Consider the following 55646-nt stretch of genomic DNA (forward strand, 5'->3'; position numbering starts at 1 on the left):
CCGATATACATATTGCTGTTCGCAAAGGTTGTTCGAGTAGGGGCCACTATAGGTCAGTGGCTGGCGGGATAAAATCCCCATGGGGGAGGGGGCGCGCCACAGGAGCGTGATATGACAGCGCTGATCCGTCATATGGGCCATAACGGGCGTAGATGGGTTGGTGATAACTAGACTTGTACAATCCGGCTACCTGTGAGCTGAACGCAAGCATAGGTACCGAGCAAAATTCCAGAGGTTACGAGTCATTCCTTGATGTTTTTCGATGCTTTAACTTGGCATCTATTTTATCCGAAAGATTTTGAAAACCGTCCAGATCAAAAGGGGCGTAAATGCGCTTGAGGCTGTTGGTTCGAATGACCATGCAATTTACGATAAGCAATTTTCCCATACTCACCCCCACCATCTCGGCATATGGTATGGATACTTTTCGAAAAAATCGGTTTCTACCAGCAACATCCTCACTTCTCAATTCGACTGAAAATAACCTGGACGCTTGCGCCATCACGAACAATATAATGAAGGCTGCTAGCAGTATTTTCAGATATTGGTAAAAGAGCCAGACACCCAGCTCCATGTTGAGTTGCGTTTTGTATGTACTGAGCGCAGCGAATCCTGCAAACATCAATGTGATAAATATAAAGAAGCGCTTGCTTATTGAGAATAATGGCTGCTTCCAATTTAATGAGTACTTCATCACTGTTCCTGTTGGATTAATACATAACGCCCATTGAATAGGCTGCCAAGGTACTACCACCAAACTAAAATGCAACAGCCGTAACCACCACGATTCATTGGGATTGCGATCATCATCTGTTGACTAAAAACTGAAGTATTGGGCATCCACCTTGCTAGGCTAGTTTTCTATCGAGATGGTGGGTGTCCCAGATTCTGAAAAACTATAAATACAGCTTATGGTGGCATCGGCGAGCCAGATATTGCCACAAGGTGGCCGATAGGGGCTCTCCAAGGGGATTTCCTAAACTTTGCTTATACGGTGGTAGATTATTTACGGTTGTCCAAATACGCTGCGCTATTCGAACCGATGGGCTGGATGACCTCTACTTTTGAATGCATCTAAACATGGGGGGGTTACCCTTTTACAGGTGAAATACAAAAATTCATTACGATTTCTTTAGTACCTGGAACAGCTCTATTTTCACTAGGAAAGTGCCAAATATTGAAATCCTTGTTAGGAAAAGTATCGTAATGCAATTTATCCCAACCCAACATTTCTGCCATTTTCACAAATGCAGCTTCTTTTGCTTGTGAAAGCGTCAAGTTAGGATTGAGAAATTTCATGTACCCCGAATTAACTGCACCAGTCAGAATATCAACCACCTGCAATCCATAGTGCATCTTTGAGTCATGCATTGCCACACTTTTAATATTATTGTTAGAACCTATTTGAGAAAGCATATTATTAGCAACAATACCTATGACCTCGTCGTGCTTTTTGTATTTATCACATTTTTGGTCAATTAAAACTGTTAGTTCGGAGCCAACGAGCTTTGCAGTGTTCTTGAGTAAATAGGTATATGTTTGGTAAAAGGCTAGTTCGCGGTCTATTAGCCAATTGTTGTAAATAGACTTTTCAACGACAATAGAATGAAAGCAGCATGAACTGCGCAAAACCATTGACAGTAGATCAATGCAAATATTTGCTTGTCCTGCACTATTCTTGATTTTTGACCACTTAAGTTCACCAACAATACCTCGCTTGGCTTTGAGGTTTAATACATAGTCATTGAACTCGTTAATTTTATCTTTAGGGACACACAACAGACCGATGGAATAACAGCGATCACTACCTGTTGTACCACTTTCATCTCCAAATACTAAAAAATCCATTGATGCTCCTTAGAAATATAATGCCCGCCTAAGGGGCTGGCAACGCATTACTACTAAACTCAACAACTGTAACCACCGCGGTTTAAAGGGATTGAAAACGCCATGCGTTGACCGTCCCTCTTGAGGCGTTTGTTAACCCTCACTTTTTGTCAGTATTAACTTCAGTTCATCTACTGATAAAGGCGGACTTTTAGTATGAAGCATTGCGTGGCAATTAGGGCAAACTGGCACAAGGTCTTTCGCTGGCTTAATTTTATACTCTTCTGAAATCCCAGCCAATGGCTTGATGTGGTGTACATGTATGAAATTTTTACCAATCTCGCCATAAATTTCTAAAAACGAAAAATTACATACTTTACATCTATAGCCATGCTTATCTAGGCAAGCTTTCCTGGCCTTTAAGCATCGTTCATAAAAGTTAACTGTAACTTGTTTTTTAGCTCCTTCGGTAAAAATACTATTATTGTCTATTTCACCAGCAAAGTTGCTATCTGGTTCAACGTTCTTACGCCATGCATAGTCGGGAACAGTTGATAAGCGTCGCTGAGCTTCATCGAGATCTGATTTTGTGAATAAAGATCTGAACTCTAGCTTAAGAACAGAATACTCCATTGATAACTCAGGCCGTCCAACTTCTATCAAAGTTTGAAAGCCGCCTTGAATCGTATCTATTTTTGACAACGCTTTCTTCGCATGTGCCACTGCACCATTTTTTCTTACAGACCTAAGATAGTAATTAGCCCAATACCCAGTAGCTCTACCCACAACTTGATAGAGAGACTCCAATTCATGTTGAAATAATTCTTCTTGGTTCATAGTTTTTCGTGAGGGTTAACAGTGATTAGATGGAAGACTGTACTAATCCGATAGTCGAGCCTTCCGTATAACTTCGTACCGACTGTATCATCGTGACGGAAAATCCATTTAAAATAATATAATTATGGGCTTGGTACTGTACCTGTCCGTATTTGCCTGATTTCCTCTTTTGGCTTTACCGTTATCACTGTAGAAACACAGTAATAAGAAAATCAGGACATCACTATGTTGAGCGAGGCGTAGTCACCTCGTTGCGCCATGGCGAGGTCCACATCACTGGCGTTCCATTCTATTTCTAAAACCGAATTTCCACCGACCCCGCACTCCGCTTTGCCTCGCCGTGATAAACCGCTTCGATATTGTTGCCGTCCGGATCGAGCACAAAGGCGGCGTAGTAGCCGGGGTGATAATTGCGCTCACCGGGGGCACCATTGTCCTGGCCGCCATGGGCAAGAGCGGCCTGATAGAAACCCTCCACCATGGCCCTGTCCTGCGCCTGAAAAGCGAGATGATGGCGGCCGGTCAGTACACCGAGCGCAGCCGGGCTGTCGACAGCTGTGACAAACAACTCGTCTGCCCAGAAGTAGCCGTCACCCGTACCCCCTAGCGGAATATCGAGGGCGGCCAGTGCGGCCGTGTAAAAGCGCTGGCTGGCGGCCAAGTCTTTCACCACCAGCTGGATATGGTCGATCAGCCGACCGCGATGCAGTGTTTGTGTTTCCATACACCACCTTGCTTTACATGTTGTGGGCGAGTCAGCGGCTTGCCGGCCCCTTGCGGTGATCAGCAGGGATTGGCAAGCCGATGGCATGGCTACCGCCCCTGAATTTCAGCCTCCAGTGTGCTGCTTTTGACCAAGGGGTAATGGCTGGCAGGGCTCATGGGGGAGACTCCGACGAGGCGAGTGTTGCCAATCGAATATATTAGCGGTGACTGACAGAGGACACCCACCTTGTCAGGTAAGTCTACTATCGAGATGGTGGGTGTCCCAATTTTTGGCATCTAACGTCCACTTAGTTGAAGCGGGTATTTGGTTCAACTTTTACTCCTAATCGTATAACGCCGCTTTAAGGGGTGAGTGCAGCACAAACCTACTTTCCGCAGACCACTTTCACCACAAAACTCGCCGCATACCAAAAATGCCACGCGGCACGAATCCCTCTTGAACGCTTTATTATGTGCTTAAACTTAAAGGGATCTCCATTTCAACCAACCCTTTTACTTCAGATGTTCTCACGAATCCTTTGAACTCATACAGATTGATCGCTGGATTTTCACTAAACACACGCAGAACTAGCTTATGGGATTGGCAGTTGAGAGCATGCTCAACAACTAAATCAAGACTCTTAGATCCAATTCCTCGGCCTTGAAACTCAGGCAAAATTTGAAAGTCTCTAAGGAAAGTAGTACCACCACTATAGCTAAAACGCAGCACGCCAACACGGGTTTTATCTAGGTAAACTTCGTAGTTATCTAGTTCTTCCCAACTGTTTAGAAACTGATTGTGATCCCAGATAATCCCACGAGTTTGGTAATAACTTGCCATATTTGTCTTGGTTAAAGACTCTGCAAATAAGGGATCGCGACATACTTTAAGCTGTACATCCATGCCTTTTCCTCTGGTTGCAAATAACGTTTGGTTAAGGGGTGGTATTTATCCCGCCCCAGCGAGCACAGCGAGCGATTTTAACCATTTGTTATGCCTCTTGCGCTCTGGGTCAATGTAATATTTAGCCGTATAAAAAACGCATAAAACCAGTCTTTATGAACAGATGAATCGTTAGTTTCTGTTTATGCATTTTTTACTTCGCCGTTACTATTAACGGTAAGATTTGTTTTGCAGATTTTTGAGTGTGATTCTTTTGATAGTGGTTCTAATATCTGCCAAGCAGAATCTTTAATAAATTCTTGGGGATCTATAGCTTTATTTATAAAATAATGTTGTGCTTCACGTAAGCAGATGCCATTAGCCCCGCCTTCATAATCAGGGTCTGAGTTTTGCACCAAGTCATCTTCCCAGTCACAAAGCTCACAAATATCGAACGTACCTATAGCAGGTTCATCCAAAGTCTTATAGCCACAGCAAGGACAGGTATATCTCAACAGTCTCTCCATGATGCATAACGCTCAAAGCAGCGGTTCATCCGCTGCCTTTGCTTGTTATTTTATATCCAAGTCTTTATACCCTGCAGGAAATAGCCTTGAGCCCTTTAGCCCTGGCAATCCGGGTAGGCCTGGAAGACCCGGCAAACTAGGCTGGCCTTTTAAACCCATTAGTTTCATTGTTTTTACAGCAATTCTCTCATCGTCGATGATTGAAGCAACATAAGAACTGTTCCAAATCTCGTTACCTTCGAGTTTTCCCAAAAACTTACTATTCTTTGTGAAAACGTTGTCGCCGACAACAAAAGCAACTCCCTGACCTCTTGAATTGAAAAGCCATCTAGCCATTCTAATTCTCCTTTTTACTCACATAATGTTTGGTTAAGGGGCAGGCTTTAGCCCGTCCCAGTGAGCGAAGCGAACGGTTTGAACCAATTGTTATGTTTTTAGGAAGTACTCGACTGACAGAGGACACCCACCTTGTCAGGCAAGTCTGCTATCGAGATTGTGGGTGTCCCAATTTTTGGCATCTAACGTCCACTTAGTTGAAGCGGGTATTTGGTTCAACTTTTACTCCTAATCGTATAACGTTTGAATTCAGTGGGCCAGCTAGCGCAGTTCCACTGCGATGAAGGGTTATTCCGCTTGGCTCAGCCATTCATGGAACCACTCCGTCGGAATCCGCACTTGCTCAAAATTACCGGATCTTAATTCGTCAATTGAATAGGTATTGGCCAAGTACAAGTCCCACTGTGTTTCGACATCGGTGAGGATCGGAAGTAGCTTCTCAATTTCAGGCTCCGCATCGACCTCAAGGTACTGGCACCAAAACCGATCACACCACTCCGCGATTGCCTTATGAGAGTAAGGAGACGACTCGGGCATCGCTCCCCACTTCAGCATTTGAATCGCGGCCTCCCTAGTGAAAGGCATCTCCGCTGGCTGGCTCACGTTCACTTCGCTTGTCCTCTATTCATACGGCATAAATACGGCATAACGACTAAGCTCAAGCGAAAGGCGACAGCCTTTTGACCGTCGCTTGGAGCGCCTGGTTATGTGCGGACTTAGTAACATTGCCACTCGCACGCCCAATCGTCTTCTTTGCCTTTGGCAGTTCCTCGACCAAAATAGCCAACCCCACCATCGCCCCAGTTCCAATTAGCTTTCGGTTCGGAGTCAACTTGAAATACGTACTCCGGAGCCGCCGGATGCTGATTCCAAGGAGCCCAGAATATCTCCGATTGGATCAGTGTCGGCCACCCGCCAAGCTTTAAGCCAGACACGTTCGAAAACAAATCTTCATAGTTGTCTTGAACGCTCTCAGGAATATCAAATGGTAGGCCTTCCCAGCACGGGAAGTCCTCTTCCACTACTCGAGGCCGCATCGGAAACGCCTTGACCATCGATTTCGTATCGGGCTGGCCAATAGGAACTAGCGCAGACAGCGATTGGTATGTCCTGAGGCACCAGTTTTGTCCGTTGGGCGCATTCGAGGGAAGTTCTTTTGGGCCGATAAACAGTGTAATGAACTCGATGTTTGTCAGCCCCGACGGGCGAAAAGGTAGGTTGGCTAGATTGATCTGGCAAAGCGCTCGCATCGGAGCGCCATCCATGTATGGCCACACTTCCCACGGGGAGCAGACGTTTACTTTTCCGAACCAGCTTTCTAATGGGTCATCGGATGCCTTGAACCCGCCGATCTCGAAGACGATGGCCGGCCGCTTCAGTTTCTCTCTAATCTCTTCCATAACGTTCCCGGAGCACATAACGCCCGCCACACACGCGAGCAACTTGTTGCGAGTCGAGCGCTGAAGGCGCGGTGTGCTGGCGTTTGTTATGCACTTTGTGACAATGCCTCAGAAATGGCTTTTTTCATTAGCTCTTCATCATCAAGTAATTCACGATAGTTCTCATAGGGCAAGTTTCCATCATTGACTTGTCTCTCAACAAAGAGCTGCATACGCCATGGGTCTGGGTCGGGTTTGTCAAAATCAAAATCGATACCTCCAACATCAGGAGTTTTAAAAACATCTACACCGATGCCATGAGTGCGAATATACCAAGTTGTTCCTGGCACCAATTTGCAGCCACGATTTTCTCTAGAAAGAATGTCTTCTGCTTTCGATAGTCCGAATCCAAACCGAATTAGCTCCTTAGCCCAACTCATTTGGGCATACCATAATGGAATCGCTGCTTTGATTGGATTAATACTCATGACATCCTTAATGCATAACGCCAAGTTCAGCGGCAGTTTGTAAGTTGCGCATTGTGGAATCCTTTTGCGAAGCAAAACCACAAAAGCACAACTTACAAACTGTCCAAGGAGCGAAGCGACTGATACTGCAACACCTTGTTAAATTTTTTGCTCTTTAGCTACCTAATAGCTACTAACATAAAAATATTATTTAATGCCTAGATATTTATGCGAAACCACTTTTCGACTGCGTTAACTTCATTTAAAGCTGCAGGTGAGAACCTGGCAGAAAATAATGTAAGTGATTTTAGGATCTCTGATAGATTAATTGGAAATTCAGTTGTATTAGCTTTTTGTGCAAGTTGTAAAGCGAGCCAACAACATGACATAAAAGCGTATTCGTCTTGTTGTTCAATAGCTAGATTCAACACTGGAACGATTGACTCAAAAGCAATATGAGGCTGCTCAATTTTATCAATAGTTCTTTCTCTAGCTTTTGTTATAGCCCACTCGTCTTCAGCAAGAAGATCTAAAGCAAGAGCCAATTCAGTTCTAAAATTTTCTGCTACTTCCATTTCGTGCCCAATTTAACAGTAATTAGATGGAGGGCGGTACTAACACATTAATACCGCCTTCTATCTAACTCCGCTTCACCTTGATTCAGTGTGTTATAAATAATGTTTTAAATCAATGGCTTACCTTCCAGCCTCTGAAGCTGAGTATATTCGCTTGACCTCTTCTTTTTGCACAACCTATACGACTGTATAGAAAATCAGTGTGACCTTGACCTTGACCTTGACCTTGACCTTGACCTTGACCTTGACCTTGACCTTGACCTTGACCTTGACCTTGACCTTGACCTTGACCTTGACCTTGACCTTGATCTTGACCATGGCAAATGCCGGCATGGCTACCGCACTGGATTTCAGCTTCCAGCTTGCTGCGATTGACCAAAGGGATTTGGCTGGCAGGGCTCATGGGGGAGACTCCGACGAGGCGAGTGTTGCCAATCGAGTATACTAGCGGCGGTAGTGCAGAGGGGAAGGACAAGATGTCGGATTTCTGTGCAAGATCAATAAATTAATCGACAGGCCAAGGTGAACTGTGGCTAGCCGGGAGGCGGTGGATGACCTCTCCTGACGGATAGCCGTAGAGGATTCGTGGTCATAATAAGCTTGAGTCAGCATAAAACTCTTTGTTATTGTCACCATCACCGGTGAAGATAGTTTATTTATCTATAAATCAACAAGATAGTGTTCTGTGATGCCGTGGTGGGGGCAGCGCATTCGCTATCGTAAAGGAGTGTTATGACATTGCAGTTCAACGCAATGGCACTGGCCATATTGATCCTCTCCGCCGTCCAGGGCTGCAGCGACCCTGACTCGTCCGCCACGGCAGCCCCATCCGCGCCAGTACTGGCTGTTCATTACGAAAGTGCTCCCCTGATACCCGTCACCATAGCCGGTGAGCAGTACCAATTTCTGCTCGATACCGGCGCCAGCATCACTGTGATTGATCGCCGCCTTGCCAGTCGATTCAAGGCGTTCAGCTTAAGCGAACTGCCCCAGGCCTATCAGGCCGACTTTGCCAATGTGGCCAGCGTATCGGGTCAAGTGGGCAGTGATCAGCTTGGATTCGTGCAGCCGGTCCCCTTCTTGGTGGGGTCGGTCACCATAGATGACAGCGATCTGTGGGGAACCATGGATTTTGAGCTCTTCTCCCAGTCCATCGGTACCCGCATCGATGGTGTACTCGGGATTGATACCATACGGCGCTTCAACTGGGTGTTTGATAACGAGCAGCATCAGATCAGCGCTTCGCTGAGGGCACCGTCGGCAGCCGGGTTCGAGCGTTGTATCGGATATGAAGACAGCTACAACCGCTCACCGACTATCTACCTGACTCACGGCGAGAGCAGCGTGCGAATGTACCTCGATACCGGGGCCGATCAGAGCTATGTCGATCGGGCTTTTATCGACTTTATGGCCGACAAGCAGGCGCTGCTTGGTGCAGGTGCGAGCCCGCGAAAAGGGGCTGATGCGAGCGGTATGCAGGCGGCAAGTGAACATATCCTCACGGATCTTCAGTTTGACGAACGCCCGCTCGGCCAGTTGCGGGTGTCGGAAAATGGCAACGACAAGTATGCCCTTGGCCTGGACTTTGTGAACCGCTTCAAGCGTTTTGCGATCATCCCGGGGCGCATGATGATCTGCTACGACGCAGGCAGCCTGGCGCGGCAATTATCGCCCTTCCTGCGCAATATAGCGGTGCGCTTTGATGGTCAGCATCTGCAGATCTATTACAACGATGAGCAGGCGCTGACCCCCTACGGCCTGAAGAACGGTGATCTCATAGAGCGGGTCAACGGGGTAGCATATCTCCCTCTCGAGATCGACAAGGTGCGCGAACTGCTCAATATCAGCAAGCCGGGATCGCTCAAGATGCGGGTTATCAGGGAAGGCAAGGCTCTGGATATCGCCATCTAATCAATAAGGGGCCGGCAATCTGATCGGCCCCGGGACGGGATTAACCCTTGGCTGGGATCACTGTGCAGTTGAGCGCCGGCTGGCCGTAACGCTCCAGGCTGGCGTCGTCCCCTTTGGTGAAGAGGCTGAGGTTCTGGCCTTCGTAACGGGCACCACTGGTGCTGGGCACTTCATAGGCGAGCACTTGTTGCTGGCTATCCCTTTCGCTCAGGTTGATCACGGCGGCGGGCAGCTTGGCATCGTTATAGAAGTAGGTGGAGAGAGTGACCTTGTTGCCGCACTTGTAATCGACCGGCGTCGTGACCATCAGCTGACCACCTTTTATCTGCAACTCAGTGATCCGCTGCTGGTAGTTCTCCTCTACGCATTGGCGCAGATCCTTGGCCTTCCAGCAGTCGTTGCGACCCTTGATCCAGCCGCGCTGCATGGCCTTCTCCGTTTTGAGCTGTTCGGGGGAGAGGTTGGCGAGCGCCTTGGGATAGAGGGTGGCCAGCTCGTTATCCAGCGCCGCCAGCGCGGCATCCTTGCAGATCAGGGTTTCGGCCGCGCCTGCTGCCTTGGCACAATCAAAGGAAGGGGTGGCAGCACAGGCCAGCAGAGGGGCAAAGAGAAGAGGGCCAAGCAGCATCTTGTTCATCGGAAAGACTCCAGCAAAAAGAGTGGGATACCCGGCTACTAGAACACAATGAGACGGGGCCGCCGAGCGCTTTTTGCGCCGGGCGGCCCCGAACAAGGCAAGGGCTTCAGGCCAGCGCCAGTTGCTGGCGGGCGCGCCACAGCCGCTCGTGGAAGAAGAAGACAACTGTGTTGATTGCGGGCTCTATGATGGCCATCACGCCGCCGGTGAGCAGCTCGCCGCTCAGCAGGAAGGCGACGGCAAACGCCACGCTGAAGTGTACCAGGGCGAAGCTGCTGGTCTTGGCCTGCAGGCTGTGACTGGGTTTGAACTTGTGCCAGCCCAGATCATGAAAGTAGAAGGCGACCGTGTTGACGGCGGGCTCTATCAGGGCGATCAGGCTGGCGGTCAGCAGCTCACCGGTCAGCAGGTAAGCCACGGTAAAGGCGACACCGAAGTGCAAGATGGCAAAGCTGATGGTCTTTTTCATGATGGTGACTCCCTCTGGTGATGACAGCAGTATCCGCCACAACTGCATTAAATGAAAACTATTCTCATCTAATAGTTGGATAGGGAGAACCTATCAAGGGTGATGGCTCTGCCAGTCGCCCAGTCATGAATATCCCGGCCCGGAATGACAAAAAGCCCCGAAAGGGGCTTTTTGTTTCAAATCTCAGGGCTGGCCTCAGGCTTCCGTTTTGCTTAACCATTCCACCTTGTACTTGGCGCCAACCCCCTGGGCCAGCTTGGCGCACAAGGGTTTGAGGAAGGCTTCTATCTGCTCGTCCAGCATCCAGGGTGGGCTGATAATGAGCATGCCGGAGCCGTTCATGCCCCAGGCGGCGGTCTGACCGGCGACTTCCAGCTCGGCTACCAAGACGTTACCGAAGTTTTCCCGCTTGATGGCGCGCAGCATGTCGCGGGATTTGTCCGCCTCTTGCCCCAGGATCGGATACCAAAGGGCGTAGATGCCGGTGGCCCAGCGCTTCTGCGCTTTTTTCAGGGTATCGACCACGGCGAAGTAATCTTCTTTGAGCTCATAGGGGGGGTCGATCAGCACAAGCCCGCGGCGTGGGGTCGGTGGCAGCAGGGCTACCAGCCCTTCGAAGCCGTCACGGTGGTGCACGACAACTCTGGGGTCATAGCCCATGTTGGCGCGCAGGTCTTCCACCTCGTTGTTGTGCAGCTCCATCAGGGCCAGCTTGTCCTGCTCGCGGGCGAGGCGGCGCGACAGCTCGGGGGAGCCCGGGTAGTAGTGCAGTTCCCCGCCCTGATTCATCTCGTCGATGACGCCAAGATAGGGGGCCATGGCGGGCCATTGGGTCCGCTCATCCCACAACCGGCCTATGCCGTCGGCATACTCGGCCTTCTTCTGGGACCAGTCGCCGCGCAGGTCGTAGAGACCGCCGCCGGCATGGGTGTCCAGCACAATGAAGGGCTTATCCTTCTTCTTGAGGGACTCGATGATCAGGGCCTGAACGGCATGTTTCAGGACGTCGGCATGGTTGCCGGCGTGAAAAGCGTGGCGATAACTCAGCATGTCAGATCTCTGAGGGGGCCCTGCTGGGCACCCAGTAACGATAAATAGTTCAACAGATTGCGGCCCTTGCCGCGAAACAGGGTGAGGCCGCGCAGTGTCTGCAGCAGGACCCCTTGTTGCAAGCGCTCCAGCTCCAGCTCATGGGCCAGCATGGCCTGGTATTCCTGCTCATCGAGTCGCGATTTGGCGTTCTGGCGCAGGGCGCGCCAGGGGGCCAATACCGCTTCTGTCTGTACCAGTGCCGGCTGCAGATCGGTCAGGTCGACGGTTATGCCTGTCTGATCCAGTCGATGCAGCAGCAGGGCCAGGTTGACGTTGCCCCCTTGTGCCTGCACCGTGAGCCAGTCCTGGCTGCGCTCGCCATAGACCTTGCCGCTCCAGTGCCAGAAGCCGATGGGCGTCGGCAATTCGTGTACGGCGACCCGCTCGGTCGCTATCAGCGGGTCATCATGCAAGGAAGGTCTGCTCCATGGTTTCCAGCTCTTCAGAGAGGCTCATCCACTCCAGCTCGACACCATCCAGCTCTTCCTTGATAGGGCCCTGGGATTTGAGCAGCTCAGAGAGCTTGTTCTTGGCCGCCTCTTCATAGATGGCGGGGTCGGCCAGTTGCTCTTCCACTGCCGCCAATCGCGTCTGCAATTTCGCCATGCTGGCTTCCAGCTTCTCCAGCTTCTGGCGCAGGGGGCGGGTCTGCTGGCGGAATTCCGCCTCGCGCCGCTTCTGATCCTTGCGTGCCAGCGCCGAGTTGGCGGAGATGACGCCGTCGCTGGGCTTGGCGTTGGCCTCTTTCTCCTGCTCGCCGAGCCACTTGTGGTAGTCGTCCAGATCGCCGTCGAAGGCTTCGACCCGGCCACCGTGGACCAGATAGAAGTCATCCGTGGTGGTGCGCAGCAGGTGACGGTCGTGCGAGACTACCACCATGGCACCCTCGAAGCCTTGCAGCGCCATGGTCAGGGCGTGGCGCATCTCCAGATCCAGGTGGTTGGTCGGTTCATCCAGCAGCAAGAGGTTCGGTTTTTGCCAGGTGACGAGTGCCAGCACCAGCCGTGCCTTTTCGCCGCCGGAGAAGGGGGCCACTTTGTCGAGCGCCTTGTCACCGTGAAAACCAAAGCTGCCCAGATAGTTGCGCAGCTCCTGCTCGGACTTGTCCGGCGCGAGGCGGGCCAGGTGATCGAGGGGGGTATCGTCGAGCCGCAGAGTTTCGAGCTGATGCTGGGCGAAGTAGCCGATGCTGACGCCCGCGCTCACTTCCAGCTTGCCTGACAGTGGCGGATTGGTGCCCGACAGCATCTTGATGAAGGTGGACTTGCCGGCGCCGTTGCGACCGAGCAGGCCGATGCGCGAACCCGGCACCAGGTTCATCTTTATCTTCTCCAGGATCACCTTGTCGCCGTAACCGGCGCTGAGGTTCTCCATGGCGATGAGCGGGGTCGGCAGAGCCGACGGCTCGCGAAACTCGAAACTGAACTCGGAATCGGCGTGGGCGGGCAGGAGTTTCTCCATCCGCTCCATGGCTTTGAGTCGGCTCTGTGCCTGACGGGCCTTGGAGGCCTTGTAGCGGAAGCGGTCCACATAGGCCTGCATGTGGGACACCTCCCGCTGCTGCTTCTCGTACATGGACTGCTGCTGGGCCAGCTGCTCGGCACGCTGCAGTTCGAAGTCGGAGTAGCCGCCCGTGTATTCGTTGAGCTTGCCGTTTTCGATATGGATGATGCGGCTGATGACTGAGTCGAGGAAATCGCGGTCGTGAGAAATCAGCACAAGTGTGCCCTGATAGCCCTTGAGCCACTTCTCCAGCCAGATGACGGCATCGAGATCCAGGTGGTTGGTCGGTTCATCGAGCAGCAGCAGGTCGGAGCGGCAGAGCAGGGCCTGGGCCAGGTTCAGACGCATGCGCCAGCCACCGGAGAAGCTGCGTACCGGCGAGCCGAGTTGCTCGTCGCCAAAACCCAGACCGTGCAGCAGCTCGGCGGCGCGGGCCCGAATGCTGTAAGCGCCTATGGTATCGAGCTTGCCGTGCAACTCGGCCACCAGCAGGCCATTGTCATCCAGCTCGGCCTGGGCCAGCTGGGCTTCCAGTGAGCGGAACTCCTTGTCACCGTCGATCACGTAGTCCAGCGCAGAGCAGTCCAGCGCCGGTGTCTCCTGGGCCACACCGGCAATCTGCCAGCCGGCGGGCAGGCTGAAGCTGCCGCTGTCGATGGCAAGCTCGCCCCGTACCAGTGCAAAAAAGGTGGACTTGCCACAGCCGTTTTTACCCACCAGGCCCACCTTGTGGCCCGGGTGAATGGTGGCGGAAGCGTTGTCCAGCAGCTTGCGGCCGCCGCGGATCAGTTCGATTTGACTGGCAACTATCATGGGTGGGGTCTGCTTGCTCAAAATGGAGGAGAAAATCTGGCGCGGATCTTACGTGAAATGACGCAGATTTGCACTTGGGCTAAGGACGGGCGACTGGCTGGCGTGGTAAAAACATGCCATAACAGAGAAACCAGTCGGGTTACGGGAGGTTAGCATGCTTATCAAGGACATCATGACGACCCGGGTCGCCACCGTTTCCATGGATGACAGACTCACTGTCATCAAGGATATCTTCGAGCAGGCCCACTTTCGTCACCTGCTGGTGCTGGAGGAAGAGGAGCTGGTGGGGGTCATCTCGGACAGGGATCTGTTCCGTGCCATCAGCCCCTACCTCGATTCCGAGGCCGAAATGAGCCGAGATACCGAGACCCTCAATCGGCGGGCCCATCAGATTATGAGTCGCCAGCCCGTCACCATCGCCTCCCACCTGCCGGTACGCGACGGCGTGAAAATCATGCTGGAGAAGAATGTCTCCTGCCTGCCGGTGCTGGAAAATGGCGCCCTGGTCGGCATCATCAGCTGGAAGGATCTGCTGCGCGCGGCCCTCGACGCCGACGCTTTCTAAGCGCTCGCGCCATCCTCATGAAAAAGGGCTCCGTGGAGCCCTTTTTGGTGTGGTGAAGCCGATGCTAGCGCGTTCGGGTCAGGGCAGGGGTTCCACCAGCAGGATATGGGAGTCGGTCCCGACCACCTTGACCCGGCTGCCGGCGGTGAGCGGCATCTGGCTGCACACCGTCCAGACGGTGTCATCCAGATGGACCCGGCTCAGCCCCTGCACCACGTCATCCAGCAGCACCAGCTCCCGGCCCACATAACCCTGCATCCGTTCATTGATGGGGGCGGCCGCATCACGGCCCGAGCGGTCGCGCTTGTGCTGCCAGCGCCACCAGGCCCAGGTAGTGAGCAGGGATTGCACCGCAAACAACAGCAGCTGCGCCTGCCAGCCGAAGGGCCATAGCAACAGCAGCAGCCCCACTTCCAGCGCGGCTATGCCGGTCCAGAGCAAAAAGCCTACCGACCCCAGCACCTCTATGGCCAAGAGGATGAAACCCAGCCCCAGCCAGTGCCAGTGGGTCAGCCCCTCGAGCAGGGCTGTCATGACTTGTTACCCTTGCCATCTTTGTTGAACATCTCGGCCATGCCGGCTATCGAGCCGATCAGGCTGCCCGCTTCCAGCGGCATCATGATGATTTTGCTGTTGGGGCCTTCACCGATACGGGCCAGGGCTTCCGTGTACTTCTGGGCCACGAAGTAGTTGATGGCCTGCATATCCCCTTCCGCTATAGCTTTTGAGACCATGTGAGTCGCCTTGGCTTCCGCCTCGGCAGCCCGCTCCCGCGCTTCGGCGGCGAGGAAGGCGGCCTGACGCTCACCCTCGGCCTTGAGGATCTGGGACTGCTTCTCTCCCTCGGCTTTGAGGATCTTGGATTGACGCACTCCTTCGGCTTCCAGCACCTCAGCCCGCTTCTGGCGCTCGGCCTTCATCTGGGCGTTCATGGCTTCCACCAGCGCCAGCGGCGGACGTACATCCTTGATCTCGATCCGGGTCACCTTGATGCCCCAGGGAGCGGTGGCGGCATCCATGGTACGCAGCAGCTTCTCGTTGATGGTGTCGCGCTGGGAGAGCATCTCATCCAGCTCCATGGCGCCCAGCACTGTCCGCATATTGGTCATGGTGAGATTGCGGATGGCGCTGGTGAGATCGTTGACCTCGTAGGCGGCTTTGCGGGCATCCACCACCTGCACGAAGCTGATGGCGTCTATGGTGACGTTGGCGTTGTCGCGGGAGATCACCTCTTGCGCCGGTATGTCCAGCACCTGCTCCATCATGATGATCTTGTGACCGACTCTATCCACATAGGGGATAAGCAGGTTGAGGCCGGGGGAGAGAGTGCGGGTGTAGCGGCCGAAGCGCTCCACTGTCCAGTTGTAGCCTTGCGGCACTATCTTGATGCCGGCACCCAGGGTGACGATCACCAGGAACACGAAGATCCCTAGCACAATCAATGACTCATTCATTATCTAGCTCCTTATGAAACACATTCACTAGCCTATGGTCTTGCGCCGAGCACCACAAGGATGATCGTCCGCCTTTGTCATCATATGGCTTTGCTAATTACTAAAATGCATTAAAAAGCATTTTTTATTATTTTGAGGGATAAGCAGCCCTGCCTATAGTCGCCCCATATTAGTCGTGTTCCGAGGGATGGGCCGAAATGGATTATTTACCTATGTTTGCCAGGTTGGAAGGCCGCCCCGTCTTGCTGGTAGGCGGGGGCGAGGTGGCCCTGCGCAAGGCTCGTCTGCTGCTGGCAGCAGGCGCAAGGCTGACCCTGGTCTCCCCCGAGATTGAACCCGAATTCGCCGAATTTACCGGCCGTTTTACCCATCTGGTCGAGCGCTTCACCCCGGCGCACCTGGCCGGTCAGCTGCTGGTGGTTGCCGCCACCGACAATCTCGAAGTCAACGCCCTGGTCTATCAGAGCGCCAACCAGCTGGGTCTGTTCGTCAATGTGGTGGATGACCCCAAACGCTCCAGTTTCATCTTTCCCTCCATCATAGATCGCTCGCCCCTGATGGTCGCCGTTTCCAGCGGTGGCAAGGCCCCCGTCCTGGTGCGTCTGTTGCGCGAGCGACTCGAGAGTCTGCTGCCCCGCCACCTGGGGGGGCTCACCGAGCTCTCCGGTCGGGTGCGTGACAAGGCCAAGCTGGTGCTCTCATCCATTTCTGATCGTCGCCGCTTCTGGGAGCGGGCATTTGCCTCCAACACCCTGGCCGGGCTTATCGAAAAGCAGGATTGGCAGAGTGCCGAAACCTGGCTCAATGACGGGCTCGACAAGGCCCAGAGCGAGGTGGGTGAGGTGGTCCTGGTCGGTGCGGGCCCAGGCGATCCAGGTCTGTTGACCCTCAAGGCGCTGCAACAAATTCAGCAGGCGGAAGTGGTGCTCTATGACCAGCTGGTCTCCCCGGAGATCCTGGATCTGGTGCGCCGTGATGCCACCCTGGTCTCGGTCGGCAAGAAGGCCGGTGCCCACAGCGTGCCCCAGGAAGAGACCAACCGCCTCTTGGTGGAGTACGCCAGGGCGGGCAATCGTGTGGTGCGCCTCAAGGGCGGTGATCCCTTCATGTTTGGCCGTGGCGGCGAGGAGCTGGAGGTGCTGGCGGCAGAGGGGATCCCCTTCTCCGTGGTGCCCGGCATCACGGCCGCCGCTGGCGCCACCGCTTATGCCGGTATCCCGCTTACCCACCGCGACCACGCTCAGAGTGCCGTCTTTATTACCGGCCACTGCCAGAAAGAGGGCAAGGAACCCGACTGGCAGCAGCTCGCCATGACTCAGCAGACCCTGGTTATCTACATGGGGCTGATGCGCTCCGAACATATCCAGCAGCAACTGGTGAGCCATGGCCGTAGCAGTCAAACCCCCATCGCCATCATAGAGCGGGGCACCACGGCCCGTCAGCGCGTGCTGACCGGCACCCTGGCTGAGTTGGCTGTGCTGGCCCAGCAGGCAGTGAGCCCGTCCCTCATCGTCATCGGTGAAGTGGTCTCCCTGCGCAAACAGCTGGCCTGGTTTGGGGAAAAGAGTGGCGAGCAGCTGCGTGCTAACCCAGATCTCGATGGCTGCGACCTCAAGCTGGTGCAGTTGGCCTGACCCAGAAAAACATATTTGATGCGGCTGCCGGTGTGGCCGCGCACTGAACCACCCCGCGCCCTGACCATGCGCGTTAGTAATGACCAGAGGACCAACATGGACCGTGAAAGATTGACTCATCTACAGCAACTGGAAGCCGAGAGCATCCATATCATCCGCGAGGTGGCTGCCGAATTTGAAAACCCGGTGATGATGTACTCCATCGGCAAGGACTCCTCCGTCATGCTGCACCTGGCTCGCAAGGCCTTCTATCCGGGCAAGATCCCATTCCCCTTGCTGCATGTCGACACCGACTGGAAGTTCAAGGAGATGATTAAATTTCGCGACGAGACCGCCAAAAAGTACGGGCTGGATCTCATCGTCCACAAGAACCCGGATGGCCTCGCCATGGGGATCAACCCCTTCGTGCACGGCAGCGGCAAGCACACCGACATCATGAAGACAGAAGGGCTCAAACAGGCGCTCAACCAGCACGGCTTCGATGCTGCCTTCGGCGGTGCACGTCGTGACGAGGAGAAGTCCCGTGCCAAGGAGCGGGTCTACTCCTTCCGTGACAAGTCTCACCGCTGGGACCCGAAAAACCAGCGTCCCGAGCTGTGGCGTGTCTACAACAGCCAGGTCAACAAGGGGGAGAGCATTCGGGTGTTCCCGCTCTCCAACTGGACCGAGCTGGACATCTGGCAATACATCTATCTCGAGAACATCGACATAGTGCCGCTCTACTTCGCGGCCGTGCGTCCGGTCGTTGAGCGTAACGGCATCAAGATCATGGTGGACGACGAGCGCATGCCCATCGGCCCTGAAGATGAAGTGAAGCAGGAGCTGGTGCGCTTCCGCACCCTCGGCTGCTACCCGTTGACCGGGGCCATCGAATCCGATGCCACCACGCTGCCGGAGATCATCGAAGAGATGCTGCTCACCACCTCGAGCGAACGGCAGGGACGGCTGATTGACCACGATCAGGCAGGCTCCATGGAGCAGAAGAAGCGTCAGGGATATTTTTAAGGAATCGCATCATGAACAACCATATTCAGACCGCCATCAGCGAACAGGGCATTGAAGCCTACCTGCACGCCCAGCAGCACAAGAGCCTGCTGCGTTTTCTCACCTGCGGCAGCGTGGACGACGGCAAGAGCACCCTGATCGGTCGCCTGCTGCATGACTCCCAGCAGATCTATGAAGATCAGCTCAAAGCTTTAGAATCCGACAGCCAGAAGCTTGGCACCACGGGCGAGAAGCTGGATCTGGCGCTGCTGGTGGACGGCCTGCAGGCCGAGCGCGAGCAGGGCATCACCATAGATGTGGCCTACCGCTATTTTTCGACGGCGAAACGCAAATTTATCATCTCGGATACTCCGGGCCACGAGCAGTACACCCGCAACATGGCGACCGGTGCCTCCACCTGCGATCTGGCCATCATCCTGATCGATGCACGCAAGGGCGTGCTGGATCAGACCCGTCGCCACAGCTTTATCGCCAGCCTGCTAGGCATCAAGCAGTTCGTGGTCGCGGTCAACAAGATGGATCTGGTGGAGTTCAGCCAGGAGGTGTTCGATCGCATCAGTGCCGATTACCGCGAATTCGCCAAAAAGCTCAACGTCGACACCATACAGATAGTGCCTGTCTCGGCGCTGGACGGCGACAACGTGGTCAACCCGAGCGACAAGCTGGCCTGGTATCAGGGGGAGACCCTGCTCTCACTGCTGGAGTCTGCCGACGTTGAGCGCGAGCTGGAGCGTCATCCGGTGCGTCTGCCGGTGCAGTACGTGAACCGCCCCAACCTGGATTTCCGCGGCTTTGCGGGTACGCTCGCGGCCGGTATTTTGCGCGTCGGTGACAAGCTGGCGGTGCTGCCGTCCGGCAAAGAGAGCACAGTCACCCGCATCGTCACCTTCGACGGGGATCTGGAGTACGCCCTGCCGGGTCAGGCCATCACTGTGACTTTTGCCGATGAAATCGACATCAGCCGTGGTGATCTGCTGGTGGATGCCGCGAGGCAACCCCAGGTAACCCAGAACGTGCTGGCTCACATCGTCTGGATGGGGGAGGAGTCCCTGCAACCGGGCCGGGTCTATGACATCAAGCTGGCTACCAAGAAGACCCGTGGTCAGGTGGAGGTCATCCGTCATCGCATCGAAATCAACAAGCTGGACCAGCTGGATGCGAGCGAACTGCATCTCAACGAGATTGGCGTGTGCGAAGTGAGCCTGACCGACCCTGTGGCGTTTGACCCATACACGGATATCCGCGACACCGGCAGCTTCATCCTGATCGACCGGTTGACCAACGTCACCGTCGGGGCGGGCATGATAGTGGAAGGCCTGGCCGCGAAAGTAGTGGCAGGGCAATACAGCGAGTTTGAAATCGAGCTCAACGCCCTGGTACGCAAGCACTTCCCGCACTGGCAAGCACTCGCCATCGGCAAGGAGTAACCCCATGACCTGGCAACAATCCCTGGTGCTGGGTCTGCTGGCTGCGCTCGTCGCCCTGCTGATCCAGGGCAAACTCCGCCCGGCGCTGCTCTTTTCGGGCGCCGTGCTCATCACCTATTTGAGTGGATTGGCGGACATCAACGCCGTGGTGGCGGGTTACACCAACAGCGCCTTGCTGACCCTGGTGTTGTTGCTGCTGGTGTCGCTGGCGGTGGAGAAGACCCGGATCATGAGCTGGTTTGCCAATCTGGTGGGCTCGGGTTCATTCAACAAGGTATTGATCAAGCTGTGGTTTTCCACCGCTTTCCTGTCTGCCTTCGTCAACAACACGGCCGTGGTGGCGTCTATGCTGGGGGCGGTCAAACGCAATCCCAACCATGCGCCCTCCCGGCTGCTGCTGCCCATGTGCTTCGCCGCCACCTTTGGCGGTGTGCTGACCCTGATCGGCACCTCCACCAATCTCATCGTCAACAGCTTCCTCATCAAGATGGGGGCCCAGCCACTCGGCATGTTCGACTTCTTTATGGTGGGAGCCGGGACCCTGCTGACCGGTCTGGTGGCCGTGCTGCTGTTTGCCCGCTACCTGCCGGAGCAGGACACCGAGATGAGCCGGGAGTCCGGCTATTTTCTCGAGGCCAAGGTAGGCGCCGGTTCGCCGCTGGCGGGGCGCAGCGTCAAGGAGAACGGCCTGCGCAGCCTGAAAAGCCTCTATCTGGCGGAGATCATTCGCGGCGACCAGGTGATCTGCCCGGTACAGCCGGAACACGAGCTGCACGAAGGGGATGTGCTGCTGTTTTGCGGCGAGGTGGAGAGTGTCGGCGTGTTGCAGGAGATGAAGGGGCTGGATCTCTACGGCCAGCATCGTCTCAATGGCCAGCATCTGGTGGAGGTGATCGTCAGCCACAGCTCGCGACTGGTGGGGCAATCCATCAAGGATGCCGAGTTTCGTACCCACTTCGATGCAGTGGTACTGGCGGTGCGCCGGGGCGAGACCCAGCTGACCGGCGGCCTCGGCCAGATTGAGCTGCACGCCGGCGATACCCTGCTGCTGGCCCCGGGTCCCAAGTTTGCCAGCAACAAGTCCCTGTCGCGGGAGTTTGTGGTGGTGAGCGGGCTTGAGGCATCCACCCGCCTCGATGGCAAGCGCAGCGCCGCCGTTGTGCTGGGCTTTCTCGGCGTGCTGGCGCTGTCGGTGTTCGAGCTGGTGCCGCTGTTCAAGGGGCTGCTCATGATGCTGGTGGCGTTGCTGCTTACCCGCATTCTGACGCTGGACGAGATCCGCCGCCGCTTTCCGCTCGATATCTGGCTGGTGGTGGGCGGTGCGCTCGCCATCGCCGATCAGCTTGAGAAGAGCGGTCTGGCCAGGGTGATTGCCGACTGGCTGATGGGGGAGTTCAACGGTTCCAGCCCCATCATCGCCTTTATCGGCATCTACCTGTTTACCCTGGTACTGACCGAGCTGATGAGCAACAACGCCGCGGCGGCGCTCGCCTTCCCCATGGGTTACCAGCTGGCGCTCAGCATGGACGTCTCGACCATGCCGTTTATTCTGGCGGTGCTGTTTGGCGCAAGTTCCAGCTTTATCCTGCCCTACGGCTACCAGACCAACCTGATGGTCTATGCCGCGGGCAACTACAAGATGCCGGACTACCTCAAGCTGGCCCTGCCGGTCTCGCTGGCCTATAGCCTCGGGGTGATCGTCATGGTGCCCCTGCTGTTTCCGTTTTAAGGCGTGAGCGCCAATCAAGGCGTGTTGGGTGAGCAATGCCATGGCATCAGCACGTTGTTGGCTGATAGTCCGAGGCGGCTCCCCGTGGTGCCGGACAGTTTAAGTTTTGAGGCGTGAGCGCCAATCAAGGAGTGTGGGATGAGCAATGCCATGGCATCAGCAAGCTGTCGGCTGATAGTCCGAGGTGGCTCCCCGTGGTTCCGGGCAAGTTAAGTTTTGAGGCGTGAGCGCTAATCAAGGAGTGTTGGATGAGTAATATCGTGTGGCACAAACATGCCGTGGACAAACAGAGCCGGGCCGAGCTTAAAGGGCAAAAACCGCTGGTGATCTGGTTTACCGGGCTCTCCGGGGCGGGCAAATCCACCCTGGCGGGGGCGTTGGAGCAGGCGCTGGCGGCACAAGGCAAGCACACCTATCTGCTGGATGGGGACAATGTGCGCCACGGCCTGTGCGGCGATCTTGGTTTCGATGATGCTGCGCGGCAGGAGAATATCCGCCGGGTCGGCGAAGTGGCAAAACTGATGGTGGATGCGGGCCTGATCGTGCTCACCGCCTTTATCTCGCCGTTCCGTGCCGAGCGGGCGCTGGTACGCAATCTCTTGGGGGAAGGGGAGTTTGTCGAAGTCTTTGTCGATGTGCCGCTCGCCATCTGCGAAGAGCGCGACCCCAAGGGGCTCTATAAAAAAGCGCGGGCAGGGGAAATTCGCAACTTTACCGGCATCGATTCCGCCTACGAGGCACCGGAAAGTCCGGAAATTCATCTGCTGAACGCCGGCAAGCCGGTAGATACCTTGGTGGATGAGTTGATTACTGCTTTAAGGCTGCGGGGGGTGATCGACTGAGGTCGCTTATCCGAACCGAAATTTGATAAACAAGGGGGCGTTCGCCCCTTTGTTTATTTTTTAGATTGTTATACACTTCCTGCTTCAAAACTTAATAGTTCATCCATAGCATGAAACTCTAATTGCTTTGGACTATTTTTAACATTTAAGTACTCAGTTATTGATTCAAACAACGCATCATGGTCAGCTAAATCAGAATCAGTGAAAACCAGGATTGAGATACCAAATTTTCTGAAATATGACTTTAGCTTTCTCATTTCTTTTTCAAAATTTGCTAAAGCTTCCGCATTGATTTCTTTTTGCGATTTACCTTTGGTGCCAGTTAAGGTGCCGTGAGTTGACCATGGTGATAACTCAAAGCCAACCTTAGTCATGTTATAAGGGTTGATCACTGTAAAATCTAAACGATATTCGTGCTTCTTCTCTAGCCCACCATAACGAAACTCAGGGATTAGGAGTGGAACGCTTTCAGGATTATCGCTTGCTTTGACAAACTCACAGTATCGTTTTGCAAACTCCATTTCATGTGTAGAACCAGAGTTACGCACTAATGTATTTTTGAAAAAGCTTAAGTATTGGTCTAAATCTGAAAAGGTTATTCTCTCGTCTTCGCTTGGTACAACAAAACCAGTTTCTAAGATGTGCCCTATTGTCCAGTACGTTTTCTTAAAACGTCGAATTTCGCTCTTGTCATTTTCCCATTGACCATTGCTAAATCTAGGAGTTACCAATATTCCATACGACGCATTTTCCTGACCGATCCACATCACTGACTCTTCAACAGTAGGACGAACTTTTGAAAGCTCCTCATAATTTCTCAAGTACGTTCGCTCTAGAAATAGGTGTAACCACTCCCTAACTTCTTCATGGTCGCGGTAATGGGAAAAGGCATCGAAATACTTATTTCCAGGTTTGGCGTAACGACCAAGTTCTTCAAGCGTGTTCAAAAAGCCTTTTAAATAGAGTGAACGAAACTGTTGTGGTGTATCAATCACCTCATTTTTCAGATCAATATACTCTGCATACTTACCACCAAAAGTCGCGTTCAAAGAATGCTCATTTCTATAACCAGTAAGCTCTAAAATTTTGGGAAGCAAAGATTTAATCTTTGCTGACAAATTACTAATTTCTTTGTTTCTTCTAGTTTTTTAGGATCTCTTTTTGCCATAACATTCTCTTTCTTTACTATATTTGCCGTACCTAACGAAGTGTATAACGCCCAAATCAGGTGCGCCGTAGGCGTCACCTGGATTTGCTTGTTATGTTTCGATTTTGAAGTAATCCTTGAACTTCAGACTCAAAGACTTCTTGTTCATCGCTGTTTTCACTGAAAAAAGCATCGGATGTTTTGAGCTTTTCAAGTAATGAAATAATTGAGTTTATATTTTCAAGTAACTTGGACAATATTTTCACTCTTTCAATTTTATGCCTGTCAGCTTTAGGAAAGCTGATGGTGTATTTTCTATACTCTGTATTTCCGTTCCATTCGCTTTCCCATGATGCGTCATTCAAAATCAAATTTTTAATGTCTTGCGCATTCTGCTCGGAGCCAATCAAGTGAACCAAAGCTTCAGGATTTAAACCTAGATCTTCCATGCAAATATTATGAATAACACTATGCCGTGAAAATTTTCTATTATGATAGTTAGTCTCACTCTCCAACAGTTCCAGTATAATTCTTCTAATGGAATTACAATGCTCTGTGATAATAAAATCAGACTTTAGTGAATTGATATCAATTTTAGCAGTAGTATGGATATTACAGAGAAGCACTTCAAAAAATACTTCTATATCATCTGATAATCTACGCACTGCTTCAGTCTTAGCATTTATATGCGAGTGAGGTTCTTCTACAGCTGTATATATGCTTCTCTTTAGCTCTGGTAATCTTGTATAAATCCAGTTTAAAACTTCTTCTGAATCCTTCATAATTTGAGAGCTCAGTTGACACAATAAATTATCATTAGTTATCGTTCTCAATCTCATCCATGTATTAAAAACGGTGCCTCTTTTAATTGTCAGCTCTTGATTTTCTCTTTGTTTTAGTTTGATTTCCAGCTCATTATGAAAGTAATTAATTATCGGAGTAAAATCGAAAACTTGTACCCTATTGCCTTCTTCCAAATCCTTCGATAGTAGAGGTAAAAAGTCACTCAAGTCTCTTTCATCAACCGCTTTAATATATTTTCCCGTAGCTTTTTCAACCAACAAAGATCGTACTGAAAGATCATTACTCATAAATTGTTACTTCTTCCTTTGATAAGATGGGGCTAAATTATACGGCATTTCTATTTCTAGAAGATGCCCCCTAGAAACATAACTTTTAATTGTGGGGCGCGTTAGCGTACCACACCAATTTTTTGTTATATCGACGTGTATTTTGACTCTAATTTTAATAATTCATCGCAGAGTTTCTCGTATTGTTGAGAAAATGCATCATTAAGCGGAGTTAAAACATCTCGTATGTTGGGCTAAAAATCGTAGGTTGGTGCTGAACGAAGTGAAGCCCAACGTTTACCGCGAACATATCTGCAAATTTGCGAGCGGCACAATCCATGTTTATCCGGCTCTGGTTGGCGTAATGATGCTCGTCTGTTGGACTTCCTACGCTCTGCGCCAACCTGAAAAAAACCACGCTACCGCCCCTGAATTCCAGCCTCCAGCTTGCTGCTTTACCTGAGATTTGGCACTGGCTTGGTTCATGGCTGACTCCAACGAGAGGTTGCCAAGCGGCTATGTTACCGAATGGGGCTGCGGAAGAAAGCGGATACGGGAAATTTCCTGAGCAAGATCAATAAATTAATAAATGACGGGCGGCGATATAACCACTCAATAGTGGCGCATCAGAGTTGGGGAAAATCGGACAGTGAAGCGAGAGTGCCGCCCTCTTGCTGGCGGGCATTAAAAAACCCTATGGGCCTGTGGGCCCATAGGGTTTTTCTGCGGTGATTGTTTGTGTTGTGGTTATCTGGCTTGGCGAACCGGCACGGCGCGGGTGGTGGTCACTTCGTAGCGGCTTTGGCTTGCCGGAGCCCCTTTCTGGAACTGGCGTACCAGCCGGTCGAGATCGCTCAACTGGTTGACCAGCTGGGTGATGCCGTGCACGGCGTGCTGGCTGCCCACGCTGGAGTCATCGGCCAGGGTCTTGATGCTGAGCACGTTGCGGTTGATCTCGGCGGTAACGTGGGACTGCTCCTGCACCGCCTGGGCAATCTGGCTACTGCCTGAGGCGACTTGCTGCAACATGTTGTTGATTTGCTGGAGTATGGTGCCGGTCGCGGTGGCCTTCTGCTGGCAGCTGTCGGCAAGTTGGCAGCCCTTCTCCATCGCTTGCTCAGCCTCGCCAGAGCTGTTTTGCAGCTCGGTGATCATCTTCTGGATCTCGCTGGTCGAGGATTGGGTCTTGATGGCAAGTGAGCGAATTTCGTCGGCCACCACCGAGAAGCCGCGACCCGCTTCGCCAGCCCGGGCCGCTTCAATGGCAGCGTTGAGGGCCAACAGGTTAGTCTGGTTGGCGATGTTGTTGATCACATCGAGGATGCCGTCGATATCGCGGCAGTGGCCGACCAGCGCGCTGATGACAACCTTGGAGGTGGTCAGCTCGCTGTTCATGCCCGCCACGGCAGCCACGGTTTCGGCCACGCTGTGGTTGCCGCTCTTGAACAGGTCGGCGGTCTTGTCCAGCAGGCTGGAGGATTCGCTGGAGCTCTGCGACACCTCGCGAATGGACTCCGACATCTCGGTCACGGCGGTCGCCACCTGATTAGTTTCGGCCTGCTGCTGTTGCAGGTTGTCGGTGATGGATTCGGCGTTGCGCAGATCCCCCTCTGCGGCCTGCAGTATTTGAGTGCAGGTTTGCTGGGTGCGGGCCAGTACGGCATTGAACTCGGCCTGATTCATCAGCATGGCGAGCTCGATGGCGGCGATGTTGTCGACCTTGTTGGTATAGAGCAGCTGCATCAGCGGGTTGTCGAAGCGGCTGCGAGCCATCTTGTTAAGCTTGCCCAGACGGCGGGAGAGGGCATTGATAACCATGGCAGCGAGTGCCAGTGGGAGGGCTGCCAGCGTCAGTTGCCAGTTAATGCCCTGGCTGTAACCCAGGCCGAGCATGGTCGCCAGACTTAGCAACAGGCAGAGGTTGATGGTCAGGGTATGGGAAAAGGTGGGCAGTCTGAGAGCCAGTGGAACCTTGTCATTGCGCAGGTCGGCATAGACGCCCTCGGCACGCTGTTTGAGCGCTTCGCTCGGCGCAGTACGTACCGATTGAAATTCGGCTATCCGTCCATTTGTGTCTTTGATCGGGGTGACAAAGGCGCTGACCCAGTAGTGGTCGCCATTCTTGCAGCGGTTCTTGACCGGCCCCATCCAGCTCTTTCCCTCCTTGATGTGGTGCCACATATCTGCAAAGGCCTGTTTGGGCATATCCGGATGGCGCACCAGATTGTGATGCTGACCTCGTAACTCGTCAGGGCTGAATCCTGCGATGTCACAGAATTCATCGTTGGCATAGGTAATGCGACTTTCCAGATCCGTGGTGGAGATCAGGTTCTGGTGGTCCGGATAGAGGCGTTCGCGCTGAGTAACGGGTTGGTTGACTCTCATGGAGCTGCTCCAGAATGGGGTTGTTAGGAAAGACGTATTGCCAGTGCAAGTGGCGCACCAAGGTGACACCTTTGGTGATGATTTTGTAAATAGAGGCTTTATCTGACCAAAATGGTCAGACTTTGCTGAGAGTCCGGATCATGGAGGGGTGATCAAACAGATCGATTCGCATTTCGAGAACCGATTTGGGAGCAACAGGAGGAATTTCGCAAGATGGGGCGACAGGCGTGTCACGACAAGAGGAGCCCGCCGAGGGCTCCCCTGGGATCAGACGGTCGGTGCCGGCGAGAGGGGATCTTGTTCGGGCGGCGGGGGCAGCGTCATGGTCTCGATTTGCAGCCCCTGCACCAGCACGGTTTTCAGGTCCTGCAGATACTCCTCCAGCGGTGACTCCTGCAACAGCTGGGCGAGTTCATTGCCCACAGGCGTCAGGCGGTAGTAGAGCAGGGTGATGTTGGCCTGCTTGCGTTGCAGGCGCCAGTGCTGGTTGCCAAACGCCAGCTCCACCCCATCGGCGGGCAGTGGACCGGATTCCAGCTCCCCTCTGTGCAGCAGACCGAGCTCGAACAACTGCAGCAGAGCATTGTAGGGCAGCCGGTATTTGCCAAGGCCAAGACGAGTCACCTTGGCGCGGGTAAGCAGGCTGGCACCCTTGTGCAGCCCCAGCAGCAGACGCTGTTCATCGCTGCCCGCATAGTGGCAGGAGAGAGCGCAGACTCGCTGAAACAGCATGGCTTCACGCTGGGTCATCTCTTTGAGGGTGGTCAGGGCGCGGATGGAGAAGCGGCCGGGAGTGGCGATCTCGATGGCGAAGATGCGGCCCCACAACTGCTGCATGGGCACCATGCTGATGTCTTCCGCCAGTTGCAGGAAGCGGGTCAGCCAGTCGCTGTCCATCTCGCCGCCGGCAGCCGTCTCCTCACAGTGACGGGAGGCCATCACCATGATGGCTTCCAGGTTGCGCTGGCGAGCGGCCTGATCCGCCAGATGGCGAAAGGTGGCTCGCTGTTCGAAGGTGCTGTCGCTGTTGCGAGTGAGCATGCCATCGATACAGCGGCTGCGGGCCAGGCGCAGGGTCTGCTCCTGGCTGCTCAGGATGGCACTCTCTTTCTTGGGCGGGGGCAGGTCAGCCATGCTGGCTCCGTGATCGCAAGGTTTGGCCTTGAATGTTACTCCAACCGGCATGGCGGGCAATCCCTCAGGCAGGGACTATGTCTGGATTTTTGCCCGTGACGGGACAAAAAATGGCCTCCGAATGGAGGCCATCTCGTGGCTGGCGTTATTGCAGGGCCGGGGTATGCGTCATGGTGGCCAGTGCCCGAACACCTTTCATGGCCAGGATCACTCTTCGTAGACGCTGACCTCGACCCCTTCCATGGAGTAGGAGGCGGTCGCCATTTCATGGCTGGAACTGATGGTGCGCATCTTGCCCTTCACCCAGATGGCGTCCCAGAGATCATCCACGGGAGCTCCCTTGGGATAGCTCACATAGATCACCTGATTGGTCGGGGGGGGCGGCACATGGATACAGGCGCCGAAGTAGGGCACCAGCAGGAAGGCGGTGATCTTCTTGGCATCTCCCTCCAGCGGCACCACGAACCCCGGAATGCGCACGTCCTGCTGATCCAGCTTCTGATTGACGCCCCCCACGGGTTGAGGAACCGACATGGGATCTTCATGGTTGACCTGGGGCGGCGGCAGCAGTCTTTCCCCTTCCGGGATCAGCACATCCCAGTCGATGGTCTTGTAATCAGCGGCCACCGCCGGCAACACCAGCAGGCTGGCCAGCAGCGCCATTATTTTCCACTTCATCATCTGTCCTTCTGTTTGTCGCTCACTAGACCCGGATGCTCATGCCATCGCTCAGGCTGTAACGGTAGGCGCGGGCCGCTGGCAGCAGGCCTATCACCATGCCAGCCAGCCACACCAGCCCCAGCAGTTGCCATTCATAGGCGCTGGGCAGCCCCAGGCTCAATTGCAGGCCATAGTGGCTGAGCAACCAGGGAGTGGCAAGCCCTTGCCCCAGATAGAGCGCGGCTACCCCGACGGCTATGCCAGCTGTGGTGAGGGCCATCGCCTCCAGCGCCAGCAGCAGGAAGAGGTGGGCGGGGCCAGCGCCGAGGGATCTCAATATGGCCAGCTCGCGCCGCCGCTCGTTGAGCCCTGCCAGCAGTGTGGTCAGCATGCCGATGAGGCCCGCTACCACCACGAAGCCGGCGATCACCGAGAGCGCGGTTTCTGCCACGCTCATCAGGCTCCACAACTCCTGTAGGGCCGCCCCCGGCAGGATCGCCATCAGTGGCTCGCCTCTGTAGGTGTTGACGCTGCGCTGAAGCTGGAACGCCAGGATGCGGTTGCTCAGCCCCACCATGAAGGCGGTAATGGTTTTAGGCGTCAGATCCTGCGCCAGTGCCTGCTCGGCGGTCACGTTCTTGCTGTGACGCCCCGTATCCCAGCCGAGGTGTATGGCCTCGATACCGGCCAGTGGCACATGAATGGTGCGATCGATGGGGGTGCCGGTCGGTGCCAGTATTCCCACCACCTTGAACGGCAGGTTGTCATGCTGGCTGAAGGAGGTATTGCCGGCGCCGTGGGCGATGATGATGGATTGATCCAGCCGGTAGCCCAGCTTCTCTGCCACCTGAGCACCCAGCACAGCCTCGAATGGCGTGTCGAACGGCCGCCCCTCCCGCAGTTGCAGCGACTGCTGCTGGCCGTACTTCAGATGAGTGAAGTAGTCGCCATTGGTACCGAGTACCCGAAAGCCCTTGTGGGAATCCCCGAGGGAGAGGGGAATGGTCCAGGCCACGCCGGGTTTCTGCTGGATGGCTTGATAGGCATCCCAGCCTACGTTGTTGGTGGGATTGCCGATGCGAAATACCGAGTAGAGCAGCAGGTTGACCTGGCCGGAGCGGGCGCCGACGATAAGGTCTGTGCCCGATACCGTATTGGAAAAGCTCTCGCGGGCCTGGGTGCGAACCCGCTCCACCCCGAGCAGCAGGGTGACGCTGATGGCCACGGCCAGCAGGGTCAGCCCGGCGGTGAGACGACGGGCCCAGAGACTTTGCAGGGCAAGTTTCAGCACGTTAGCCTCCGGTTTTGTTGTTGCGATGCATCCGCGCATGCGGATCTGGCCGGGCACGTGCCGTGGTGATGAATGGTCAGCATATGGCCCTCCGGTTGAGCTGTTGCAGGTTTTCAACCCGCGGGAAGAGAGGTTCGAGGTAGGGATCGTGACTGACGAAGATGAGGGTCGAACCCTGCTTGTCACACTCTTCGAACAAGAGCTTGATAAAGGCGGCCCGGTTGTCGGTATCCAGGGCCGAGGTGGGTTCGTCGGCGATCACCAGCGGCGGCGAACCGATCAGCGCCCGTGCGGCGGCAACCCGTTGCTGCTGGCCTATGCTGAGGGCGTGAACGGGACGATGCAGTGCTTCGTCCGGCAGTTGCAGCTCTGCCAGCAGACGGCGTGCCTCCTGTTCGGGGCTGCCTTGCAGACGAGCCCGCTTCTCGGACGAGAAGGTGAGGGCGGCGGTGACGTTGTCCAGCACGGATAAAAATGGCAGCAGATTGAACTGCTGGAAGATATAACCCAGATTGGCCGCCCGGAAGTGGTCACGGGCACGGCCGGATAGCTGGGCCAATGGCTGGCCCAGCACCTCCAGGGTGCCGTGGTTGGCGGTCTGGATCCCGGCCAGCAAGCCGAGCAGGGTCGACTTGCCCGAGCCCGACGGACCCTTGATAAACACCCGCTCACCTTGGGATATGGTGAGGGCGGGCAGATCGAGTACAGGCTCGTGACCCGGCCAGGAAAAGGCCAGATCGCGGATCTCAACCACGGCTTTTTTCATGGAATTACCAGCTCAGCTTGTTGGCGGATGGGGTCAGCTCGGCCGCAGTCTGGCCGCTGGGCAAGATGCCCTGCACGCTCAGCTTTTCCAGGCTCGGGTAGACGCTGAACAGGGTGGCTTCCAGGCCGGTCAGCTTGGCAGGTGTCTGGCAGGTGTAGGTGTACATGGCCCCCAGATCGGCGTGACCCGCTTCATCATGGTGGTGTTCATCGTGATCGCTGCCAGCCTTTTCATGGTCATGGTCATGGTCATGGTCATGGTCATGGTCATGGTCGTGATCTTCTTTGGCCGCCCGCAGCTCCTGGTGAGTCAAGGTGCAGCCAGCCGCCGGGTCTAAACGGAACAGAGCATCCGGCTGCTTGAGCTGAGCCATGGCACTGGCGTATTGCGCCTTGTCTGCATCGCTCTTGGCGGCGTGCTCGAATCCGACCAGATCGGCGCCGGGTGCCTGCAACTCTATCATCAGCTGGTTGCCATCGAGCACCAGATTGAGGTGAGCGTGACCGTGCTCGTGGGCATCGTGGCCGTGGCTTTCATGCTCGTCGTGGTTTGCGTGCACGCCAAAGGCGGCGGCTGCCAGTAATAAGGTGACTGCTTTCATCGTTAATCCTTGCGAAACAATTAATAAGAGGAATGTTCAGAGGGAAAAGTGATGAGGGGTGGAGGCGCGCGGATGCGGCAATGACCTGTGGTTCTGTACTGCGGGGTAGGGAAAGCGATGGGGGCGAGATGACCTGCGACAAAGAGTGGCTGTGGGACTGGCAGTGTCGGCGTCAGAGCAAGCTTGCCATCCAGATGGAGGGCGCAGAGAAGGCAGCTGTGATTGTGGTCCGGCAGGTCTGCTTCCAGCGGGTGTTGTGCCAGCGCCGGTTGTATCCACAACCAGCCCAGCAGCAACAACCCGATTTTCAGCTTGGAACGACCCATAGACCCTTATGAAAGGGCGCCGTCAGCGCCCCTTCTCTCTGATTCAGAGATGGGACTGGATGAGCCCCATCACGGTAGCAATATTGGTGGCATCGAGCTGGCCGTCTTTGGCGAACAGCACCTTGCCCTCTTTATCCAGCAGTATGATGGCCGAACTTTCCGGCGCGAGCTCCCAGGCGTTGCGAGCCATGCCTTTGGCATCCAGTACCATGGCGGACCAGGGGAACTCTTTCTTGCTGTCTTCGGCACTGCTCTTCACAAAGCCGGAAGTACCCCAGATGGCGTCATTGCTGTTGATGATGGTGACGGTCTGGTACTTGTCGTGAGGTAGCTTGGCCGCTTTGATCGCCTCGATCATAGGGGCGTTCAGTTCCTTGGCACTGGATCGACCCGCTATGTGCTGGATCAGAAAAATTTTGCCAGTCAGTACCTTGCTTTGCCAGGGTTGGTAGCTGACCTCTTTCTCTTTCAGCACCAGTTCACCCTTGTCGCTGATATTGACCAGCGGCACTTGGGCAGACTCCTTGATGTTGTGAGCCATGGCCAGGGTCGGCAGCAGCGCCAGAGTAAGTACGAGATGTTTCATCCTGATGACACTCCTTTTGTTATGTTATAACGATTTTTCACTTGAGGGAATGGGGCAGAACTCATCCTAAACTGATCGGATCTGTTTAAAAAGTGTTAAATAAACTCGCGAGAGCGTCGAAGGTGCCGCCCGTCAGCGCTGAGCTTGGCTGACAACGGCGGCAAGGATGGCACGCAGTCGATAAAAATCAATTGGTTATCAACTGGTTTGATGAGTGTAGAGCCTAGTACAAGGGTTCGCTGACCAGCGGGATCTTGGCCATGGTCATCTGCTCGGCCAGCAGGGGCGAACCTGTCAGCAAGACGTGGCGCTGATTGCCGATCACTACCGTATCCCCTTTCAATCCACTGTCGGCCGTGATGGCCAGCCAGGCTGGCGAGACGCTGCCGATGCTGATATTCGGATAGATGATGCTGAGCATGTATTGCGGTGCCAGCTCTGCCAGCAGGCTTGCCATCAGCAGTGCCTTCTCATCGCTGTCTGCCTTGTTGTTCTGCAATGCCTGCAGGGGCGGGGCGAAGTGATCCATCTGTTCCGGTGGCGTGGGTATACCGCTCAGCCACTCCTGCAACAGGCCGACGCTGGTGGCCAGGTCCTTGGCAGAAAACTGTTTTGCCAGGGGCTTGAGATCCCCCTTGAACTGGTAGAACAACTGGGAGTAATTGGGGCGCACGCAGGGCAGCTTGCGGTTGGATGGATGAACGCAGGGCACGACCCGCATCTGGTAGAAGGCGTCGTCCTGATATTGCTGGTAAGCCTGCCAGAACAGGGTCGACTCCATGCTGTCGTCGCGCAGGGTGAAGGCCTGCTCCAGATTGCGAAATTTGGTGGCGGTCTCGGGACTGTTCTGATTGATGAGATTGATGCTGTTGTAAAGACGCGGGCTTATGTAGGAGTAGAGTGTCTCCAGCGGATAGTTGAGGGCGGCATCGAGCAGGGTCATTTCGTGGCGGCTGACCGACATGATGCGTTCGTTGGTATTCAGTTGCAGTCGCTTCTGTTGCCCGTCGGCAGATTGCCATTGCCAGCTCAGGTTGACCTCGCTTGCCCCGACCGTCGATGCGACCACTAGACTCAACAACAGACCTTGTGCCAGCTTCATGATGGTGCATCCTGCTCGGGGTGATACTAAACAACTAGGTGAGCCGACCGGATTTGGATTGGTTTAGTTTTTGTGATCTGGGTAACAGTCTGATAAGGCTTTAAATTTAATTCTCGAAATAAGTCATACAGGAAACTGCCATGAAGCGAATTCCGATACTCTTGCTGCTGTTGGCCGCCTTGCCTGCGGCGGCGGGCCAGGTGATCGTCAACCAAGGCATGTCCATTGAGGACACGTTCGCGCTGCGAGACAAGCTGGCGCGGGAGCATGAATGGCAGGAGTGGCTGCGTTTCCAGCAGGCCATCAAGTGGCTGGAGGTATTGCCGGTCAACTGTGAGCTGATGAGTCAGCCGGGCGGTGGTTATCGCTGTGGCAGCAACCATTACCGACCCTATCAGCAGGATGGACGGGAGATTTACATCCAGGGCGATCCAGCCGGTGTGACGCCGGGTCAGCCTCCGTCGCATCCAATGAAGAAGGCGCCCTGAGGCCAGAGCCGTTCAGTCAAGACTGGGCAGATATTCTGCTTTATCTGCACGGCCTCAACGCATCGATGGCGGTGCCGTCATACCTCTTCAATGCTCGTGTTGCTATCTTTCGGCCAAGGGATATCACCTCAACCGTTTCCACCTCTTGTTCAACACATAAATGAAGCAAAGGCGCTATTGGCGCTTTGGCGCCTGACCTCTTCTAGGTGACCGGAGACGCCCTTGTTTGGGGCTGCATCATGGCTCTGGCTCGGGTTACACTGTGCCATCGTTGGGCGCAGAAAAAGCAAGATGAGCGACCGTGAGGAGGCCGGACAAGTGGCGTCCTCACGGCAGTATCCTTGGCCATGGCAGGAGACAGGATGAGCAAGAAATCGTTGGATTGGGGTATCGACCTCGGTGGTACCAAGTGCGAGTGTGTGGTGCTGGATGGCGACGAGGTACTGCTGCGTCATCGCATCCCTACTGAACGTCAGGGCGGTTATGACCACATGATCGGCCAGATCGCGAAACTGGTAGAGGAGTGCGCGCTCAAGCTGGGTCAGCGCCCAACCATCATAGGAATGGGCACGCCCGGCGCGCGTGATCCCCAGACAGGGGTAATGAAGAACTGCAATACCACCGAGCTTAACGGCAAGCCGTTCAAGGAAGATCTGGAACGCAGGCTCGGCGTTCCCGTGCTCATCGCCAACGACGCCAACTGCTTCGCCCTGGCGGAAACCCATCTCGGTGCGGTGCGCCAGCACCATCCCGATGCGAAGGTGGTGTTCGGCATCATAATGGGCACCGGTGTTGGCTCCGGCATCGTCATCAATGGCAGTATCTTGAATGGCCACCACGGCATCGCCGGTGAGTGGGGCCACAATGTGCTCTCCCCCGATGGTCCCGAGTGCTACTGTGGCAAGCGAGGCTGCGTCGAGACCCTCATCAGCGGCCCGGCGCTGGAGGCCTGGTATCAGGCCAAGACCAAGCGTCATCTGTCGCTGGCCCAGATTGCGGCGGCGACGGCTTATGATCATGTGGCCAAGCTCACTATCGATCGCTTGCACTTGCTGTTCGGTCAGGCGCTGGCCAACGTGGTCAATATTCTCGATCCGGATGTCATCGTCATCGGTGGTGGCGTCGGCAATGTGCAGAGCCTCTACAGCGCAGGGCGCCAGACAATTTTGCCCTTCCTCTTTAATCCCCGCTTCGCTACCCCCATTATTGCTCCAGCCCTGGGAGACAGCGCCGGTGTGTTCGGGGCCGCACTGCTGGCCCGTGGCGTATTCCAGGACGCCCTGCTGTCGTGAATCATCCATCCGTTCGTCCCTTTGTCGCAGGTAAGGACACACTTTTCTCATGATCAAGATTGCCATCAATGGGTACGGGCGGATCGGCCGCAACGTGCTACGTGCTCTTTATGAAAGCGGGCGCGACAAGAACATCAAGATAGTTGCCATCAACGAGCTGGCGGCGCCTGAAGCCATGGTGCACCTCACGCGTTTTGACACCAGCCACGGTCGTTTCCGCTATCCGGTACAACTGGCGGGTCACAGCATGCTGGTGGGGGAGGATCTCATCTCCCTGTTTGCCGAGCAGGACCCCGCCAATCTGCCCTGGCGGGCGCTGGGGGTGGATGTGGTGCTCGATTGCACCGGTGTATTCGGCTCGCGGGCCGATGCCGAGCGTCATCTGGGCGCGGGGGCGGGCAAGGTGCTCTTCTCCCATCCGGCGGATGCGGATGTGGATGCCACCATCGTCTACGGAGTGAACCATCAGGTGCTGACGGGAAGGGAGCGGATCGTCTCCAACGCTTCCTGCACCACCAATTGCGTGGTGCCCGTCATCGAAACATTGCATCGAGAATTCGAGATAAATTGTGGTACTATTACGACAATTCATTCGGCCATGCATGATCAGCAAGTCATCGATGCCTACCACAGCGACTTGCGTCGAACCCGTGCTGCCAGCCAGTCCATCATTCCGGTGGATACCAAGCTGGCAAAGGGGTTGGAGCGAATCCTCCCCCACTTCGCCGGCAAGTTCGAGGCGATCGCGGTACGGGTGCCGACCATCAACGTAACGGCAATGGATCTCAGTATTACTGTTCGTAAAAAAGTGACGGTTACTGACGTAAATCAAGCCCTGCAACGGGCATCCAGAGGTACATTAAGCGGTATTCTGGATTACACGGAGGAGCCATTGGTCTCCGTAGACTTCAATCATGATGCACACTCCTGCATCATCGATGGTACCCAGACACGGGTAAGCGATGCCAACCTCGTCAAGATGTTGATGTGGTGCGATAACGAATGGGGCTTCGCCAACCGTATGCTGGATACCACCCGGGCCATGATGGCCGCAGGCTGAGAGCCTGAACGGGCGCAAGGTTACTGTTTTTAACATTACCTGAAAATATAGAGGACTGAATATGTCTGTTATCAAGATGACCGACCTGGATCTGGCGGGTAAACGCGTTCTGATCCGTGCTGACCTGAACGTACCGGTAAAAGACGGCAAGGTCACTTCCGACGCACGTATCGTGGCGACGCTGCCGACCATCAAGCTGGCTCTGGAAAAGGGCGCCAAGCTGATGATCACCTCCCACCTGGGTCGCCCGACCGAGGGTGAATACAACGAAGAGTTCTCCCTGGCTCCGGTTGTCAACTATCTGAAAGACGCTCTGTCCTGCCCGGTCCGCCTGGCCAAGGATTACCTGGATGGCGTAGACGTCGCCGCCGGTGAGCTGGTCGTGCTGGAAAACTGCCGTTTCAACAAAGGCGAGAAGAAGAACACCGAAGAGCTGGCCAAAAAATACGCCGCCCTGTGTGACGTCTTTGTAATGGATGCATTCGGTACTGCTCACCGCGCCGAAGGTTCTACCTACGGTGTGGCTCAATTTGCCCCGATCGCCTGTGCAGGCCCGCTGCTGGCCGGTGAACTGGAAGCCCTGGGCAAAGCCATGCTCAAGCCCGAGCGCCCCATGGTTGCCATCGTTGGCGGCTCCAAGGTCTCCACCAAGCTGACCGTGCTGGAATCCCTCTCCAAGATCGCTGACCAGCTGGTGGTCGGTGGTGGCATCGCCAACACCTTCATCGCTGCTGCCGGTCACAACGTCGGCAAGTCTCTGTGTGAACACGACCTGCTCGACACCGCCAAGAAACTGGCTGCCGAGACCAACATTCCGGTCACCACAGACGTGGTCGTGGGTACCGAGTTCTCAGAAAACACTCCGGCCACCATCAAGTCCGTCTCCGACGTGACCGACGGCGACATGATCTTCGACATCGGCCCTGACTCTGCCAAGGCCCTGGCCGACATCATCATGAACGCCAAGACCATTCTGTGGAACGGCCCGGTCGGCGTGTTCGAGTTCGACCAGTTCTCCGCAGGTACCAAGGTGATCGCCGAAGCCATCGCTGCTTCTCCGGCCTTCTCCATCGCTGGTGGTGGTGACACCCTGGCTGCCATCGACAAGTTCGGCATCGCCGACAAAGTCTCCTACATCTCCACTGGCGGCGGCGCCTTCCTGGAGTTTGTAGAAGGCAAGGTACTGCCGGCTGTTGCGATGCTGGAACAGCGCGCCAAAGCCTAATTGACCCGGGACGGGGGGCAAAAGCCTCCCGTTTCGTTTATCATGTGGCCGCTGTGCCGGTTCATGATGAACCCCCCATTTTTTATTAACGGCATACGAGAACAGGACGATTAAACATGTCTAAGAAAATTTTCGACTTCGTAAAACCCGGCGTGATCACTGGTGATGACGTTCAGAAAGTGTTCGCCATCGCCAAAGAGAACGGCTTCGCTCTGCCAGCTGTAAACTGCGTTGGTACCGACTCCGTCAACGCCGTACTGGAAGCTGCTGCCAAGGTCAAAGCGCCGGTTATCGTTCAGTTCTCCAACGGTGGTGCCGTGTTCACCGCCGGCAAGGGTCTGAAGCTGGAAGGCCAGCAAGCCGCCATCATCGGTGCCATCTCTGGTGCCAAGCATGTTCACGCCGTTGCCGAAGCCTACGGTGTACCTGTCATCCTGCACACCGACCACGCTGCCAAGAAGCTGCTGCCGTGGATCGACGGTCTGCTGGAAGCAGGCGAGAAGCACTTTGCTGAAACCGGCAAGCCGCTGTTCTCCTCCCACATGCTGGATCTGTCCGAAGAGTCTCTGGAAGAGAACATCGACATCTGCTGCGAGTACCTGACCCGCATGGCCAAGATGAACATGACTCTGGAGCTGGAACTGGGTTGCACCGGTGGCGAAGAAGACGGTGTGGACAACAGCCACATGGATCAATCCGCCCTGTACACCCAGCCGGAAGACGTGGCTTACGCCTATGAGCGTCTGTCCAAGATCAGCCCGCGTTTCACCATCGCTGCCTCCTTCGGCAACGTGCACGGCGTATACAAGCCGGGTAACGTCAAGCTGACCCCGTCCATCCTGGACGCTTCCCAGAAATTCGTTTCCGAGAAGTTTGGTCTGCCTGCCAAGTCTCTGGACTTCGTATTCCACGGTGGCTCAGGTTCCACTCTGGAAGAGATCCGCGAGTCCATCTCCTACGGCGTAGTGAAGATGAACATCGACACCGACACCCAGTGGGCAACTTGGGAAGGTCTGCTGCACTTCTACAAGACCAACGAAGCTTACCTGCAAGGTCAGCTGGGCAACCCGGAAGGCGCTGACAAGCCGAACAAGAAGTTCTACGATCCGCGCGTATGGCTGCGTGCCGGTCAGACTTCCATGATCGCCCGTCTGGAGAAAGCCTTCTCCGACCTGAACGCCATCAACGTACTGTAATTCGTTACCGTATCTTGATTGCATGCAAAGGCGCCCTTCGGGGCGCCTTTTGTATTTGTGGGTTGCGGTCATCAGCCCCACGGCGTGACCGAAGCAAAAGGTATCCCCCGGGATGCCTTTTGCATTTCTGTGATCCTCATGGACTGGATTGGTGGCGGGGGGCTGGGTATTATCGATGACAGGTCGTTTATTTTAGTAAACACATGGTCACCAAGGCGGGATGCTGAGTATGCAGGCAGGAAAGTTCAACGGATATCAGGAACATGTGGCCTCCTATTATGCGGCCACCCGCAACGACAATCAGCAGTGGCCAGAACTTGGCGGTGAGCTGAATGTCGATGTCTGCATCATTGGTGGCGGCTTTACCGGCCTCAATACCGCCATCAACCTGGCACAGGCGGGCTACAAGGTGGCCCTGCTGGAGGCAAACCGCATCGGCTGGGGGGCGTCCGGTCGCAACGGCGGCCAGCTCATTCGTGGCATAGGCCACGATACCAGCCAGTTCGCCCGCTGTATCGGCGAGCAGGGAGTACGGGAGCTGGATCTGATGGGGTTGGAGGCGGTGCAGCTGGTGCGAGAGCGCATCGAGCACTTCAACATCGACTGCGATCTCACCTGGGGTTACTGCGACCTCGCTACCCGTCAGCGCCATCTTGCCGGATTTGAGGAAGAGGCGGCACATCTGGCCAGCCTGGGTTATCAGCACGAGATCAAGCTGGTGCCACGGGAGGAGATCCACTCAGTGGTGGGGTCGGAGCGCTATATTGGCGGCATGATCGACATGGGCTCGGGTCACCTGCATCCCCTCAATCTGGCGCTGGGTGAAGCGCGCGCCGCCGCCAGCCTGGGTGTCGCTCTGTTCGAGCACTCCCGAGTGGCCCATATCGACTATGGCAAGCGGGTGCAGATCACCACGGCCCGTGGCCGGGTGAGTGCCGATTATCTGGTGATCGGTTGCAACGCTTACCTCAATGATCTCAATCCCGAACTGGGGGGGAGGGTGCTACCGGCGGGCTCTTACATTCTCGCCACTGAGGTGCTGGAAAAGCGGCTGCGCCAGCGCTTGTTGCCGCAGAATATGGCTGTGTGCGATCAGAACGTGGCGCTCGACTACTATCGCCTCTCCGCCGATGGTCGCCTGTTGTTTGGTGGTGCCTGCAACTACTCGGGAAGAGACCCGCGAGACATCAAGGCCTTCATGTTGCCCAAGCTGCTGAGAGTCTTTCCCGAGTTGGCGGGGACGGCCATCGAGTTTCAGTGGGGCGGCATGATAGGGATAGGGGCCAATCGCTTGCCGCAGATCGGCCGCTTGCAGGATCATCCCAACGTCTTCTATGCCCAGGCTTATTCAGGTCATGGCCTCAACGCCACGCATATGGCGGCCAAGCTGGTGGCAGAGGCGATCCGCGGCGAGAGCCGGGGCTTCGATCTGTTCAGTAGCGTGCCCCACATGACCTTCCCCGGTGGCCCGGCGTTGCGCTCCCCCCTGCTGGCGCTCGGCATGCTGTGGCACCGGATGAAGGATCTGTTGTAAAGGGCGAGCGCAAGCGGCCCGAAGGGGGCGGGTGGGGAGGCGTTATTGAGCAGGTTCGGCCAGACGCCAGCCCTGTTCGGTTTTCATCATCCAGACGTCGGTCTCTTGCTGCAGCACCTGACCGGCTTCGAATTCGCCATATTTGCGCTCCAGCTCCATCAGTCCCATCTCTTGCTGGAAGGGACCAACCCTGTCATAGACCAGGTCCTCGTCGTGCAGTACCTGCAACTGATCCAGCCCCAGCTTGAAATGGAGCTGGTAGCTCACCTTGATCAGATAGACGCCCTCCATCCGCTCTTCTTTGCCGAGAATGGCGAAGTCACTGATCTCGAACAGATTGTCGTCTGTGTCAGACTGGAGTTTGGCGGTGACCTGATGCTGGATTGCCTCTTCACCGGGTCCTGCGTAACAACCATATAGCCAGAGGGCCAGCAGGGGGATGAACCACTTTTTCATCAAAACTCCGGACAAGTGCAAAACGGGAGGGCAGATTGTGCCACGCCAACGTGCGGTGGCAAACCTCGGCTCACGGTTCCAGAGTGCGTTCCAGCACTATGGCCTCGGCCCGATAGACAGCTAGCTCGCGGCGATAGCACTCGGTGAACCCTCTGCGCAGCCAAAAGGATAAGGCGGCCTCATTGCTGGCAATCACCGACAGGCGCAGCCGGGTTGCCCCCCAGGTGCGCGCCATCATGCAGGCGTGGAGATAAAACGCCTGACCCCGGCCGTTACCTTGCCAGGGTTCGCCCACCAGCAACAGACCCAGATAAGCGGTGGCAGGATCGGGATAGCCGCGCAGCAGATCGACCACTGCGGTGAGTTCCCCATCTTCCCAGCGACCGATGAGATATTTGTCAGAGAGCGAGAGGTCGGGCGGACATGCCACTAGCGCTTCCTCCGCAGCTCGCGCGGAGAGGGGCTCATGACTCACGGCCGCCTGATAGGCAGGGGCAAGTTCGAACAGACGCTGCAAGGCTGGACCATCGGTTGCCAGCAGCCGACGCAACTCAGTTTGCATCGCGCACCCTATCGAGGTGTCCGGCAAATGCTTCCGGCCCCATAAAGCCGGTCACCCGCTGGCCACTCACTTCCTGGCCGGCACTGTCGAAGAAGATCAGGGTCGGCAGGCCCAGCACGTTCAGGCCGTTGAGCAGCTCCACATCGGCATCGTCGTTGGTGGTGACGTCCGCTTGCAGCAGTACCATGTCATCGAAGCGCGCCCGCACGGCGGGATCGCTGAAGGTCTTGTGCTCGAACTCCTTGCAGGCCACGCACCAGTCGGCGTAGAGGTCCAGCAGCACAGGTGTGCCGCGGGCGGCGGCGAGTTGCGTCTTGAGATCGTCCAGGGTCTTGATGCGGATAAATTGGGGCGCCTGGGTCTCGGCGCTGGCCTTGACGCCGGGCACGGGCAGCAGCAGATCCTTGCCTACCACCACCAGGCTCATCATCGCCAGCAACAGCACAAAGCCGCCGAGACTCTTGCCGACCGAGTGGGCGCGATGCTGGTTGTGGTGATAGAGGTAGCCGCACAGCAGCAGCCCCCAGCCGAGCCAGGCGAGGGTGGCAACCTGGTCGCTCCAGAGCCGCGACAGCAGCAGTATGGGTACCGCCAATAGTGCAAAACCAAAGAGTTGCTTGATCACATCCATCCAGGCGCCCGCTCTGGGCAGCAACTTGCCCCCCGAGGTGCCGAGCAGCAGCAACGGCAGTCCCATCCCGAGCGACAGGGCATAGAGGGCTGCACCGCCGAGCCAGAGATCGCCGCTTTGAGCCACGTAAATCAGGGCGCCGGAGAGCGGTGCCGTGGTGCAGGGGGAGCAGACCAGGCCCGAGATCATCCCCATGATGCCGACCCCGAGTACAGAGCCTCCCTGTTGGCGGTTGGAGAGGCCGCTCAAGCGGGTTTGCAGGCTGCTCGGCAGTTGCAGGGTGTAGAGCCCGAACATGGAGAACGCCAGCAGCACGAACATGACGGAGAGCCCGATCAGCACATAGGGGTGCTGCAACGCAGCCTGGAATTTCAAGCCTGCCGACGCTACCACCAGCCCGAGCAGGGTATAGGTCACCGCCATTCCCTGCACATAGACGAAGGAGAGCAGGAAGGCGCGGCCGGTGGAGAGCCTATGACCCGCGCCAGCTATGATGCCGGTCAAAATGGGGTACATGGGGAAGACGCAGGGGGTGAAGGCGAGCCCCAGCCCCAGCGCGAAGAAGGCGGCGATGCTGAGCCAGAAGCCCTGGCTGCCGAGGGCCGCGGCAAGTTGATCCTGCTGACTGCTGGCTGGGGCGCGGGTCATGTCATCGGTGGTGGCCGGACCTGTATCGTTAGCAACGACAGGCTGCACCGCAATCTGCTTGTCGGTGGGCGGGTAGCAGAGGCCGTCGGTACAGCCCTGATAGCTGACGGTGAGGCTGGCCTGCTGGCTCGCCTCGGTCAGGGTGATGGGGATCTGCACCTCACGGTAGTAGACCCGGGTCTTGCCGAAGAAGTCATCCTCATGCTCTGCCCCGGCGGGCAAGACGGGCTCACTGAAGGCGAGGTTCTCGCCCTTGAAGCGAAAGCTGTGGCGGTAGAGATAGTAGTTATCGGCGATGCGCAGGGTCAGCAATAGCTGGTTGCCTTGCTGTTCACTCTCGAGCGCGAAGGCGTCGTCGACTTTCAGAAACTTGGGCTGGGCGTTGGCCTCGATACCGAGGGCGCTCAGCAGACTGTCACTGCTGGCCTGAACCGGCGTCACACTCAGGGTGGACAGCAGCAGGGCGAAGAGCACAAGCAGGGGGGAGAGCAGGCGAGACAGTGTCATGAGGTTTCCTGTGTTAACCAGTCGAGATAGGGCTGATGGCCCTGGCTTGTCGGGAGTGCCAGGATCTCCGGCACCTCATAGGGGTGATGGCTGAGGATGCATAGGCGCAAGAGTTCGAACAGGGAGGCCCGCGACTTGATGATGAGCTGGATCTCCCGTGCCCGTTCGATCTGCCCCTGCCAGCGATAGACGGAGGTGAGGCCGGGCAGCTGATTGATGCAGGTCGCCAGCCGCTGGTTCAGCAGTTGTTCGCTGATGAGGTCGGCGCTCGCCTCATCCGGGCAGGTGCAAAGCACCAGAATGGCATCTGTCATGGTGAAATTTCTCATCCGTTCGAGGCGGCAGGGCGCCTTTAAACCAGCGGCTACTATACCTAGCGACGGGGTAAATAGCATCTGACGGGCTTTATCGGCTCGACATGAAAATAAGTGGGGGGCATGAGATAGACGCTGTCAAAGGGACAAGGCAGAATGAGCGGGCTTGTTCCCATTCGACGTAAGGAAATGTATGACCCAACAGAATGAGCAGCAGAGAAACCGCATGTTGAGCCTGTTGCGCGAAGGTGAGCGCCGTATGTTGGTGCAACTGGCCGGTCTGCTGCGTACCAGTGCCGATGAAATCAATGCCGAGCTGGAAAAAGAGGAGCTGCTGGCTACCCTGGAGCAACCCGTCACGGTGGAGTATCTCAACGGCGTGGTGCAACACCATCTGTTCGAACGTCTGCACAAGGGTGACATGGTGGCGGCCCAGCGCCTGCTGAACCAGTACCAGAGCGACCTCGAGGCCATGCTGACCCAGGAGTCGGCCGAGGCGGATGCCCCGACCGAAGAGCTGAAGGCGCAAGCCTGAACGCTGCGGCAGGCCTTGCGGGCTTGTCTTCCTCCAGCACCATCATGCCAGTTGCATGATGGTGCCTAGTGTTCCCCGCTTTATTTTCCTGCCGTTTAGCCCAGTGCGTTCTGCTGTACCTGGCCCGGTATCGGAAAGACCTTGTCATAGCTCCAGTTGTAGATGAAGGCATAGACCAGGTAGAACAGCACGAAGCCCAGATCCAGCACCAGCGCCTCCATCATGCTGATTTCGAGCCACCAGGCCATCACTGGCAAGGCGACAAACAGCAATCCACCCTCGAAGCCCATGGCATGCCATACCCGTTGCCACAGCGTCTTGTGGGTGTGACCCTGATACTTGAGCAGCAGTTTGTCCACGCCGATGTTGTAGACGTAGTTCCAGACGGTGGCGAGCACCGAGAAGAACAACGCCAGCGGCCCCATATGGTTGAGTCCTACGCCAGTGATCCAGCTTGCCAGGGGGGCGGCGATCAGCAGGCCAATCAGTTCGAAGCCAATGGCATGGCGCAGGCGGTCACGGGTATTACGCATGATCTGTCTCTCTATCTATCTGTGTCTGAGTGTCTATGGTGGCCAATTTATCGCGAATTTGTGATAGGTTCACGTTGGTATCTATCGACAAAATAGATAGGTTGGCGCGCAACCAGGTCATGACAGGAGCAACCGGATGAACCCCTCGCTGGAACAACTCAAGGCGCTGCTGGCGGCAGCAGAGACTGGCTCCTTCTCGGCGGCGGCCCGCAAGCTGGGCAAGGCGCAGTCTGTGGTCAGTACGGCCATCTCCAACCTGGAGATAGATCTCGGGCTGGAACTATTTGATCGCTCTGCCCGCTATCCCGTGCTGACGGAGGCGGGCACCCGCATCCATCAGGAGGCCACTATCTTGCTGGCCCAAAGCGAGCGCTTGCAGGCGATCGCCGGTGAGCTGGCCGCAGGCGTAGAGTCTAGGCTCACCCTGGCCATCGATGATGACTCTCATCTGCCCTGGCTTGGCTCCTTGTTGGAGGAGTTCGCCACCCGCTACCCCGGCGTCGAGCTGGAGTTGCTGTTTCCTTTGATGGAGGATGTGACCGAACTGCTCAAAAGCGGCCGGGCCCAGCTTGGCATCAGCTATCAGAAGGAACGGCCTGAGTGGGAGCTCGCCTCCTGTTCACTGGGCTCCGTCAAGATGCCGTTGGTGGTCTCCCCCGTTCATCCGCTGGCCCGCAAGACGCCACTGCGAGAGAGCGACTTGCAAGGGGCCCGCCAGCTGATGGTGACGGGGCGACGGGAAGGCACGGAGCGCCACCGTTTTCGCCTCTCGGCACAGGTGTGGTGGGTGGAGGGGGATCTGGGCATTTTGGAGCTGGTCAAGCTGGGGTTGGGTTGGGCATCAGTGCCGGATTTTCTGTTGCACCGGCCGCTGGCGCGAGGGGAGGTAGTGGTGCTCAATCCGGACTTTATTGCGCTGGCCGAGCTGGCACTTGAGCTGCAATGGTATCGCGCCCGCCCGCTGGGGCAGGCGGGGCGCTGGCTCAAGGAGGCACTGCTGGCGCGGGTGCCTCGTTAGCCGACCTTACTCGGTCAGCGAGTAGGGCAGGGCTTGCAGAGCAAGGCTGGAGGCCTCCTCCTGCTTGAAACGAAAATGGGCATCGGCCTCTGTATCCTTGGGCAGCACGGCCGTGATCCACACCTGATCTGCCTGTTGCCAGACGTTGAGCACCATGCCGCTGCGTCGCCAGTTGTCACCGAGCTGGATCTCCAGGGCATCGCCACAGGCGACGGGTTCGCTGGCAGTCCCGGCCAGCACGAACAGGGCGCGATTGTTGGACCCGCGATATTTGGCGCGGGCGACAGTCTCCTGTCCCATGTAGCAGCCCTTGGTGAAGCTGATGCCCTCCAGTGCCTGCAGGTTCAACATCTGGGGTATGTACTCCCCCTGATGCACGGCTTCCAGATGGGGGATGCCGGCCTTGATATCCAGTCCCCACCAGAGTGATTCGCTACCGGCAGGCAAGTCGATTGTCAGTGGTTGCTCGCTCACCAGCAGCCAGCGATCCGCTTCAATCTGCACTGCCATGCCATCGTCGATCAGGCCGGTTTGTGACACGGCAAATCGGGCCGCCATCCACTTATCCGTGCCCTGGCCAGCCACGCCAACTGCCTGACCATGGTTTTCGGCGATCTCGACCTTGGCAAACACCGCAAACTTCTTGAGTTCGGGCAACTGACGCGCCAGCACAGAGGGCTTGGTCAGTATCAGCAGGCGATCGCTCAGACAGAGCAGACGAAAGTCGCTCCACAGCTTGCCCTTGGCATCGCAGTGGCCGCCCAGCGTGCTTTGGCCCGGTTGCAGTGCATTGACATCGCAGGTGACCTGGCCTTGCAGATACTTGACGCGATCTGCACCGGTCAGGCTGGTGATGGCGAGATCGGTCAGGGGGAAAAGGGTTGGCTCGGCAGGAAAAACAGGCGTTTGCAGGCTCACGATGGTATTCCAGAGACAGAAAGTATGTGACCTGCATGGTAAAGACGTAAGGAATGTTTGTCAGCCGGAAAATCCAGCTGTTACCATCCTCGGGTCTTTGTAAGGAGAGTTCCATGTTGAGCCCAATTGAAAAATCCCGCCTGAAGTGGGCCTGCCGTCGTGGCATGCTCGAGCTGGATGTGATCTTTATGCCGTTCTTTGAACACGAGTTCGACAGCTTGAGTGACGAGCAGCAGCAGACCTTCATCCGTTTGCTGGAGAGCGATGACCCTGACTTGTTCAAGTGGTGCATGGGCCACGGCGTTCCTGCCGATCCCGCGTTTGCCGCCATGATCGCCCTGATCCTTGAACGCAATCAGGCTCGTCACGATAGCCTGAGCTGATCCCGTATGCGGGTTTACATGCCCGTCATTCCCTCCCGGCAGCAGCGTATCCTGCTGCTGATCCTGTTTCTGCTGCTGTTGTGGCCTGTGGCCAGTCTGATCCATGGTTGGCAGTGGGCACTGCTGCTCCCCTGCTGGTTGGCGGGGCTCTGGCTTGCCTGGCAGGGTGCCAGCCGTATGGCCGGTTTGCTGGAGTGGGATGGGCAGTGGCTGGTGTGGCAGGGTTATCGCTACCAGCTGGGGGCGCGCAGTCGCGTCCTGCCCGGTGTACTCTGGCTGCAACTGGTGGCAAGCGACAGGCCTGATGCCCGTCTCTGGCTCTTCTCCGACGCACTCGCACCGGAACATTACAGGGCGCTGGCCCGCGCCATCAGGCTAACGCCACCCGCCCGTTAATCATCCTGCCTGTTTCAACCCTTCTCCCTCATAGCAAATGACCCCGCCGGGGCGAGGTCATCTGGGTGACGGCTAGCGGGTGATTACTCCCGCTCCGGGGTCAGCACCGTGGGTTTGGAGTCTGGTTGCATGTCCGGATAATCCAGGTTGTAGTGCAGGCCGCGTGACTCCTTGCGCTGCAGTGCGCAGTTGACGATGAGCTCGGCCACCTGCAGCAGGTTGCGCAGTTCCAGCAGGTTGTTGGAAACGCGGAAGTTGGCGTAGTACTCCTGTACTTCCTGCTTGAGCATGTCGATACGGCGCTTGGCGCGAGCGAGACGTTTGTTGGTACGCACTATCCCCACATAGTCCCACATCATCAGTCGCAGCTCGTGCCAGTTGTGCTGGATAACGACTTGTTCGTCCGAGTCGTCCACCTTGCTCTCATCCCAAGCGGGCAGATGGGGCGGTTCCACGCTCATGGGCAACTTGGCCATGATGTCGGCTCCCGCCTGATGGGCATAGACCACGCACTCGAGCAAGGAGTTGGAGGCCATGCGGTTGGCACCGTGCAGACCCGTGTAGGTCACTTCGCCAATGGCATAGAGACCGGGAATGTCGGTCTGGCCATTGTTGTCGATCATCACGCCGCCACAGGTGTAGTGGGCCGCCGGGACTATGGGCATCGGCTCCCTGGTGATGTCGATGCCGACCGCCATGCAGCGCTCGTGGATGGTCGGGAAGTGCTTGATGATGAAATCAGCCGGCTTGTGGCTGATGTCCAGATACATGCAGTCGGCACCGAGGCGTTTCATCTCGTGGTCGATGGCGCGGGCGACTATGTCCCGCGGGGCCAGCTCGGCCCGCTCATCGAACTCCAGCATGAAGCGGCTGCCGTCGGGACGGCGCAGATAGGCACCTTCCCCGCGCAGGGCTTCGGTCAGCAGGAAGTTGGGGTCATCGGGGTGGAACAGGCTGGTGGGGTGGAACTGGTTGAACTCCAGGTTCGCTACCCGGCAGCCGGCGCGCCACGCCATGGCGATGCCGTCACCCGAGCTCACGTCCGGGTTGGAGGTGTACTGATACACCTTGGAGGCACCGCCGGTAGCCAGCGCCACGAAGCGGGCGCGGATCACCTCGACCTGCTCGGCGTTGCGGTTCCAGACGTAGGCGCCCAGCACCTTGTTGCCCGGCAGGTTGAGCTTGCGGGTGGTGATGAGGTCGACCGCGTTGAAGCGTTCCATCAGCTGGATATTGGGGTGGGAGCGCACCTGATCGATCAGGGTGAGCTGCACCGCCTTGCCGGTGGCATCGGCCGCATGGAAGATGCGGCGATGGCTGTGGCCCCCTTCACGGGTCAGGTGATAGTGGGACTCTCCCTCGGCGTCCTCCTCCTGATCGAAGGGAACCCCCTGCTTGATCAGCCACTGGATGGATTCGCGGGCGTTGCGGGCGGTGAACTCCACCACGGCAGGGTCACACAACCCTGCCCCGGCGTTGAGCGTGTCGCTCACGTGGGATTCGATGCTGTCGGTTTCGTCGAAAACGGCAGCGATGCCTCCTTGCGCATAGAGAGTGGCCCCCTCACTGATGGGCCCCTTGCTCAGAACCAGGACTTTGGCCTGGTCTGCCAACCGCAACGCGAGGGACAGACCAGCGGCACCGCTGCCAATGATCAGTACATCGCAAAGGTATTCAACACTTGCTTTCATAAGTATCATTGGCCTGGATTAAGAACTGGCACCATGGTAGCCCAAGCGAGGGCGGTGATGCAGCCTGCGTCACATTTTTTTCAATGCAACCGAACTTTCCCTGATTCCTCCTGTCTGAACTTGTGCGCTTAGGAAGGGCCGGAAAAGAAAAACGATAACCTGATGGGGGTTTTACGGCTCTGATGAGCGACCAGAATCTACTGGACGAACAGCTGGTTGAACGGGTCCAGCGTGGCGATAAAAATGCATTCAACCTGTTGGTAAAAAAATACCAGCATAAAGTGGTCAACCTGGTTGCAAGGTATGTCAACAATCCGGGCGATGTGCCGGATGTGGCGCAGGAGGCGTTTATCAAAGCCTACCGGGCGTTGCCGACATTCCGTGGCGAGAGCGCGTTTTACACCTGGTTGTACCGAATCGCCGTGAATACGGCCAAAAATTATCTGACCTCTCAGGGGCGCAGGCCGCCCAGCAGTGATGTAGAGGCGGACGAGGCAGAATACTATGGTGGTGGCGAAGCCTTGCAAGAGATTGCCACACCGGAAAACCTGGCGCTGACCGACGAGATCAAGCGTACCGTGTTTTCCGCCATAGAAGCTTTGCCTGAAGACTTGAGGACAGCCATCACCCTTCGCGAACTGGAAGGGCTGAGCTACGAAGAGATTGCCGAAATCATGGATTGTCCGGTGGGTACGGTGAGATCCCGCATCTTCCGGGCGAGGGAAGCAATCGATAAAAAGCTGAAACCTCTGATCGAGAATTAACTGGGGAAAGACAGGTTAACTATGGCAACTAAAGAGCAACTCTCGGCCCTGATAGATGGTGACTTGAGCGATGTTGAGGTTCTTGGCGAGCTGGGAATGGATCCGGCGCTGCAAGATACCTGGTCTCGTTACCACTTGATCGGTGATGCCATGCGGGGTGACCTGCCGGTCAATCTGCAACTGGATCTCAGTGACAGCATCATGGCTGCACTGGAAGACGAGCCCACCATACTTGCGCCCAAGCCGGTGGAGAGCAAGCCAACTGCACCGCAGGTTCACACTGCAGCCAAGGTGGTTCCGCTGTTTCGCCGGGTTGGTCAACAGGTGGGGCAATACGCCATCGCCGCGTCTGTCGCCGCTGCCGTCATCTTCGGGGTGCAGCAGTATCAGGGTCAGGATGGCATACCGACCAACCCTGTGCTCAACACCATTCCTGTCGGTGGCAGTGCCTCGCCAGTGAGTGTGCACTACCCGCAAGATGGCAACCGGGCTTCCACCCGCCAGCAAGGGTTGAGCGAGCAACAGATGCAGGAGCAGCGTGAGCGTATCAATGCCTTCCTGCGTGACCACCAGTTGCAACAGCGTCTGCTGCAAGACAAGCAGATTCAGGAATAACGCATTTTTAGGGATCAGACCGTGCGCCAGTCCAGCCGTATTTTGCTGGCCTCTCTCCTGCTGATTTGTGCCAAGGCCTCGGCCGACGATAAGTCGGCCGAGGCCTTGTTGCAGCAGATGCAGAGTGCCGTTTCGCAACAAAATTTCGAATTATCCATGGTCAAGGCCCGTCAGGGGCGCCTCGAACCCATACGTTTCAGCCATGGGGTGATCGATGGCAAGGAGGTGGCTCATCTGAGCTATCTCGACGGCAAGACCATAGAGTACCTGCAGCGTCAGGACGAGTTCACCTTCTTCGAAAATACCCACGAACCCTACACCCTCAAAGGCGCCCGCTTCCCCGGTGTTTGGGCGACGCTGGTAAACATGCCGTTGTCCCGTGTGCTGGAAAGTTATGATCCCGTTCTGGCCGGCCGCAGTCGGGTAGCCGGTCTGGTGGCGCAAGTGGTCAGGCTGGTCCCCAAAGAGGCAGACAAGTATGGCTTCATGCTCTGGATCGATGAACAGAGCAGCCTCTTGCTGCGGGTGGACATGGTGGATCGGGAAGGCAATCTGGTCGAGCAGGTGCTGGGGGTGGATCTGGACAGGCTGAGCGCGCCTGCGCCCTGGCTGGTGAAGCTGGCCGGCAGCAAGCTGCCCCAGGCGCTGGCGCTGGAGGATGCCTATCCGGCGCCGCAGCAGACGCTTAACTGGCGCCTGACCTGGTTGCCGGATGGTTTCAAGGTATTGTCTCAGGACAGGCATCAACTGGTGACCACCAGTTTGCCGGTCGATTACATGATGCTCTCCGATGGGCTGGTGGATCTCTCCGTCTATGTGGCCAGGGTTGATCCCAAGCAGGCGGTGCGTCAGCAGCTGATCCGCCAAGGCGCTACTTCGCTGGTGAGCTACGTCAACGATGTGGGGGTCGAGATCACAGTCGTCGGCGAAGTACCGGCCGACACAGCGAAACGTATCGCCGAGTCGGTGCAACCGTTGGCTCGCAATGAGACTGTACAGTAGTCGCCTGCACATGCTCGCTTGCCCGAGCGGGTCAGTCATGTTCAGATGGGGTCAATCTTTCCCTCGTTATTGTGGAACCGTCTTGTGAGTGAAATGAGCGAAGAGCTGGCAACCGTGGTGGCCATTGATGGACAGCATGCCTGGGTGGAGTGCGAACGGCGCTCCGCCTGCAGCAGTTGCCATCAACAATCCAACTGCGGTACCGGCACGGTTGCCAAGGCGTTTGTGATGAAGCAGCAACGACTGCGGATTGCCCTCACCGCCGAGGTGAGCGTTGGTCAGCAAGTGAGGCTCGGTATTCCCCAGGCGAGCATCCTGCGGGGTGCTGCACTGGTGTATGTATTGCCGCTGTTCTGTCTGCTGGCGGGCGCCCTGCTCGGTCAGCTCTGGTTGGTACCCTTGCTGGCGGGCGGGGAGGGGATCACCATCCTCAGTTGCCTGCTGGGTGGCGTCATCGGATTTTCACTGGTTCGTTACTTTTCCACTCGACTCGAACAGGGGGCATACGGCCCCCGCATGCTGGGTGTGGTACTCCATACCCGCAACCTCTCCTGAGCGTGCAGGCCTGTATTTCTGGTGCTCCGTCGACTAAAGATTGGCCGTCGACCGGGTTATCCAGTAAAATCCTGCCTCCATATCCGGCCTTAACCTAATTTTGAGTGATTCTTGCTCGATGAAACACATTCGTAACTTTTCGATTATTGCGCACATCGACCACGGTAAATCGACCCTGTCGGACCGTCTGATCCAGACTTGCGGCGGCCTGTCCTCCCGCGAGATGCAGGCTCAGGTGCTTGACTCCATGGATTTGGAGCGCGAGCGCGGCATTACCATCAAAGCACAGAGTGTGACCCTGAACTACCAGGCACAAGACGGTAACACCTACCAGCTGAACTTTATCGACACCCCGGGCCACGTAGATTTCTCCTACGAAGTCTCCCGCTCATTGGCGGCCTGTGAAGGGGCGCTGCTGGTGGTAGATGCCGGCCAGGGGGTTGAGGCACAGACTCTGGCCAACTGCTACACCGCCATGGAAATGGAGCTGGAAGTGGTGCCGGTGCTGAACAAGATTGACCTGCCGGCCGCAGAGCCCGAGCGGGTTGCCGAGGAGATCGAAGACATAGTCGGCATCGACGCCATCGATGCTGTCCGTTGCTCCGCCAAGACCGGCCTGGGCGTTGACCTTGTGCTGGAAGAGATAGTGGCTCGCATCCCGGCGCCGGTCGGTGATCCCGATGCACCGCTGCAAGCGCTGATCATCGACTCCTGGTTTGACTCCTATCTGGGTGTCGTCTCTCTGGTGCGGATCAAGAACGGCTCCCTCAAGAAAAACGACAAGATCAAGGTGATGAGCACCGGTCAGGTGTGGGGTGTCGATCGTATCGGTATCTTCACGCCCAAGCAGGTGGATACCCAGGGTCTGGGCTGTGGCGAGGTAGGTTGGGTCGTCTGCGGCATCAAGGACATCCACGGTGCCCCTGTGGGCGATACCCTGACTCAAGCCAAGAATGGTGCCGAAAAAGCGCTGGCGGGTTTCAAAAAGGTGAAGCCACAGGTGTATGCGGGCCTGTTCCCCATCTCCAGCGATGACTATGAGTCATTCCGTGATGCCCTCGACAAACTGTCCCTGAACGATGCTTCCCTGTTCTTCGAACCCGAGAGTTCCACCGCGCTGGGCTTCGGTTTCCGTTGTGGCTTCCTCGGTATGCTGCACATGGAGATCATCCAGGAGCGTCTGGAGCGGGAATACGATCTGGATCTCATCACCACGGCCCCGACCGTGGTCTACGAGATTGAGCTCAATGATGGCTCAACCATCCACATCGACAGCCCGTCTGCCATGCCCCCGGTCAACAACATCAAAGAGATGCGTGAGCCGATCGCCGAGTGCAACATATTGCTGCCTCAGGAGTACATGGGCAACGTCATCACTCTCTGTATCGAGAAGCGTGGCGTGCAGACCAACATGGTCTATCACGGCAACCAGGTCGCACTGACCTATGAAATCCCGATGGCAGAAGTGGTGCTCGATTTCTTCGACCGTCTGAAATCTACCAGCCGTGGTTACGCCTCGCTGGATTACGGCTTCAAGCGCTTTGAAACCTCCGAGATGGTCCGTCTGGATATCATGATCAACGGTGAGCGTGTCGATGCACTGGCCATCATCACCCACAAGGAGAACGCCCAGTATCGCGGTCGCCAGGTGGTGGAGAAGATGCGTGAGCTGATCCCGCGCCAGATGTTTGATATCGCCATTCAGGCATCCATTGGCAACCAGATCATCGCGCGCAGCACGGTCAAGGCCCTGCGTAAAGACGTGACCGCCAAGTGTTATGGCGGTGACGTGAGCCGGAAGAAAAAGCTGCTGAACAAGCAGAAAGAAGGCAAGAAGCGGATGAAGTCCCTGGGCCGTGTCGACGTGCCGCAGGAAGCCTTCCTCGCAATTCTCCATGTAGGAAAGGATTAATCGATGGCAAGCACGTTTTCCCTGATCCTGGTGGTGGTCTGCGTGATCACCGGTATTATCTGGTGTCTGGACAAGATGATCTGGTCCAAGCAGCGGGCCGCCAAGATTGCCGTGGCCCGTGCCCACGGCGGTGCTCATCTGGATGAGGAAACCCTGGCCAAGGTTGCCCCCATGCCGGTCTGGATTGAACAGACCGCAGGTGTGTTTCCGGTCATTACTCTGGTGCTGATACTGCGCTCCTTCCTGTTTGAGCCGTTCCAGATCCCGTCAGGCTCCATGATGCCGACCCTGCTGGTGGGCGACTTCATACTGGTGCAGAAGTTTGCCTATGGCCTCAAGGATCCGGTGACCAACACCCGATTCCTCGAGACTGGCGAACCCAAACGCGGCGATGTGGTGGTGTTCAAGTATCCGCTGGATACCCGGGTGGACTACATCAAGCGGGTGGTCGGCATGCCGGGGGACAGGGTCATCTATCGCAACAAGGAGCTGATGATCCGGCCCAAGTGCGAGGAGCAGGAAGGGAAAACGTGCCCGGGCTTCAAGAAGCTCGACGTCAAGTTTGAACAAAGGGGTGAATTTACCCAGATGGGGATCCCGCTTGATCGCTATACCGAGCAGCTGGGTGAGGTGTCGCATGAGACCTTGCGTAACCCGCTGATGCCCGATATGGTCGGCCGCTATTATCGCCAGCCCGGTACTTACCCCGATGAGTGGGTGGTACCGGAAGGTCAGTACTTCGTGATGGGTGACAACCGTGACAACAGTACCGACAGCCGTTTCTGGGGCTTTGTGCCCGAGCAGAATCTGGTGGGCAAGGCGGTCGCTATCTGGATAAGTTTTGAATTTGAGCGTGAAGAAGGCTCCCTGCTGCCAAGCTGGGTACCGACAGGTGTGCGCTTCAACCGCATTGGCGGAATCAAGTAAATGAATATCAAAATGAACAGACTGCAGTCCCGTCTCGGGCATGTCTTTCACGATAAAGAGCTGTTGACCCGGGCGCTGACTCACCGCAGCGCCGGTTCCCGTCATAATGAGCGACTGGAATTTCTGGGTGACTCCATCCTGAGTCTGGTGATTGCCGATGCTCTGTTCCACCGCTTCCCGCAAGCGGCGGAAGGAGATCTCAGCCGGATGCGCGCCACTCTGGTGCGCGAGAAGACCCTGGCCGAACTGGGCCGGGAGTTTGACCTTGGGGATGACCTGATCCTCGGGCCAGGCGAACTCAAGAGTGGTGGTTTTCGCCGCGAATCCATTCTGGCCGACACGGTCGAGGCGGTGATCGGCGCCGTCTATCTGGATACTGATCTTGAGGCGGTGCGGGTGCTGCTGCTGAGCTGGTATGCCAGCCGTCTGGATGAGATCAAACCAGGCATAGAGCAGAAGGATCCCAAGACCCGCCTGCAGGAAATTTTGCAGGGAAGCCGCAAATCCCTGCCGACCTACACAGTGACCAACGTCAAGGGCGAGGCCCACAACCAGGAGTTCACCGTCCAGTGCGACGTGGAAGGGCTGGATGGTCCGCTGGTCGGGGTCGGCACCAGCCGTCGCAAGGCCGAACAGGCTGCGGCGCAGCAAGCATTGGAAAGACTGTCATGACTGCTATTGATGCAAGAGGCCGCGGTCTTTCAACACAACAGGCATTGGAAAAACTGTCATGACAGATACGACTTACTGCGGCTTTGTCGCCATCGTGGGCCGCCCCAACGTGGGCAAGTCCACCCTG

General features: G+C 56.2%; 62 protein-coding genes (2 of these 62 running past the window's edge). 25 read left to right on the plus strand and 37 right to left on the minus strand.

All coding sequences use genetic code 11. The annotated features are described in order from the left end of the window. The 12 genes from AC1P02_RS08670 to AC1P02_RS08725 all read right to left on the minus strand — a co-directional run. Positions 1 to 11, minus strand: partial view of a MerR family transcriptional regulator gene (locus tag AC1P02_RS08670; RefSeq protein WP_485185000.1) — the 5' portion only. The gene continues 367 nt to the left of window position 1, outside the view; the window shows 11 of its 378 coding nt (coding positions 1-11); its start codon is at positions 9 to 11; the stop codon falls past the left edge of the window. A gap of 224 nt (positions 12 to 235) precedes the next feature. After that, positions 236 to 694 (minus strand): hypothetical protein, encoded by a 459-nt coding sequence (locus AC1P02_RS08675; RefSeq protein ID WP_485185002.1) that lies wholly within the window; start codon positions 692 to 694, stop codon positions 236 to 238. A gap of 395 nt (positions 695 to 1089) precedes the next feature. Then, positions 1090 to 1848, minus strand: coding sequence for a DUF3800 domain-containing protein (locus tag AC1P02_RS08680; protein WP_485185004.1), 759 nt, complete (start codon positions 1846 to 1848; stop codon positions 1090 to 1092). Positions 1849 to 1980: 132 nt separating this feature from the next. Continuing rightward, positions 1981 to 2664, minus strand: coding sequence for an HNH endonuclease (locus AC1P02_RS08685; protein ID WP_485185006.1), 684 nt, complete (start codon positions 2662 to 2664; stop codon positions 1981 to 1983). A 295-nt stretch (positions 2665 to 2959) separates the two neighbouring features. Beyond that, positions 2960 to 3388, minus strand: coding sequence for a VOC family protein (locus AC1P02_RS08690; RefSeq protein WP_485185008.1), 429 nt, complete (start codon positions 3386 to 3388; stop codon positions 2960 to 2962). A 450-nt stretch (positions 3389 to 3838) separates the two neighbouring features. Next, the gene (locus AC1P02_RS08695) at positions 3839 to 4273 is read right to left on the minus strand and encodes a GNAT family N-acetyltransferase (protein WP_290074174.1); all 435 of its coding nucleotides are present in this window, start codon (positions 4271 to 4273) and stop codon (positions 3839 to 3841) included. Positions 4274 to 4455: 182 nt separating this feature from the next. Beyond that, positions 4456 to 4767: a CPCC family cysteine-rich protein gene (locus AC1P02_RS08700; protein WP_485185010.1), complete on the minus strand. Its 312-nt coding sequence runs from the start codon at positions 4765 to 4767 to the stop codon at positions 4456 to 4458. Between the two features lie 57 nt (positions 4768 to 4824). After that, complete coding sequence (locus tag AC1P02_RS08705) at positions 4825 to 5115, minus strand: 4-fold beta flower protein (RefSeq protein WP_485185012.1); 291 nt, start codon at positions 5113 to 5115, stop codon at positions 4825 to 4827. 716 nt (positions 5116 to 5831) lie between these two features. Beyond that, positions 5832 to 6515: a DUF1963 domain-containing protein gene (locus AC1P02_RS08710; RefSeq protein ID WP_290074170.1), complete on the minus strand. Its 684-nt coding sequence runs from the start codon at positions 6513 to 6515 to the stop codon at positions 5832 to 5834. A gap of 86 nt (positions 6516 to 6601) precedes the next feature. Then, entirely contained in the window at positions 6602 to 6982 is a 381-nt protein-coding gene (locus AC1P02_RS08715) for a DUF6896 domain-containing protein (protein WP_485185015.1), read from the minus strand. 197 nt (positions 6983 to 7179) lie between these two features. Beyond that, complete coding sequence (locus tag AC1P02_RS08720) at positions 7180 to 7536, minus strand: hypothetical protein (protein ID WP_290074168.1); 357 nt, start codon at positions 7534 to 7536, stop codon at positions 7180 to 7182. Positions 7537 to 7713: 177 nt separating this feature from the next. Then, positions 7714 to 7869 (minus strand): hypothetical protein, encoded by a 156-nt coding sequence (locus AC1P02_RS08725; RefSeq protein ID WP_485185017.1) that lies wholly within the window; start codon positions 7867 to 7869, stop codon positions 7714 to 7716. Between the two features lie 399 nt (positions 7870 to 8268). Between AC1P02_RS08725 and AC1P02_RS08730 the strand changes: the two genes are divergently transcribed. Then, the gene (locus tag AC1P02_RS08730; protein WP_485185019.1) at positions 8269 to 9447 is read left to right on the plus strand and encodes a retropepsin-like aspartic protease; all 1179 of its coding nucleotides are present in this window, start codon (positions 8269 to 8271) and stop codon (positions 9445 to 9447) included. Positions 9448 to 9487: 40 nt separating this feature from the next. On the opposite strand, the gene AC1P02_RS08735 is transcribed toward AC1P02_RS08730, so the two are convergent. The 5 genes from AC1P02_RS08735 to AC1P02_RS08755 form a co-directional block, all read right to left on the minus strand. Then, positions 9488 to 10084: an MliC family protein gene (locus AC1P02_RS08735; RefSeq protein ID WP_485185021.1), complete on the minus strand. Its 597-nt coding sequence runs from the start codon at positions 10082 to 10084 to the stop codon at positions 9488 to 9490. Positions 10085 to 10190: 106 nt separating this feature from the next. After that, positions 10191 to 10553 carry a DUF2061 domain-containing protein gene (locus tag AC1P02_RS08740; RefSeq protein WP_017413068.1) on the minus strand — a complete coding sequence of 121 codons (363 nt, stop codon included), beginning with the start codon at positions 10551 to 10553 and terminating at the stop codon, positions 10191 to 10193. Between the two features lie 195 nt (positions 10554 to 10748). Further along, entirely contained in the window at positions 10749 to 11603 is an 855-nt protein-coding gene (locus AC1P02_RS08745; protein ID WP_485185023.1) for a 23S rRNA (adenine(2030)-N(6))-methyltransferase RlmJ, read from the minus strand. Next, positions 11597 to 12058: a DUF2390 domain-containing protein gene (locus AC1P02_RS08750; protein ID WP_021140958.1), complete on the minus strand. Its 462-nt coding sequence runs from the start codon at positions 12056 to 12058 to the stop codon at positions 11597 to 11599. The genes AC1P02_RS08745 and AC1P02_RS08750 overlap by 7 nt, the downstream gene beginning before the upstream one ends. Beyond that, positions 12051 to 13961, minus strand: a complete 1911-nt coding sequence (locus AC1P02_RS08755; protein ID WP_485185025.1) for an ABC transporter ATP-binding protein — start codon at positions 13959 to 13961, stop codon at positions 12051 to 12053. Before AC1P02_RS08755 ends, AC1P02_RS08750 begins: the two co-directional genes overlap by 8 nt. A gap of 154 nt (positions 13962 to 14115) precedes the next feature. On the opposite strand from AC1P02_RS08755, the gene AC1P02_RS08760 reads away from it, so the two are divergent. After that, a complete protein-coding gene (locus AC1P02_RS08760; RefSeq protein ID WP_005318762.1) occupies positions 14116 to 14526 on the plus strand; it encodes a CBS domain-containing protein in 411 nt (136 codons plus the stop codon). A 78-nt stretch (positions 14527 to 14604) separates the two neighbouring features. On the opposite strand, the gene AC1P02_RS08765 is transcribed toward AC1P02_RS08760, so the two are convergent. Together AC1P02_RS08765 and AC1P02_RS08770 are read right to left on the minus strand one after the other, a co-directional pair. Then, positions 14605 to 15060, minus strand: a complete 456-nt coding sequence (locus AC1P02_RS08765) for an NfeD family protein (RefSeq protein WP_059112859.1) — start codon at positions 15058 to 15060, stop codon at positions 14605 to 14607. Beyond that, positions 15057 to 15980 (minus strand): SPFH domain-containing protein, encoded by a 924-nt coding sequence (locus AC1P02_RS08770; protein WP_005318765.1) that lies wholly within the window; start codon positions 15978 to 15980, stop codon positions 15057 to 15059. Before AC1P02_RS08770 ends, AC1P02_RS08765 begins: the two co-directional genes overlap by 4 nt. A gap of 197 nt (positions 15981 to 16177) precedes the next feature. On the opposite strand from AC1P02_RS08770, the gene cysG reads away from it, so the two are divergent. The 5 genes from cysG (at position 16178) to cysC (ending at position 22617) form a co-directional block, all read left to right on the plus strand. Next, positions 16178 to 17614: a siroheme synthase CysG gene (gene cysG / locus AC1P02_RS08775; protein WP_485185028.1), complete on the plus strand. Its 1437-nt coding sequence runs from the start codon at positions 16178 to 16180 to the stop codon at positions 17612 to 17614. A gap of 96 nt (positions 17615 to 17710) precedes the next feature. Further along, positions 17711 to 18619 (plus strand): sulfate adenylyltransferase subunit CysD, encoded by a 909-nt coding sequence (gene cysD / locus AC1P02_RS08780; protein WP_042869482.1) that lies wholly within the window; start codon positions 17711 to 17713, stop codon positions 18617 to 18619. An 11-nt stretch (positions 18620 to 18630) separates the two neighbouring features. Beyond that, complete coding sequence (gene cysN / locus AC1P02_RS08785) at positions 18631 to 20046, plus strand: sulfate adenylyltransferase subunit CysN (RefSeq protein ID WP_485185031.1); 1416 nt, start codon at positions 18631 to 18633, stop codon at positions 20044 to 20046. A 4-nt stretch (positions 20047 to 20050) separates the two neighbouring features. Further along, on the plus strand, positions 20051 to 21775 hold the full coding sequence (locus tag AC1P02_RS08790; protein WP_485185033.1) for an SLC13 family permease: 1725 nt from the start codon (positions 20051 to 20053) through the stop codon (positions 21773 to 21775). Between the two features lie 248 nt (positions 21776 to 22023). Next, the gene (gene cysC / locus AC1P02_RS08795; RefSeq protein WP_485185035.1) at positions 22024 to 22617 is read left to right on the plus strand and encodes an adenylyl-sulfate kinase; all 594 of its coding nucleotides are present in this window, start codon (positions 22024 to 22026) and stop codon (positions 22615 to 22617) included. A gap of 68 nt (positions 22618 to 22685) precedes the next feature. On the opposite strand, the gene AC1P02_RS08800 is transcribed toward cysC, so the two are convergent. The 11 genes from AC1P02_RS08800 to AC1P02_RS08850 form a co-directional block, all read right to left on the minus strand. Then, positions 22686 to 23735, minus strand: coding sequence for a hypothetical protein (locus AC1P02_RS08800; protein WP_485185037.1), 1050 nt, complete (start codon positions 23733 to 23735; stop codon positions 22686 to 22688). 124 nt (positions 23736 to 23859) lie between these two features. Next, on the minus strand, positions 23860 to 24855 hold the full coding sequence (locus AC1P02_RS08805) for a hypothetical protein (protein WP_485185039.1): 996 nt from the start codon (positions 24853 to 24855) through the stop codon (positions 23860 to 23862). Positions 24856 to 25581: 726 nt separating this feature from the next. Beyond that, entirely contained in the window at positions 25582 to 27219 is a 1638-nt protein-coding gene (locus tag AC1P02_RS08810; RefSeq protein ID WP_485185041.1) for a methyl-accepting chemotaxis protein, read from the minus strand. Between the two features lie 267 nt (positions 27220 to 27486). Then, positions 27487 to 28353: a TIGR03899 family protein gene (locus AC1P02_RS08815; protein WP_485185043.1), complete on the minus strand. Its 867-nt coding sequence runs from the start codon at positions 28351 to 28353 to the stop codon at positions 27487 to 27489. A gap of 207 nt (positions 28354 to 28560) precedes the next feature. Further along, positions 28561 to 29034, minus strand: a complete 474-nt coding sequence (locus AC1P02_RS08820; RefSeq protein WP_011899071.1) for a DUF3299 domain-containing protein — start codon at positions 29032 to 29034, stop codon at positions 28561 to 28563. Positions 29035 to 29056: 22 nt separating this feature from the next. After that, the gene (locus AC1P02_RS08825) at positions 29057 to 30304 is read right to left on the minus strand and encodes an ABC transporter permease (protein WP_485185045.1); all 1248 of its coding nucleotides are present in this window, start codon (positions 30302 to 30304) and stop codon (positions 29057 to 29059) included. Between the two features lie 76 nt (positions 30305 to 30380). Beyond that, on the minus strand, positions 30381 to 31070 hold the full coding sequence (locus AC1P02_RS08830; protein ID WP_058395243.1) for an ABC transporter ATP-binding protein: 690 nt from the start codon (positions 31068 to 31070) through the stop codon (positions 30381 to 30383). A 4-nt stretch (positions 31071 to 31074) separates the two neighbouring features. Next, positions 31075 to 31671 (minus strand): DUF2796 domain-containing protein, encoded by a 597-nt coding sequence (locus AC1P02_RS08835; RefSeq protein WP_485185047.1) that lies wholly within the window; start codon positions 31669 to 31671, stop codon positions 31075 to 31077. A 20-nt stretch (positions 31672 to 31691) separates the two neighbouring features. Beyond that, entirely contained in the window at positions 31692 to 31997 is a 306-nt protein-coding gene (locus tag AC1P02_RS08840; RefSeq protein WP_087757212.1) for a hypothetical protein, read from the minus strand. Between the two features lie 43 nt (positions 31998 to 32040). After that, positions 32041 to 32583: a YtfJ family protein gene (locus AC1P02_RS08845; protein WP_485185049.1), complete on the minus strand. Its 543-nt coding sequence runs from the start codon at positions 32581 to 32583 to the stop codon at positions 32041 to 32043. Positions 32584 to 32806: 223 nt separating this feature from the next. Beyond that, positions 32807 to 33685, minus strand: a complete 879-nt coding sequence (locus AC1P02_RS08850) for a hypothetical protein (protein WP_021139182.1) — start codon at positions 33683 to 33685, stop codon at positions 32807 to 32809. A 140-nt stretch (positions 33686 to 33825) separates the two neighbouring features. Between AC1P02_RS08850 and AC1P02_RS08855 the strand changes: the two genes are divergently transcribed. The 6 genes from AC1P02_RS08855 to AC1P02_RS08880 all read left to right on the plus strand — a co-directional run bounded on the left by AC1P02_RS08855 (position 33826) and on the right by AC1P02_RS08880 (position 40480). Then, entirely contained in the window at positions 33826 to 34173 is a 348-nt protein-coding gene (locus tag AC1P02_RS08855; RefSeq protein ID WP_021139183.1) for a hypothetical protein, read from the plus strand. 362 nt (positions 34174 to 34535) lie between these two features. After that, positions 34536 to 35465, plus strand: a complete 930-nt coding sequence (locus tag AC1P02_RS08860; RefSeq protein WP_058395241.1) for an ROK family protein — start codon at positions 34536 to 34538, stop codon at positions 35463 to 35465. Positions 35466 to 35514: 49 nt separating this feature from the next. Further along, entirely contained in the window at positions 35515 to 36525 is a 1011-nt protein-coding gene (gene epd / locus AC1P02_RS08865) for an erythrose-4-phosphate dehydrogenase (protein WP_059168290.1), read from the plus strand. A 61-nt stretch (positions 36526 to 36586) separates the two neighbouring features. After that, positions 36587 to 37750, plus strand: coding sequence for a phosphoglycerate kinase (locus AC1P02_RS08870; RefSeq protein ID WP_212539576.1), 1164 nt, complete (start codon positions 36587 to 36589; stop codon positions 37748 to 37750). A 116-nt stretch (positions 37751 to 37866) separates the two neighbouring features. Beyond that, positions 37867 to 38946 carry a class II fructose-bisphosphate aldolase gene (gene fbaA, locus AC1P02_RS08875; protein ID WP_005318811.1) on the plus strand — a complete coding sequence of 360 codons (1080 nt, stop codon included), beginning with the start codon at positions 37867 to 37869 and terminating at the stop codon, positions 38944 to 38946. 229 nt (positions 38947 to 39175) lie between these two features. After that, positions 39176 to 40480, plus strand: coding sequence for an NAD(P)/FAD-dependent oxidoreductase (locus tag AC1P02_RS08880; protein ID WP_485185053.1), 1305 nt, complete (start codon positions 39176 to 39178; stop codon positions 40478 to 40480). Between the two features lie 42 nt (positions 40481 to 40522). Here AC1P02_RS08880 and AC1P02_RS08885 read toward each other — a convergent pair whose 3' ends face one another. The 4 genes from AC1P02_RS08885 to cutA form a co-directional block, all read right to left on the minus strand. Next, positions 40523 to 40936 (minus strand): hypothetical protein, encoded by a 414-nt coding sequence (locus AC1P02_RS08885; RefSeq protein WP_059112841.1) that lies wholly within the window; start codon positions 40934 to 40936, stop codon positions 40523 to 40525. Between the two features lie 70 nt (positions 40937 to 41006). Next, entirely contained in the window at positions 41007 to 41498 is a 492-nt protein-coding gene (locus AC1P02_RS08890; protein ID WP_485185055.1) for a GNAT family N-acetyltransferase, read from the minus strand. Continuing rightward, the gene (locus AC1P02_RS08895) at positions 41488 to 43284 is read right to left on the minus strand and encodes a protein-disulfide reductase DsbD (RefSeq protein WP_485185057.1); all 1797 of its coding nucleotides are present in this window, start codon (positions 43282 to 43284) and stop codon (positions 41488 to 41490) included. Before AC1P02_RS08895 ends, AC1P02_RS08890 begins: the two co-directional genes overlap by 11 nt. Next, on the minus strand, positions 43281 to 43598 hold the full coding sequence (gene cutA, locus AC1P02_RS08900; RefSeq protein WP_485185058.1) for a divalent-cation tolerance protein CutA: 318 nt from the start codon (positions 43596 to 43598) through the stop codon (positions 43281 to 43283). The genes AC1P02_RS08895 and cutA overlap by 4 nt, the downstream gene beginning before the upstream one ends. A gap of 193 nt (positions 43599 to 43791) precedes the next feature. Between cutA and AC1P02_RS08905 the strand changes: the two genes are divergently transcribed. Further along, positions 43792 to 44133, plus strand: coding sequence for a hypothetical protein (locus AC1P02_RS08905; protein ID WP_005318822.1), 342 nt, complete (start codon positions 43792 to 43794; stop codon positions 44131 to 44133). A gap of 95 nt (positions 44134 to 44228) precedes the next feature. Here the strand turns inward: AC1P02_RS08905 and AC1P02_RS08910 are convergent, their stop codons facing one another. Beyond that, positions 44229 to 44666: a PACE efflux transporter gene (locus tag AC1P02_RS08910; RefSeq protein WP_021139191.1), complete on the minus strand. Its 438-nt coding sequence runs from the start codon at positions 44664 to 44666 to the stop codon at positions 44229 to 44231. Positions 44667 to 44802: 136 nt separating this feature from the next. On the opposite strand from AC1P02_RS08910, the gene AC1P02_RS08915 reads away from it, so the two are divergent. Beyond that, positions 44803 to 45684 carry a LysR family transcriptional regulator gene (locus tag AC1P02_RS08915; protein WP_485185061.1) on the plus strand — a complete coding sequence of 294 codons (882 nt, stop codon included), beginning with the start codon at positions 44803 to 44805 and terminating at the stop codon, positions 45682 to 45684. Positions 45685 to 45690: 6 nt separating this feature from the next. Here AC1P02_RS08915 and ygfZ read toward each other — a convergent pair whose 3' ends face one another. Further along, on the minus strand, positions 45691 to 46602 hold the full coding sequence (gene ygfZ / locus AC1P02_RS08920) for a tRNA-modifying protein YgfZ (RefSeq protein ID WP_485185062.1): 912 nt from the start codon (positions 46600 to 46602) through the stop codon (positions 45691 to 45693). A gap of 113 nt (positions 46603 to 46715) precedes the next feature. Here ygfZ and sdhE point away from each other — a divergent pair, with 113 nt between their 5' ends. Together sdhE and AC1P02_RS08930 are read left to right on the plus strand one after the other, a co-directional pair. Next, entirely contained in the window at positions 46716 to 46985 is a 270-nt protein-coding gene (gene sdhE / locus AC1P02_RS08925; RefSeq protein ID WP_005318829.1) for an FAD assembly factor SdhE, read from the plus strand. 18 nt (positions 46986 to 47003) lie between these two features. Beyond that, the gene (locus tag AC1P02_RS08930) at positions 47004 to 47381 is read left to right on the plus strand and encodes a porin (protein WP_234576157.1); all 378 of its coding nucleotides are present in this window, start codon (positions 47004 to 47006) and stop codon (positions 47379 to 47381) included. Positions 47382 to 47464: 83 nt separating this feature from the next. On the opposite strand, the gene nadB is transcribed toward AC1P02_RS08930, so the two are convergent. Then, on the minus strand, positions 47465 to 49072 hold the full coding sequence (gene nadB / locus AC1P02_RS08935) for an L-aspartate oxidase (protein ID WP_021139195.1): 1608 nt from the start codon (positions 49070 to 49072) through the stop codon (positions 47465 to 47467). Between the two features lie 182 nt (positions 49073 to 49254). Here nadB and rpoE point away from each other — a divergent pair, with 182 nt between their 5' ends. The 8 genes from rpoE to era all read left to right on the plus strand — a co-directional run. Then, positions 49255 to 49836 (plus strand): RNA polymerase sigma factor RpoE, encoded by a 582-nt coding sequence (rpoE, locus tag AC1P02_RS08940; protein ID WP_005318837.1) that lies wholly within the window; start codon positions 49255 to 49257, stop codon positions 49834 to 49836. A gap of 21 nt (positions 49837 to 49857) precedes the next feature. After that, positions 49858 to 50451: an RseA family anti-sigma factor gene (locus AC1P02_RS08945; RefSeq protein ID WP_219591262.1), complete on the plus strand. Its 594-nt coding sequence runs from the start codon at positions 49858 to 49860 to the stop codon at positions 50449 to 50451. Positions 50452 to 50472: 21 nt separating this feature from the next. After that, positions 50473 to 51453: a MucB/RseB C-terminal domain-containing protein gene (locus AC1P02_RS08950; RefSeq protein ID WP_485185066.1), complete on the plus strand. Its 981-nt coding sequence runs from the start codon at positions 50473 to 50475 to the stop codon at positions 51451 to 51453. A 93-nt stretch (positions 51454 to 51546) separates the two neighbouring features. Further along, positions 51547 to 52008, plus strand: a complete 462-nt coding sequence (locus AC1P02_RS08955) for a SoxR reducing system RseC family protein (protein ID WP_005318845.1) — start codon at positions 51547 to 51549, stop codon at positions 52006 to 52008. Between the two features lie 118 nt (positions 52009 to 52126). Further along, entirely contained in the window at positions 52127 to 53920 is a 1794-nt protein-coding gene (lepA, locus tag AC1P02_RS08960) for a translation elongation factor 4 (RefSeq protein WP_005318848.1), read from the plus strand. Positions 53921 to 53923: 3 nt separating this feature from the next. Further along, positions 53924 to 54847, plus strand: a complete 924-nt coding sequence (lepB, locus tag AC1P02_RS08965; protein WP_485185069.1) for a signal peptidase I — start codon at positions 53924 to 53926, stop codon at positions 54845 to 54847. Further along, a complete protein-coding gene (gene rnc, locus AC1P02_RS08970) occupies positions 54848 to 55519 on the plus strand; it encodes a ribonuclease III (RefSeq protein WP_005318852.1) in 672 nt (223 codons plus the stop codon). 58 nt (positions 55520 to 55577) lie between these two features. Continuing rightward, positions 55578 to 55646, plus strand: the start of a protein-coding gene (era, locus tag AC1P02_RS08975; protein ID WP_005318854.1) for a GTPase Era. Its footprint extends 831 nt past the window's final position; only the first 69 of its 900 coding nucleotides appear in the window; the start codon lies at positions 55578 to 55580; the stop codon falls past the right edge of the window.

The organism is Aeromonas sp. TS_SC_11 (assembly GCF_057318915.1).

Coding starts and splice junctions, on each gene's coding strand:
- AC1P02_RS08745 (WP_485185023.1), bottom strand. CDS start 11,603: ATGCTGAGTTATCGCCACGCTTTTCACGCCGGCAACCATGCCGACGTC.
- epd (WP_059168290.1), top strand. CDS start 35,515: ATGATCAAGATTGCCATCAATGGGTACGGGCGGATCGGCCGCAACGTG.
- cysG (WP_485185028.1), top strand. CDS start 16,178: ATGGATTATTTACCTATGTTTGCCAGGTTGGAAGGCCGCCCCGTCTTG.
- sdhE (WP_005318829.1), top strand. CDS start 46,716: ATGTTGAGCCCAATTGAAAAATCCCGCCTGAAGTGGGCCTGCCGTCGT.
- lepA (WP_005318848.1), top strand. CDS start 52,127: ATGAAACACATTCGTAACTTTTCGATTATTGCGCACATCGACCACGGT.
- AC1P02_RS08820 (WP_011899071.1), bottom strand. CDS start 29,034: ATGATGAAGTGGAAAATAATGGCGCTGCTGGCCAGCCTGCTGGTGTTG.
- AC1P02_RS08675 (WP_485185002.1), bottom strand. CDS start 694: ATGAAGTACTCATTAAATTGGAAGCAGCCATTATTCTCAATAAGCAAG.
- AC1P02_RS08765 (WP_059112859.1), bottom strand. CDS start 15,060: ATGACAGCCCTGCTCGAGGGGCTGACCCACTGGCACTGGCTGGGGCTG.
- rpoE (WP_005318837.1), top strand. CDS start 49,255: ATGAGCGACCAGAATCTACTGGACGAACAGCTGGTTGAACGGGTCCAG.
- nadB (WP_021139195.1), bottom strand. CDS start 49,072: ATGAAAGCAAGTGTTGAATACCTTTGCGATGTACTGATCATTGGCAGC.
- cutA (WP_485185058.1), bottom strand. CDS start 43,598: ATGACAGATGCCATTCTGGTGCTTTGCACCTGCCCGGATGAGGCGAGC.
- AC1P02_RS08880 (WP_485185053.1), top strand. CDS start 39,176: ATGCAGGCAGGAAAGTTCAACGGATATCAGGAACATGTGGCCTCCTAT.
- AC1P02_RS08710 (WP_290074170.1), bottom strand. CDS start 6,515: ATGGAAGAGATTAGAGAGAAACTGAAGCGGCCGGCCATCGTCTTCGAG.
- AC1P02_RS08735 (WP_485185021.1), bottom strand. CDS start 10,084: ATGAACAAGATGCTGCTTGGCCCTCTTCTCTTTGCCCCTCTGCTGGCC.
- AC1P02_RS08915 (WP_485185061.1), top strand. CDS start 44,803: ATGAACCCCTCGCTGGAACAACTCAAGGCGCTGCTGGCGGCAGCAGAG.
- AC1P02_RS08840 (WP_087757212.1), bottom strand. CDS start 31,997: ATGGGTCGTTCCAAGCTGAAAATCGGGTTGTTGCTGCTGGGCTGGTTG.
- AC1P02_RS08720 (WP_290074168.1), bottom strand. CDS start 7,536: ATGGAAGTAGCAGAAAATTTTAGAACTGAATTGGCTCTTGCTTTAGAT.
- rnc (WP_005318852.1), top strand. CDS start 54,848: ATGAATATCAAAATGAACAGACTGCAGTCCCGTCTCGGGCATGTCTTT.
- cysC (WP_485185035.1), top strand. CDS start 22,024: ATGAGTAATATCGTGTGGCACAAACATGCCGTGGACAAACAGAGCCGG.
- AC1P02_RS08680 (WP_485185004.1), bottom strand. CDS start 1,848: ATGGATTTTTTAGTATTTGGAGATGAAAGTGGTACAACAGGTAGTGAT.
- AC1P02_RS08730 (WP_485185019.1), top strand. CDS start 8,269: ATGACATTGCAGTTCAACGCAATGGCACTGGCCATATTGATCCTCTCC.
- AC1P02_RS08860 (WP_058395241.1), top strand. CDS start 34,536: ATGAGCAAGAAATCGTTGGATTGGGGTATCGACCTCGGTGGTACCAAG.
- cysD (WP_042869482.1), top strand. CDS start 17,711: ATGGACCGTGAAAGATTGACTCATCTACAGCAACTGGAAGCCGAGAGC.
- AC1P02_RS08855 (WP_021139183.1), top strand. CDS start 33,826: ATGAAGCGAATTCCGATACTCTTGCTGCTGTTGGCCGCCTTGCCTGCG.
- AC1P02_RS08705 (WP_485185012.1), bottom strand. CDS start 5,115: ATGGCTAGATGGCTTTTCAATTCAAGAGGTCAGGGAGTTGCTTTTGTT.
- AC1P02_RS08850 (WP_021139182.1), bottom strand. CDS start 33,685: ATGAAGCTGGCACAAGGTCTGTTGTTGAGTCTAGTGGTCGCATCGACG.
- AC1P02_RS08870 (WP_212539576.1), top strand. CDS start 36,587: ATGTCTGTTATCAAGATGACCGACCTGGATCTGGCGGGTAAACGCGTT.
- fbaA (WP_005318811.1), top strand. CDS start 37,867: ATGTCTAAGAAAATTTTCGACTTCGTAAAACCCGGCGTGATCACTGGT.
- cysN (WP_485185031.1), top strand. CDS start 18,631: ATGAACAACCATATTCAGACCGCCATCAGCGAACAGGGCATTGAAGCC.
- AC1P02_RS08690 (WP_485185008.1), bottom strand. CDS start 3,388: ATGGAAACACAAACACTGCATCGCGGTCGGCTGATCGACCATATCCAG.
- AC1P02_RS08755 (WP_485185025.1), bottom strand. CDS start 13,961: ATGATAGTTGCCAGTCAAATCGAACTGATCCGCGGCGGCCGCAAGCTG.
- AC1P02_RS08805 (WP_485185039.1), bottom strand. CDS start 24,855: ATGAGTAATGATCTTTCAGTACGATCTTTGTTGGTTGAAAAAGCTACG.
- AC1P02_RS08885 (WP_059112841.1), bottom strand. CDS start 40,936: ATGAAAAAGTGGTTCATCCCCCTGCTGGCCCTCTGGCTATATGGTTGT.
- AC1P02_RS08695 (WP_290074174.1), bottom strand. CDS start 4,273: ATGGATGTACAGCTTAAAGTATGTCGCGATCCCTTATTTGCAGAGTCT.
- AC1P02_RS08955 (WP_005318845.1), top strand. CDS start 51,547: ATGAGCGAAGAGCTGGCAACCGTGGTGGCCATTGATGGACAGCATGCC.
- AC1P02_RS08835 (WP_485185047.1), bottom strand. CDS start 31,671: ATGAAAGCAGTCACCTTATTACTGGCAGCCGCCGCCTTTGGCGTGCAC.
- AC1P02_RS08790 (WP_485185033.1), top strand. CDS start 20,051: ATGACCTGGCAACAATCCCTGGTGCTGGGTCTGCTGGCTGCGCTCGTC.
- AC1P02_RS08945 (WP_219591262.1), top strand. CDS start 49,858: ATGGCAACTAAAGAGCAACTCTCGGCCCTGATAGATGGTGACTTGAGC.
- AC1P02_RS08685 (WP_485185006.1), bottom strand. CDS start 2,664: ATGAACCAAGAAGAATTATTTCAACATGAATTGGAGTCTCTCTATCAA.
- AC1P02_RS08830 (WP_058395243.1), bottom strand. CDS start 31,070: ATGAAAAAAGCCGTGGTTGAGATCCGCGATCTGGCCTTTTCCTGGCCG.
- AC1P02_RS08725 (WP_485185017.1), bottom strand. CDS start 7,869: ATGCCGGCATTTGCCATGGTCAAGATCAAGGTCAAGGTCAAGGTCAAG.
- AC1P02_RS08810 (WP_485185041.1), bottom strand. CDS start 27,219: ATGAGAGTCAACCAACCCGTTACTCAGCGCGAACGCCTCTATCCGGAC.
- lepB (WP_485185069.1), top strand. CDS start 53,924: ATGGCAAGCACGTTTTCCCTGATCCTGGTGGTGGTCTGCGTGATCACC.
- AC1P02_RS08905 (WP_005318822.1), top strand. CDS start 43,792: ATGACCCAACAGAATGAGCAGCAGAGAAACCGCATGTTGAGCCTGTTG.
- AC1P02_RS08815 (WP_485185043.1), bottom strand. CDS start 28,353: ATGGCTGACCTGCCCCCGCCCAAGAAAGAGAGTGCCATCCTGAGCAGC.
- AC1P02_RS08715 (WP_485185015.1), bottom strand. CDS start 6,982: ATGAGTATTAATCCAATCAAAGCAGCGATTCCATTATGGTATGCCCAA.
- AC1P02_RS08930 (WP_234576157.1), top strand. CDS start 47,004: ATGCCCGTCATTCCCTCCCGGCAGCAGCGTATCCTGCTGCTGATCCTG.
- AC1P02_RS08890 (WP_485185055.1), bottom strand. CDS start 41,498: ATGCAAACTGAGTTGCGTCGGCTGCTGGCAACCGATGGTCCAGCCTTG.
- AC1P02_RS08740 (WP_017413068.1), bottom strand. CDS start 10,553: ATGAAAAAGACCATCAGCTTTGCCATCTTGCACTTCGGTGTCGCCTTT.
- AC1P02_RS08895 (WP_485185057.1), bottom strand. CDS start 43,284: ATGACACTGTCTCGCCTGCTCTCCCCCCTGCTTGTGCTCTTCGCCCTG.
- AC1P02_RS08910 (WP_021139191.1), bottom strand. CDS start 44,666: ATGCGTAATACCCGTGACCGCCTGCGCCATGCCATTGGCTTCGAACTG.
- AC1P02_RS08760 (WP_005318762.1), top strand. CDS start 14,116: ATGCTTATCAAGGACATCATGACGACCCGGGTCGCCACCGTTTCCATG.
- AC1P02_RS08845 (WP_485185049.1), bottom strand. CDS start 32,583: ATGAAACATCTCGTACTTACTCTGGCGCTGCTGCCGACCCTGGCCATG.
- AC1P02_RS08770 (WP_005318765.1), bottom strand. CDS start 15,980: ATGAATGAGTCATTGATTGTGCTAGGGATCTTCGTGTTCCTGGTGATC.